43 protein-coding genes, 1 tRNA gene, 9 pseudogenes and 1 riboswitch (1 of these 54 running past the window's edge) are annotated in these 57,671 nt (G+C 74.6%); of the genes and pseudogenes, 32 read left to right on the top strand and 21 right to left on the bottom strand.

The features are described 5' to 3' along the window. From DRB89_RS41680 to DRB89_RS41670, 3 genes are all read right to left on the bottom strand, one after another. Window positions 1–1,797, bottom strand: the 5' portion of a protein-coding gene (locus tag DRB89_RS41680) for an FUSC family protein (RefSeq protein ID WP_162688959.1). It extends 288 nt beyond the left edge of the window; the window shows 1,797 of its 2,085 coding nt (coding positions 1–1,797); its start codon is at window positions 1,795–1,797; its stop codon lies off the left edge, out of view. 92 nt (window positions 1,798–1,889) lie between these two features. Beyond that, a complete protein-coding gene (locus DRB89_RS41675) occupies window positions 1,890–3,047 on the bottom strand; it encodes an iron ABC transporter permease (protein WP_239516946.1) in 1,158 nt (385 codons plus the stop codon). Between the two features lie 7 nt (window positions 3,048–3,054). Then, window positions 3,055–3,975: an ABC transporter substrate-binding protein gene (locus tag DRB89_RS41670; RefSeq protein ID WP_239516681.1), complete on the bottom strand. Its 921-nt coding sequence runs from the start codon at window positions 3,973–3,975 to the stop codon at window positions 3,055–3,057. Window positions 3,976–4,008: 33 nt separating this feature from the next. On the opposite strand from DRB89_RS41670, the gene DRB89_RS41665 reads away from it, so the two are divergent. The 3 genes from DRB89_RS41665 to DRB89_RS41655 all read left to right on the top strand — a co-directional run bounded on the left by DRB89_RS41665 (window position 4,009) and on the right by DRB89_RS41655 (window position 6,976). After that, entirely contained in the window at window positions 4,009–4,446 is a 438-nt protein-coding gene (locus DRB89_RS41665) for a hypothetical protein (protein WP_112463781.1), read from the top strand. Window positions 4,447–4,540: 94 nt separating this feature from the next. Continuing rightward, entirely contained in the window at window positions 4,541–6,103 is a 1,563-nt protein-coding gene (locus DRB89_RS45710; protein WP_239516680.1) for a diacylglycerol kinase family protein, read from the top strand. A gap of 90 nt (window positions 6,104–6,193) precedes the next feature. Next, complete coding sequence (locus tag DRB89_RS41655) at window positions 6,194–6,976, top strand: type II CAAX endopeptidase family protein (protein ID WP_112454455.1); 783 nt, start codon at window positions 6,194–6,196, stop codon at window positions 6,974–6,976. A 32-nt stretch (window positions 6,977–7,008) separates the two neighbouring features. Here DRB89_RS41655 and DRB89_RS41650 read toward each other — a convergent pair whose 3' ends face one another. Next, window positions 7,009–7,827 carry a PhzF family phenazine biosynthesis protein gene (locus DRB89_RS41650; RefSeq protein ID WP_112452999.1) on the bottom strand — a complete coding sequence of 273 codons (819 nt, stop codon included), beginning with the start codon at window positions 7,825–7,827 and terminating at the stop codon, window positions 7,009–7,011. A gap of 21 nt (window positions 7,828–7,848) precedes the next feature. Here DRB89_RS41650 and DRB89_RS41645 point away from each other — a divergent pair, with 21 nt between their 5' ends. The 5 genes and pseudogenes from DRB89_RS41645 to DRB89_RS45705 form a co-directional block, all read left to right on the top strand. Then, window positions 7,849–9,519 carry an MFS transporter gene (locus DRB89_RS41645; RefSeq protein ID WP_112463780.1) on the top strand — a complete coding sequence of 557 codons (1,671 nt, stop codon included), beginning with the start codon at window positions 7,849–7,851 and terminating at the stop codon, window positions 9,517–9,519. A gap of 73 nt (window positions 9,520–9,592) precedes the next feature. Next, window positions 9,593–10,288, top strand: coding sequence for an alpha/beta fold hydrolase (locus DRB89_RS41640; protein WP_112452996.1), 696 nt, complete (start codon window positions 9,593–9,595; stop codon window positions 10,286–10,288). A gap of 303 nt (window positions 10,289–10,591) precedes the next feature. Beyond that, window positions 10,592–11,941 carry an ABC transporter ATP-binding protein gene (locus DRB89_RS41635; RefSeq protein WP_112453023.1) on the top strand — a complete coding sequence of 450 codons (1,350 nt, stop codon included), beginning with the start codon at window positions 10,592–10,594 and terminating at the stop codon, window positions 11,939–11,941. A 437-nt stretch (window positions 11,942–12,378) separates the two neighbouring features. Continuing rightward, a complete protein-coding gene (locus DRB89_RS41630; protein ID WP_112463779.1) occupies window positions 12,379–14,265 on the top strand; it encodes an LpqB family beta-propeller domain-containing protein in 1,887 nt (628 codons plus the stop codon). Between the two features lie 175 nt (window positions 14,266–14,440). Beyond that, a pseudogene (locus tag DRB89_RS45705) lies at window positions 14,441–14,707 on the top strand (ComF family protein); the annotation flags it as partial. A gap of 44 nt (window positions 14,708–14,751) precedes the next feature. Here the strand turns inward: DRB89_RS45705 and DRB89_RS41620 are convergent. The 3 genes from DRB89_RS41620 to DRB89_RS46205 form a co-directional block, all read right to left on the bottom strand. Continuing rightward, complete coding sequence (locus DRB89_RS41620; RefSeq protein ID WP_112463778.1) at window positions 14,752–16,812, bottom strand: tetratricopeptide repeat protein; 2,061 nt, start codon at window positions 16,810–16,812, stop codon at window positions 14,752–14,754. A gap of 102 nt (window positions 16,813–16,914) precedes the next feature. Beyond that, window positions 16,915–17,826: an SDR family oxidoreductase gene (locus DRB89_RS41615; protein WP_112453048.1), complete on the bottom strand. Its 912-nt coding sequence runs from the start codon at window positions 17,824–17,826 to the stop codon at window positions 16,915–16,917. Then, window positions 17,823–18,464 carry a TetR/AcrR family transcriptional regulator gene (locus DRB89_RS46205; protein WP_112463777.1) on the bottom strand — a complete coding sequence of 214 codons (642 nt, stop codon included), beginning with the start codon at window positions 18,462–18,464 and terminating at the stop codon, window positions 17,823–17,825. Before DRB89_RS46205 ends, DRB89_RS41615 begins: the two co-directional genes overlap by 4 nt. A 125-nt stretch (window positions 18,465–18,589) precedes the next feature. Here DRB89_RS46205 and DRB89_RS45695 point away from each other — a divergent pair, with 125 nt between their 5' ends. Further along, complete coding sequence (locus DRB89_RS45695; protein WP_239516678.1) at window positions 18,590–19,120, top strand: hypothetical protein; 531 nt, start codon at window positions 18,590–18,592, stop codon at window positions 19,118–19,120. A gap of 513 nt (window positions 19,121–19,633) precedes the next feature. Next, window positions 19,634–21,169 carry a glutamate-cysteine ligase family protein gene (locus DRB89_RS41600; RefSeq protein ID WP_112451481.1) on the top strand — a complete coding sequence of 512 codons (1,536 nt, stop codon included), beginning with the start codon at window positions 19,634–19,636 and terminating at the stop codon, window positions 21,167–21,169. Between the two features lie 278 nt (window positions 21,170–21,447). On the opposite strand, the gene DRB89_RS43530 is transcribed toward DRB89_RS41600, so the two are convergent. Then, window positions 21,448–21,993, bottom strand: a complete 546-nt coding sequence (locus tag DRB89_RS43530) for a hypothetical protein (RefSeq protein WP_162688957.1) — start codon at window positions 21,991–21,993, stop codon at window positions 21,448–21,450. A 159-nt stretch (window positions 21,994–22,152) separates the two neighbouring features. Next, window positions 22,153–23,382 (bottom strand): nucleotide sugar dehydrogenase, encoded by a 1,230-nt coding sequence (locus DRB89_RS41585; protein WP_112447868.1) that lies wholly within the window; start codon window positions 23,380–23,382, stop codon window positions 22,153–22,155. A gap of 337 nt (window positions 23,383–23,719) precedes the next feature. Between DRB89_RS41585 and DRB89_RS43525 the strand changes: the two genes are divergently transcribed. From DRB89_RS43525 to DRB89_RS41575, 3 genes are all read left to right on the top strand, one after another. Then, window positions 23,720–23,893 (top strand): hypothetical protein, encoded by a 174-nt coding sequence (locus DRB89_RS43525; RefSeq protein ID WP_162688956.1) that lies wholly within the window; start codon window positions 23,720–23,722, stop codon window positions 23,891–23,893. Continuing rightward, window positions 23,890–24,972: a galactokinase gene (locus DRB89_RS41580; protein WP_239516676.1), complete on the top strand. Its 1,083-nt coding sequence runs from the start codon at window positions 23,890–23,892 to the stop codon at window positions 24,970–24,972. The genes DRB89_RS43525 and DRB89_RS41580 overlap by 4 nt, the downstream gene beginning before the upstream one ends. A gap of 98 nt (window positions 24,973–25,070) precedes the next feature. Beyond that, on the top strand, window positions 25,071–26,177 hold the full coding sequence (locus DRB89_RS41575; RefSeq protein ID WP_112463776.1) for an alkaline phosphatase family protein: 1,107 nt from the start codon (window positions 25,071–25,073) through the stop codon (window positions 26,175–26,177). Here the strand turns inward: DRB89_RS41575 and DRB89_RS45685 are convergent. The 3 genes and pseudogenes from DRB89_RS45685 to DRB89_RS41565 form a co-directional block, all read right to left on the bottom strand. Beyond that, window positions 26,152–28,308, bottom strand: a pseudogene (locus tag DRB89_RS45685) (ATP-binding protein); the annotation flags it as partial. The gene DRB89_RS41575 and the pseudogene DRB89_RS45685 overlap by 26 nt on opposite strands. A 417-nt stretch (window positions 28,309–28,725) precedes the next feature. Beyond that, window positions 28,726–29,223: pseudogene (locus DRB89_RS44015) on the bottom strand (TerD family protein); the annotation flags it as partial. A 128-nt stretch (window positions 29,224–29,351) separates the two neighbouring features. Beyond that, on the bottom strand, window positions 29,352–29,891 hold the full coding sequence (locus DRB89_RS41565) for a M48 family metallopeptidase (protein WP_112452990.1): 540 nt from the start codon (window positions 29,889–29,891) through the stop codon (window positions 29,352–29,354). 226 nt (window positions 29,892–30,117) lie between these two features. Between DRB89_RS41565 and DRB89_RS41560 the strand changes: the two are divergent. Next, window positions 30,118–30,720 (top strand): annotated as a pseudogene (locus DRB89_RS41560) (ThiF family adenylyltransferase); the annotation flags it as partial. A gap of 95 nt (window positions 30,721–30,815) precedes the next feature. Beyond that, window positions 30,816–31,472, top strand: coding sequence for an HAD family phosphatase (locus DRB89_RS41555; protein ID WP_112454030.1), 657 nt, complete (start codon window positions 30,816–30,818; stop codon window positions 31,470–31,472). Between the two features lie 44 nt (window positions 31,473–31,516). Here the strand turns inward: DRB89_RS41555 and DRB89_RS41550 are convergent, their stop codons facing one another. Then, window positions 31,517–31,957 (bottom strand): DUF4267 domain-containing protein, encoded by a 441-nt coding sequence (locus DRB89_RS41550; RefSeq protein ID WP_112451847.1) that lies wholly within the window; start codon window positions 31,955–31,957, stop codon window positions 31,517–31,519. 64 nt (window positions 31,958–32,021) lie between these two features. Then, window positions 32,022–32,732 (bottom strand): hemerythrin domain-containing protein, encoded by a 711-nt coding sequence (locus DRB89_RS41545; protein ID WP_112451846.1) that lies wholly within the window; start codon window positions 32,730–32,732, stop codon window positions 32,022–32,024. A 140-nt stretch (window positions 32,733–32,872) separates the two neighbouring features. Between DRB89_RS41545 and DRB89_RS41540 the strand changes: the two genes are divergently transcribed. The 3 genes and pseudogenes from DRB89_RS41540 to DRB89_RS41530 all read left to right on the top strand — a co-directional run. Beyond that, the gene (locus DRB89_RS41540; protein ID WP_112463774.1) at window positions 32,873–33,175 is read left to right on the top strand and encodes a winged helix-turn-helix domain-containing protein; all 303 of its coding nucleotides are present in this window, start codon (window positions 32,873–32,875) and stop codon (window positions 33,173–33,175) included. Window positions 33,176–33,286: 111 nt separating this feature from the next. Further along, window positions 33,287–34,672 (top strand): annotated as a pseudogene (locus DRB89_RS41535) (M1 family metallopeptidase); the annotation flags it as partial. Window positions 34,673–34,938: 266 nt separating this feature from the next. After that, a pseudogene (locus tag DRB89_RS41530) lies at window positions 34,939–35,517 on the top strand (aspartate aminotransferase family protein); the annotation flags it as partial. A 212-nt stretch (window positions 35,518–35,729) separates the two neighbouring features. On the opposite strand, the gene DRB89_RS41525 reads toward DRB89_RS41530, so the two are convergent. From DRB89_RS41525 to DRB89_RS43520, 4 genes are all read right to left on the bottom strand, one after another. Then, on the bottom strand, window positions 35,730–37,223 hold the full coding sequence (locus tag DRB89_RS41525; protein WP_112451432.1) for an oligopeptide:H+ symporter: 1,494 nt from the start codon (window positions 37,221–37,223) through the stop codon (window positions 35,730–35,732). Window positions 37,224–37,250: 27 nt separating this feature from the next. Next, window positions 37,251–37,871 (bottom strand): ATP-binding cassette domain-containing protein, encoded by a 621-nt coding sequence (locus tag DRB89_RS41520; RefSeq protein ID WP_239516945.1) that lies wholly within the window; start codon window positions 37,869–37,871, stop codon window positions 37,251–37,253. Between the two features lie 404 nt (window positions 37,872–38,275). Beyond that, a complete protein-coding gene (locus DRB89_RS41515) occupies window positions 38,276–39,658 on the bottom strand; it encodes a hypothetical protein (RefSeq protein WP_112463771.1) in 1,383 nt (460 codons plus the stop codon). Window positions 39,659–39,757: 99 nt separating this feature from the next. Beyond that, window positions 39,758–40,339 (bottom strand): hypothetical protein, encoded by a 582-nt coding sequence (locus DRB89_RS43520; protein WP_162688954.1) that lies wholly within the window; start codon window positions 40,337–40,339, stop codon window positions 39,758–39,760. Between the two features lie 100 nt (window positions 40,340–40,439). Between DRB89_RS43520 and DRB89_RS41510 the strand changes: the two genes are divergently transcribed. The 14 genes and pseudogenes from DRB89_RS41510 to cobT all read left to right on the top strand — a co-directional run bounded on the left by DRB89_RS41510 (window position 40,440) and on the right by cobT (window position 55,211). Then, entirely contained in the window at window positions 40,440–42,116 is a 1,677-nt protein-coding gene (locus DRB89_RS41510; RefSeq protein ID WP_239516675.1) for a multicopper oxidase family protein, read from the top strand. An 816-nt stretch (window positions 42,117–42,932) separates the two neighbouring features. Next, window positions 42,933–44,093, top strand: a complete 1,161-nt coding sequence (locus DRB89_RS41505) for an ADP-ribosylglycohydrolase family protein (RefSeq protein ID WP_112463770.1) — start codon at window positions 42,933–42,935, stop codon at window positions 44,091–44,093. After that, on the top strand, window positions 44,090–45,247 hold the full coding sequence (locus DRB89_RS41500) for an ADP-ribosylglycohydrolase family protein (RefSeq protein WP_112463769.1): 1,158 nt from the start codon (window positions 44,090–44,092) through the stop codon (window positions 45,245–45,247). Before DRB89_RS41505 ends, DRB89_RS41500 begins: the two co-directional genes overlap by 4 nt. A gap of 52 nt (window positions 45,248–45,299) precedes the next feature. Continuing rightward, window positions 45,300–45,776: a hypothetical protein gene (locus tag DRB89_RS41495; protein ID WP_112452981.1), complete on the top strand. Its 477-nt coding sequence runs from the start codon at window positions 45,300–45,302 to the stop codon at window positions 45,774–45,776. Between the two features lie 126 nt (window positions 45,777–45,902). Then, entirely contained in the window at window positions 45,903–46,499 is a 597-nt protein-coding gene (locus DRB89_RS43515; protein ID WP_162688953.1) for a hypothetical protein, read from the top strand. Window positions 46,500–46,661: 162 nt separating this feature from the next. Continuing rightward, a complete protein-coding gene (locus DRB89_RS41485; RefSeq protein WP_112452983.1) occupies window positions 46,662–47,708 on the top strand; it encodes a serine/threonine-protein kinase in 1,047 nt (348 codons plus the stop codon). A gap of 40 nt (window positions 47,709–47,748) precedes the next feature. After that, window positions 47,749–48,291, top strand: a pseudogene (locus tag DRB89_RS41480) (DUF3459 domain-containing protein); the annotation flags it as partial. Next, complete coding sequence (locus tag DRB89_RS41475; protein ID WP_239516673.1) at window positions 48,288–49,322, top strand: LacI family DNA-binding transcriptional regulator; 1,035 nt, start codon at window positions 48,288–48,290, stop codon at window positions 49,320–49,322. The pseudogene DRB89_RS41480 and the gene DRB89_RS41475, both read left to right, overlap by 4 nt. Before the next feature lie 100 nt (window positions 49,323–49,422). Then, window positions 49,423–49,683 (top strand): hypothetical protein, encoded by a 261-nt coding sequence (locus DRB89_RS41470; protein WP_112452546.1) that lies wholly within the window; start codon window positions 49,423–49,425, stop codon window positions 49,681–49,683. Window positions 49,684–50,331: 648 nt separating this feature from the next. Beyond that, on the top strand, window positions 50,332–51,078 hold the full coding sequence (locus DRB89_RS41465; protein WP_112452577.1) for an ankyrin repeat domain-containing protein: 747 nt from the start codon (window positions 50,332–50,334) through the stop codon (window positions 51,076–51,078). 42 nt (window positions 51,079–51,120) lie between these two features. Next, window positions 51,121–51,194: transfer RNA gene (locus DRB89_RS41460), tRNA-Trp, on the top strand. A 182-nt stretch (window positions 51,195–51,376) separates the two neighbouring features. Next, the gene (locus DRB89_RS41455; protein WP_239516672.1) at window positions 51,377–52,027 is read left to right on the top strand and encodes a DUF6313 family protein; all 651 of its coding nucleotides are present in this window, start codon (window positions 51,377–51,379) and stop codon (window positions 52,025–52,027) included. 3 nt (window positions 52,028–52,030) lie between these two features. After that, window positions 52,031–52,399, top strand: a complete 369-nt coding sequence (locus DRB89_RS41450) for a hypothetical protein (RefSeq protein WP_112452576.1) — start codon at window positions 52,031–52,033, stop codon at window positions 52,397–52,399. Window positions 52,400–52,436: 37 nt separating this feature from the next. After that, window positions 52,437–52,569: riboswitch (cobalamin riboswitch) on the top strand. Window positions 52,570–52,613: 44 nt separating this feature from the next. Beyond that, window positions 52,614–55,211: a nicotinate-nucleotide--dimethylbenzimidazole phosphoribosyltransferase gene (gene cobT, locus DRB89_RS41445; protein WP_239516670.1), complete on the top strand. Its 2,598-nt coding sequence runs from the start codon at window positions 52,614–52,616 to the stop codon at window positions 55,209–55,211. A gap of 8 nt (window positions 55,212–55,219) precedes the next feature. Here the strand turns inward: cobT and DRB89_RS41440 are convergent. The 3 genes and pseudogenes from DRB89_RS41440 to DRB89_RS43510 form a co-directional block, all read right to left on the bottom strand. After that, window positions 55,220–56,281: pseudogene (locus DRB89_RS41440) on the bottom strand (RNA ligase family protein); the annotation flags it as partial. A gap of 173 nt (window positions 56,282–56,454) precedes the next feature. After that, window positions 56,455–57,117 (bottom strand): NAD(P)H-binding protein, encoded by a 663-nt coding sequence (locus DRB89_RS41435; RefSeq protein WP_112452987.1) that lies wholly within the window; start codon window positions 57,115–57,117, stop codon window positions 56,455–56,457. A 111-nt stretch (window positions 57,118–57,228) separates the two neighbouring features. Further along, window positions 57,229–57,671: pseudogene (locus DRB89_RS43510) on the bottom strand (hypothetical protein); the annotation flags it as partial.

Genomic DNA, 57,671 nt, shown 5'->3' with positions numbered 1-57,671 from the left:
GGCCTGGTACTGGGCGTACGCGGTCTCCGTCATCACCAGCGAGTGCCGGACCCGCTGGTCCGCGCCCTCGGGGCCGGTCCGCCCGACGGCGGCCGTGACCCCCCGGACGTCGTCGGCGGCGGCACGCAGCAACTCGGCGACGGCGCGGCCCAGTTCGTCGTGGGCGCCGTGCGGCCACGCCAGTAGTCCGCACACGATTCCGATGGCGCTGCCGACCGTGACGTCCAGGAACCTGACTTCGGCCAACTGCCAGGTGACGGGCGCCAGCTGGGCGAAGGCCATGGCGATGACCAGGGTGAACATCGCCTGGGCCCAGCCCACTCCGCGCACCGGGCCGACGCAGAAGGCGACGAGCATCAGCGGCGGCAGCACGATCTCGTACAGGAGGCTCGCCTCTCCGGCCAGCACGAGGATCCCGCCCGCGGCGAGCGCGCCCAGGCACGTGCCGATCAGGGCCAGGCGGACGGTGGCCCGGGTCTGCACGGCGGTGGTGCGGGTCAGGCTGAGGACAGCGAGCATCGCCCAGAATCCGTGCGGCAGGGAGACGAGCCCGGCGACGGTGCGGGCGGCGGCGAGGGCGAGGCCCAGTCGGACGGCGTTCTGGAAGTGCACGGACCTGGGCCCGGTGTGCCCGGAGAGGCGGAACCACCAGAGCCGGAGCGTGCTCGGGCGCGCGTACCAGAACAGGTCGGGCGGTTCGGCCCCGGAGGCCGGTCCGGGTTCCGGTGCGCGCGCCGCCCCCGCCCCCGGTCCCGGTCCGGGCCACGGTTCCGGGGCCGCCGCGCGCCCCCGTACGGCGATCTCGGCCGCACCGCGCAGGACGAGCGCGGCGTCCGCCAGCTCCACCAGCGTGGCGCGCCGCAGCCCCGAGCCGGACTCGGGCGCCGGAGCCGCGACGAGGGAGCCCCGCAGGTCCCGCAGGGCGGCGGTGCCGGTGGCGGGCGCTCGCCCCTCCCGGAGCAGGGCGGCGGTCGCGGTCGCCGACTCCCGTACGGACCGTACGAGGTCCAGCCCGGCCGGATCCGCCCGCCGGCCGGGCGCCGGCGGGGGCAGGGCCCGCAGGCAGGACAGCAGGGTCCGGGCCGCCAGCCCGGTGTGGGCCAGCGCGCGCTCCCGCACGCCGGGCCCGGCGGGCCGCTCCGCCTCCGGGACCCGGGAGGGCCGCATGGCTTGGGCGGTCTCCGAGGCCCGGGCCCGTTCCGCGTCGGAGAGCGTGTGGGGCGGCTCCTCCAGGGCGGCGGCGCACCGCGCGGCCTCGTCAGCGGCCGAGGCGGCCCGGTCCCGGTAGCGGGCGACGGGCGGGTCGGGCAGCAGGTACCTCTCGGCGAGGACCAGGAGCAGGACCCCGATGACGGTGCCGGCCAGCCGGCGGCCGAGGCCGTCGGGGGCGTACGGCGGGAAGCTGGGCAGGATGTACAGGAGCTGGAGCCCGGGTCCGGCGCCCGCCTGGCGGGGTCCGGCGGCCGAGCCGAAGGCCAGGCAGAAGCCGATGACCAGCATGCCGGCCACCGCGGCCCACGTCCGTACGGCGAGCCAGGTCCCCACGGCCACGAGCGCGCAGGCGAAGGGGAGCAGACGGACCATGAGCGCGGCCCGCTGCCGGCCGCTGCCGGGCAGCTGGGACAGCGCGCCCAGCGAGACGGCGGTGAAGAGGGCGTAGGTGGCGCCGACGGGCTGGTCCAGGCCGTACAGGAACCCGTAGAAGCCGGCGCAGGCGGCGAGCGTGACCCGGACGGCCCGCCGCGCGGCCGCCGGCAGGGGGCCGGTGCCCATCCGCAGCTCCACGAGGGCACGCACCCCCACAGCGTCCCACGGACGGCCCCGGCGGACACGCGGAAGGGGGGCGGGGACGGTCCGCTTGTTCCTGCGGAATGCGGCGAACAGGACGCTCACGCCCAGCCTCCTTGCTTGCGGCGGGTGCGGCGCAGCAGCCAGAAGAAGAACGGGCTGCCGAGCAGGGCGGTCAGCACGCCGAGCGGCAGCTCGGCGGGCTGGGCGAGGGTCCGCGCGGCCAGGTCTGCGGCGACGAGCACCACGGCCCCGGCGAGCGCGCTGCCCGGGACCAGGAATCGGTGGCCGGGGCCGTTGGCCATGCGCAGCAGGTGCGGGACGAGGAGCCCGACGAAGGTGATGATGCCGGCCACGGCGACCGCGGCCGCCGTCAGCAGCGCGACGACCAGGATCAGCGCGAGCCGCAGCCGCTCCACGTCGACGCCGAGGTGGCGGGCCGGCCGCTCACCGAGCGAGAGCAGGTCCAGCTTGCCCGCGTAGAAGGGGGCGACCAGCAGGCCGGCGAGGGCGCAGGGCAGGACGGCGAGGACCTTGGGCCAGGTGGCCTGGGCGAGGGAGCCGAGCTGCCAGAAGGTGATCTGGTTGACCTGGCCGCTGTCCGCGAAAAAGATGAACAGGCCGATCAGGGCGCCCGCGAAGGCGTTGACGGCGATGCCGGTGAGGATGAGGGTGACGACCTCCGTCTTGCCGCCGTTGCGGGAGAGCAGGTAGACGGCGCCGACGGTGATGAGCCCTGCGACGAACGCGCAGGCGGTGACGGTCCAGTTGCCGAAGAAGCTCAGGCCCAGCCCGATCGCGGCGACCGCGCCGACGGCGGCGCCCGCCGAGATCCCGATGACCCCGGGCTCGGCGAGGGGGTTGCCGAACACCCCCTGCATCAGTGCTCCGGCGCAGCCCAGGCTGGCCCCGACGAGCAGGGCGAGCACCACGCGGGGCAGCCGTACGTTCCACAACACGCTCTCGCCGACCCGGTCGAGGGCGGCGCCCCCGAGCCCGAGGCGGTGCTGCACCGAGCCGAGCACGTCGCCGAGCGGGATCTCGTAGGCCCCGACCCCGGCGGAGACGAGCGCGAGCAACAGGAGGACGCCGGCGAGGGCGGCGCTGAGCAGCATCGAGCGGGCCGGGCGGAAGCCGGCGCGGCCGGCGGCCGCCGGGGTGCCCGCCGAGCTGCCCGCCGGGGTCCCGGCCGCCGCGTCGTCCTGCGTGCCGGGGGCCGCGCCGTGCGGCGCGGCCCCCGGCACCTTGTCGTGGGAAATCGTCACGTCATACCTTGCCGTAGAGCTGTGTGATCAGAGAGGTCAGGGCCTGGTCGGTGCGCGGACCGTAGTTCAGCAGCACCCCGTCGTCGACGGTGATCACCCGCCGGTCCATCCCGGCGGGGGTCTGCGCGATGCCCGGGATCTTCACCAGGCCGTCCATGCCGCCGACCGACTCCAGGCCCTTGGACATGACCAGGATCGCGTCGGGCGCGGCGGCCGCCAGGGCCTCGCTCGTGATCGGGGTGAAGTCCTTGCCGAGCCCGGACTCCGTGCCGGTGTCCACCGCGCCGGCCGCGTCCAGCAGGGAGCCGGCGCCGGAGTCGGAGCCGCCCATCAGGTACACGGAGGCGGTGCCGCGCAGGTAGAGGAAGGCCACGCGCGGCTTCTTCCCCGAGGCGGGCAGGCCCTTGCGGGCGGTGGCGATGCGCTCGGCGGTGCGCTGGTTCAGCTGCGTCCCGGCCTCCTTGACGCCGAGCGCGGCGGCGACCGCGTCGGTGCGCTTCGCCACGTCGTCCAGGGACTTGGCCGGGGCCACCACGAGCAGCGGGATGCCGGCGTCGCGGATCTGCTGGATCGCCTCGGCGGGGCCGGAGGTGGTCTCGGCCAGCACCAGCGTCGGGCGCAGCGACAGCACGCTCTCGGCGGAGACGTCGTGGCCCCGCGTCACCACGGGGAGGTCCGCCGCCTGTTCGAAGGTGGCGGTGATGTCCCGGGCGACGACCTTGGGGCCGAGCCCGAGGGTGTACACGATCTCGTTCAGGCTGCCGGTCAGCGGCACCACCCGGTCCGCCGAGGCGACGGTGACCCGGGCGCCGTCCGCGGAGGCCACGGTCGCGGGAAGCACCGGTACGGGCGCCTGGGCGAGCGGCTCCACCCGGTCCGGGACGGAGCCCGGGTCACCGTTCCCGGGACTCCGCTGCCCCACCCCGCTCCCGCCGGGCGTCGACGTCCGCACCTGGTGCTGGGCGCCGCCGTCCTCGCCGCGGCCGTCACCTTCGCGCTCACCACGCCCTGGGCCGGTACGTGGACCGGCGTCGGACCCGGCACCCCGGACGCGGACGGAGTCACCCGGGCGAGGACGGGCAGGTTCTCCGTCACGGTCGCGCTGAACCGAGGGGCCGTGGGCGACCTCGTGGGCCGGCAGGTCAGCGAGGTGACGGAGGTCGCCACCGGACGCAACCTGGGGTGGACGGAGGCCCTCGCACTACGGCAGGTGAGCGGGGACAGGGCGGTCTTCGCGGCGGCGACCAGCCATCCGACCGACCCCGCGGCCACCTTCGACTGCCCGAAGGGCAACCTCTACGTGCTGACCCTGGCGGCGCCCGGCCGGCCGGCGCTGGAGACGGAAGGAGCCCGGTCGGCGGGCGCCCCCGAGGCCCTGACCCGCAGCCGCTGAGCCGGGGCCCGGGTCGGGCCGGAGGTGACGTACCGGACCGGGCCCGCGCCGACGGCGGCGCATCATCCGGCCGTGACGGGCCAGAAGCGCCCTCATGAAGCGAAGTTGCGGTTCCTCCGTGCGCGACGCCTGGCCGCTCCTGCTCCTTCCCGTCCAGGCGGCCCTGATGGTCGGCCTGGGACGGCTGGTCACCGGGCCGGCCTCCCGGCACTGGCCGCTGTCGGCCGAGGGATCGTCCGGCCGCGCCCTGGAGGAGCGCCGCGCCGCGGCCGCCACCGGGGTCTCGGGGTGGATCTCCGCGCTCGCCGGTACGCAGGCCGTCGTCGGCCTGACCGCGCTGTGCGTCGTCGGCCTGCTCGTCCTGCCCCGCGTCCTGCCCCGCGTCCTGCCCCGCGTACCGCCCCGGGTCCCGCCCCGCGCTCTTCCCCGCGCCGCACTGCGGACCGAGGCGCTGTTCCTCGCCGTCGCGGTCGCCGCGCAGTCGGCCGTTTTCCTGGTGGTGACGGCCTTCGTGGACCGTCCGCGGCCCGCGGTCGGCCACTTGGACGCCGCTCCGCCGACATCGAGCTTCCCCTCCGGGCACGTCGGGGCCTCCCTCGCGCTCTACGGAGGCCTGGCCGTCATCGCCTGGCTGCGCATGCGCGGACCCTGGCGCCTCGCCGTGGCGGGTTGCCTGCTGCTGATCCCGCCGGCCGTCGGGCTGGCCCGGATGTACCGCGGCATGCACTACCCCAGTGACGTGGCCGGCGGCCTGCTCAACGGCGCGGCGACCCTGCTGATCACCGGGTGCGCGCTGCTGTACGGGCGGGGGTCCGGTCCGGAGCCCGACCGTGCGGCCCGGCCCGGCCCGGCGCCCGCCTCCCGCACCGGCGGCCCCGTCCTCGTGGTCCGGCACCCGCACGGCTGCCCGGACGAACTCGCCGACCGGCTGGCCGCCGTGCCCCGTGGCCACGGCCACCGGGACCCGCGGTGGATCCTGACCACCGCCGAACGGCCCTGCGGGGCCCTGGCCGAGGAGATCAGCACGGTCACCCCCGCCCTCGTGGTGGTCTGCGGAGGCGACGGCACCGTACGTGCCTGCGCCGACGTCCTGGCCGGCACCCGTATCCCGCTGGCCGTCGCACCCTGCGGCACCGGGAACCTCCTCGCCCGGAACCTGGGCCTGCCGATGGACCCGGCCGTCGCCCTCGAGGCGTCCCTGGCCGGCGACAGCTTCGGGATCGACGTCGGCCGGGTCCGGGGCGACGGCCTCCCGCCGACGCGGTTCACCGTCATGGCGGGCGCCGGGTTCGACGCCGCGATGGTCCGCGACGCCTCCCCGCGGCTCAAGTCGCGGATGGGGTGGGCCGCGTACGTCCTGTCGGCCCTGCGGCACCTGCGCGACCCCGGTGTGCGGCTCACGGTGCGGATCGACGGGGGCCGCCGGCAGCGGCGCCGGGCCCGCATGGTGGTCATCGGGAACGTCGGAACGCTCCAAGGGGGCCTGCCCCTCCTGCCGTCGGCGCGGCCGGACAGCGGACGACTGGAAGTGGTGCTGTTCGACCCGAGGGGCGCGCCCGGATGGCTCGCCGCCGCCGGATACCTGGCGGCCCGCCTGCTGCGCCACCGCACCCCGACAGCCCCCGGACCGGCGGGCCGACGAGGCAGTATGGGGTGATCGCAGAGGACTGCCCCGGTGACGCGTCGCGGTGACACGGCACGGTGGGCGGCGGGACGGGAGGCACGCGTGCGCACGGAGCCGGAAGCGGTGATCGGAGAGCTCGGCGGGGGCCGGGACGGGCGCGGGACCTTGCGCTCCGAGACGCTCCTCGTGCTCGCGCTGTCCCTGGGCGCGAGCGGAGTCTCGGCGCTGATCAGCTTCATCGGCTCGCTGACCAAGCCGGGCGGCCTCAAGGATCAGGCCGCCACGCTCAACGGCTCGTACGCGCCCGGCCGGCCGTGGCTGGACCTGGCCTGGCAGCTGTTCGGCATCGCGAGCGCGCTCGTCCCCGTACTGCTCGTCGCGCACCTGCTGACCCGCGAGGGCGCGCCGGGACTGCGGGTACTGGGCTTCGACCGCACCCGGCCCTGGTCGGACCTGGGCCGGGGCACGCTCGTCGCCGCCTGCATCGGCAGCGCCGGCCTGGCCTTCTACCTGGGGGCCCGGGCGACCGGCTTCAACCTCACGGTGGTGCCGGAGAACCTGCCCGACGTGTGGTGGAAGTTCCCCGTACTGATCCTCTCCGCGGTGCAGAACTCCGTGGTGGAGGAGGTCATCGTGCTGGCGTACCTGCTGCGCCGGCTCGACCAGCTGGGCTGGTCGCCGATGGCCGCGCTGCTGGTCAGCTCCGTGCTGCGCGGCTCTTACCACCTCTACCAGGGCATCGGCGGGTTCATCGGCAACGTGGTGATGGGCGTCGTCTTCGTCCTCGCCTACCGGCGCTGGGGCCGGGTCGGGCCGCTCGTCGTCGCGCACGCGCTGCTCGACATCGTGGCCTTCGGCGGGTACGCCCTGCTCGCGGGCAAGGTGGGCTGGCTGCCCACCCCGTAGGGGCGCGCCGGGGCACGCCCCGGCGCGGTCGCTCAGGGTGCGGTGAGCAGTTCGCCGTCGATGACGGTGACGGCTCGGCCCGTCAGCAGCGTACGGTCGCCCGCGAGCCGGACCGCGACCAGCCCGGTGCGGGCTCCGCCCTGGAGGCCGACGAGCTCGGTGCGGCCCAGGCGCGCGGCCCAGAAGGGGGCCAGCGCGGTGTGGGCGCTGCCCGTGACCGGGTCCTCGTCGATGCCGAGGGCCGGGAAGAAGCCGCGGGAGACGAAGTCGTAGCCGCGGGAGGGGTCCTCGGCGGGGGCGGTGACGATGATCCCCCGGCGGCCGTAGCCGCGCAGGGCGGCCAGGTCGGGCGCGAGCTCGCGTACGGTCCGCTCGTCCGCCAGCTCCACGACCAGGTCGCCGATGTGCGCGGAGGTGTCGTGGACGGACTTCATCCTGGCTCCCAGGGCCTGCCCGACCTCGGCGACGGGCTCGACCTCGGTGAGGGAGGACGTGGGGAAGTCCATGGTGATCGTCCCGTCCTGCGCGGCCTCGGCGGTGAGGACGCCGCACCGGGCGGTGAAGCGGATCAGCCCGCTCGCGAGGCCGCTGGTGGCGAGGACGTGCGCGGTGGCGAGGGTCGCGTGGCCGCACATGTCGACCTCGCCCGTCGGCGTGAACCAGCGCAGCGCCCAGTCCGCGTCGCCGCCCGGCGGCAGGGGGTGGGCGAAGGCGGTCTCGGAGAGGTTGACCTCGGCGGCGACCTGCTGGAGCCAGGCGTCCGGGGGGAAGCCGCCGTCGAGGAGCAGGACTCCGGCGGGGTTGCCGGCGAAGGGGCGGTCGGTGAAGGCGTCCACGATTCTGATGCGCATGCCGCCGACCGTAGGGACACGGTGGAAGCGGCCGCAAAGGCCAATCGGGGATGGCTGGCCTGGGCGGGCGGCTCCCGGGGGGACCCGCCGCCCAGGCCCCGGCCCCAACGCCACCGCCGTCCCCCCCGCCGGCGCCGCGCCCCGGCCTGCCGCCGGCTCGCCGGCAGCGCCATCTTCGAGGGCCCGACCAAGGGCTGCTGGGGTGCGAACGTTGCGCTGCGGGTCGGCGCCCGCCCGCGCACCAAGGGCAGGGAGCGGGGTGACCTGCTCTCCGCCAACGGCGGCATCTTCAAGCCGCAGGGCGCCGCGATCAACGCGAACGCCGCGGACGACATCAAGGTCCTGGTCGTGGGCAACCCGGCCAACACCAACGCGCTCATCGCGCCTCTCACCCCTCACCCTTCATCTCTCACCCTCGAAACTGCCCAGGAGGGCACCGTGGCCCTTTCCTCCCCCGGCACCGGCACCGCCGCCGCCACTTCCGATGCCACCACCGAGCCCGCGCCCGGACGCGGGCTGCTCCCCTTGCTCCTCGTCGGCAACAGCGCCATGTACGCCCTCTACATCGGCGTCGCCGGCGTACTGCTCGCGCTCCAGGTCGAACACATCGACCCGGCGAACAAGGTCGCCAACTTCGGCCTGATCGCGGGGGTCTCGGCGATCTTCGCGACGGTCTTCAACCCGGTCGCGGGCGCCCTGTCCGACCGCAGCGGACGGCGCAACCCCTGGATCCTGGGGGGCGGACTCGCCGCGATACCCGCGATGTTCCTGCTCGGCTTCGCGGACACGATCCTGCTCATCACCATCGCCTGGTGCCTCGGCCAGGCCGTGATGAACATCTACCAGGCGGCGATCACCTCCGTGGTCCCCGACCGGGTGCCCAAGAGCGCCCGCGGCAAGGCCTCCGCGGCCGTCGGCCTCGGCCTGCCGTTCGGCTCCACCATCGGCGCCCTCGTCGGCGCGGCCTTCTCCGACGACTACCGCACCGGCTACCTGGTCTTCGGCGCGCTCGTCGCCGGCGCCGCGGTCCTGTTCACCACCTGCACCAAGGAGAAGCGGCTGCCCGCGCGCGCCCAGTTGCCGGTCAGGCAGCAGCTCGCGGCCTTCGCCGGAGCGCTCAAGGACCACGACTTCCGCTGGGCGTTCATCGGACGGGCGCTGCTCGTCCTCGGGTACTTCGCGGTCAGCGGCTACCAGCTCTACATCCTCCAGGACCACACCGTGCTGCCCGACGGCATGAAGCCGGAGTCGGCCGTGGCCATCATGATGCCGCTGACCAGCGTGGCGATGGTCGTCTCCACCGTCCTCGGCGGCTGGCTCTCGGACAAGTACGACCGCCGCAAGCTCTTCGTCGGCGCCTCCGCCCTGCTCTCCGCCATCGCACTGGTGATCCCGGCCCTGTCGACGAGCTGGACGGCCATGCTGGCCTTCTCGGTCATCAACGGCCTCGCGTTCGGTTGCTACATGGCGGTTGACACCGCGCTCGTGACGATGGTCCTCCCGAAGGCCGAGGACGCGGCGCGCGACATGGGCGTGCTCAACATCGCCAACGCCGGCCCGCAGATCGTCGCGCCCTTCATCGCCTCGGTGATCGTGTCCCTCAGCGGCGGCTACACGGCCCTGTTCATCGTGGCCGCCGCCCTCGCGGTGGCGGGCGCCCTGGCCGTGAAGCCCATCCGCAGCGTCCGGTAGGGCGGGGGCCTTGCGGCCGGCGATCTCGCAGACAAGAACGACGACGACAGCGATGACAAGGAAAGGCACCACCGTGCAGCTCCACACCCACACTTGGGGAGAAGGCGACCGCGTCGCCCTCCTGATCCACGGGATCATGGCCGACCACCGGACCTGGCGCCGGGTCGGGCCCGCCCTCGCCGACCTCGGCTACCGCGTCATCGCCGTGGACCTGCGCGGCCACGGCGAGAGCGGCCGGGGCGAGTACGGCCCGGAGGCCTTCGCCGACGACGTGGTCGAGACGCTGCCGACCGGCGCGGAACTCGCCATCGGCCACTCCCTCGGCGGTCTGACCCTCTCGTACGCCGTCGAGCGCCTGCAGCCGCGCCGCGCCGTGTACTCCGACCCCGCATGGCACCTGGCGACCCCCGAGCCGGGCTTCGGCCCCGAGATGTTCGCCCAGTTCAAGGCCGCGCCCAAGGGGCAGATCCAGGCGATGAACCCGCGCTGGGAGGAGGCCGACGTCGACATCGAGCTGGAGACGCTGGCCGTCTGGGACGAGGCGACCGCGCTGAGCCTGGCTCCGCTGATGGGCGCGGACCTGCTGCCGGCCGCGCCGGTGGTCCCGTCGCTCGTGCAGCTGGCAGACCCGAGCTTCCTGATCTCACAGGAGCGCGCGGCGGTCCTCGAGGCGCGCGGCTTCGAGGTCCGCTCGGTGCCCGGCGCCGGCCACACCATCCACCGCGATGACTTCGACGGCTTCATGGCATCGCTCGAGGGCTGGATCTAACTCCAGCCCCCACCGCCCTGCGGGCTGGCCCGCAGGGCCTGCCGCTCCTACACTTCTCTCCCCCCCGACCCGCCCCTCCGTGGTGCTCGTTAGTGCCCTGCGTCGGGTGTGACTGCTAGACGGGAGCCGGGCTCGTTCTGCCCGTCTGCTCGCCTGCCAATGCCCAGCGTCCCCGCGTCCCCCCATCCCTGTGCCTTCATCTTCCGCCAAGTCGTTCCCCCCACGCGGTGACCTCGGCTAGCTTCTGACCTCGTCTCCCCCACGGCCCCCACCCCCACCATTCCCAGCTCCGGGCGGATCGTTATGAGTCGTTCCATCGCGTTGCGCGATGTCAGCAAGAGATACGGGCGGGACTCCCACGCCGTCGAACACTTCACCCTCACCGTCGAACCGGGTGAGTTCCTGGTCCTGTTGGGGCCCTCGGGCTGCGGCAAGTCGACCGTCCTGCGGATGATCGCGGGGCTGGAGGACATCACCGAGGGCGGGTTGTACCTGGACGGCGAGTACGCCAACCACATGCCGCCGAGCGAACGGGACATCGCCATGGTGTTCCAGAGCTTCGCGCTCTACCCGAACATGACGGGCCGGGCCAACATCGGCTTCCCGCTCAAGCTGCGCGACCCCCGCGGGGACCACGAGCCGCAGGTGGAGGCGACGGCCCGGATGCTCGGCATCCAGGACCTCCTCGATCGCTATCCGGGACAGCTCTCCGGCGGCGAGCGCCAGCGGGTGGCCATGGGCCGGGCGATCTCCCGCCGGCCCTCGGTGTTCCTGATGGACGAGCCGCTCTCCAGTCTGGACGCCAAGCTCCGCGGCCATCTGCGGGCCGAGATCTCCCGGCTGACGTCCGAACTGGGCGTCACCACCGTCTACGTGACGCACGATCAGTCCGAGGCCATGTCCCTCGGCCACCGGGTGGCGGTCATGCGCGGCGGCGTCCTCCAGCAGGTCAGCTCGCCGCGCGACACCTACTCCCTGCCGGCGAACGTGTTCGTGGCCGCGTTCATCGGCACGCCCCGGATCAGCCTGCTGCAGGCGGTGGTCCACGCGCCGTTGGGCGCGGGCATGTCGGTCGATCTCGGGCGCCACCGGCTCGCCCTGCCCGAACCCCTCAGCACCGACCACCAGTTGCTCCGGATCCAGCAGGGGCGTCCGATCATCGTCGGGCTGCGGTCGGAGGCGGTCAGGATCGCCCAGCCGAGCCAGGCGCGGCCCGGCGAGGCGGCGATGACGGGCGTCGTCGAGCACGTCGAGTACCAGGGGCACGAGGCACTGGTGCACGTGGACACGGGCTCGCGCCCGGCGGTGGTGACGGACCTGGAGGCACCCCGGCACCCGGCCGCTCCCGGGCGTCGACGCAGGCCGCAGCGGAGCGGCCTCAGCCGGCTCAGGGACCGGACGGTGGGACGGCTGTCCGGTTCCGTGGCCGTCCTGGACGCGCCGGAGCCGGAATCCGAGGGAGAAGGGGCCGTCGGTCCGGAGCAGCGGGTGGTGGTGCGCAGCGACCTCGTGGTGCGGACCGGGCCCCACACCCGGGTGCGGGTGGGGGCCCAGATTCCGCTGCTGGTGGATCTGGCGCAGCTGTACGTCTTCGACCACGTCGGGCAACGGATCTGCCCGGCACCGGAGGGGTTCACCGGCCTGGAGCACTGACTCCCGCTCCCCTCCCGGGCGGGCTGGCAGTCCCGGCGGGTTCCGCGTCTGGCGCTGTGGGGGAGGTCGCCCGGCCGCGGTATCCGGTGCGGCGCCCCTCCCCCAGCCGCCGCCGGGAGGGGGCCCCGGACGGAGGGCCACGGCGTACCCGGCCCAGGCGAAGGCGAGGCGGAGTCGGGCGAGGTCCGGACCGGCCTGGCAGCCGTACGCCAGGGCCACCCGGACGGAGGCCCGCGACCCGTACGCGACGTACCGGCGCGGTCCGACTACGCGAAGCGGCGCCGGGCCGGATGGGCTGGACCGGGCGGGGGGCCGCGCCGCGCTGAGCCGAGCCGAACAGCCGAGCGCAACGACCCGGTGAGCCCTTTCCCGCCGCAGCATCGGGCGCAGCGCCGTGCGCCGTGCCGCCGGAAGCGCCGGGCACCATACCGCGCGCCATGCCGGGCTCAGCACCGGGCCGGAGCCCGCCACACCGCGACGAGTCCGGGCAGCCCGGCGCGCGGCGGGCTGCACCTCGCGGGGCGCGGTCGGTCCGGGTACCGGCCCGGGCGCCCCACCTCGCCAGCCCCGCCTGCCAGGCGGAAGGCCCGGCACGCGGTGAGATCCGCCCCGTCGAGGCCTCGCAGGGCGTCGACTCGCAGGTCCGCGTGTTCGGCGTGCCGCCGGCCGACCGGGCCAGTCCGCAGGAGATCGTCGACGGCTTCCTCGAGGCCATGACCAGCGACGACCCGCAGCTGCAGACCGCCCGCAAGTACCTCACCGAGGACGCGGCGAAGAACTGGAAGCCCGGTTCGGCGGTCACGGTGCTCTCCGCGGGCCTGGACCGGGTCTCGGTGCAGGGCGAGAAGGATCCCGCCTCGCCGCGCTTCCGGGTCACCGGCCGGATGCTGGGCACCGTGGACGAGCTCAGCGCGTACCAGCCGGAGACCAGCGACCGGCGCTACGAGGAGTTCCTCCAGCTCACGCAGGAGGACAAGCAGTGGCGGATCGCCACCGCGCCCAGCAGCCTGGTCCTCAGCGAGTCCGACTTCCAGCGCATCTACATGCCGGTCAACAAGTACTACTTCGCGGGCTCGACGCTCGTCGCCGACCCCGTGTACGTGCGCCAGCGCACCGATCCCGACTCCCGGATGGACCCGACCACCCAGACCGTCAAATCGCTGCTGGCCGGACCCTCCAAGTGGCTCGGACCGGTCGTCACGTCCGGGTTCCCGACCGGCACCGAACTGCGCGAGGGCACCAAGTCCCTCTCGTACGACGGCCAGAACACGCTGCGCGTCCCGCTGAACGACAAGGCCGACAACGTCGCGGGGCCGCAGTGCCAGAAGATGGCCACCCAACTCCTCTACACGGTCAAGGACCTGACGGGCTCGCGGATCGACCGGGTCGACCTCGTGCGGGCCGACGGCAAGTCCCAGCTGTGCCAGATCACGGAGGCCACCGCGGCGGGGGTCGCCAACCGGCCGCAGTCGCCGGGCCACCAGTACTACGTGGACGGCGAGAACCGGCTCGTGCGGATGCGGCTGGACCCCAACCGGGAGGAGCAGCAGGACGCGGCGGTGCCGGTCCCCGGACCGCTGTCCGGGAACCCGGCCTTCAAGGTCGGCTCCGCGGCCGTCGCCTACGACGAGAAGCGCGCGGCGGTCGTCTCCGAGGACGGGCACGGGCTGTACGTCGTCAACCTGACCACCGCGGGGGCCATGCCGCCGCCGCTGCTGACCGCCAGGGGCATCAAGCCGGCCGGGCTCACCGCGCCGACCTGGGACGCGTCCGGCGACTTGTGGGTCGCCGACCAGGACCCGCAGAACCCGACGCTGTGGCGGCTGCCCGGCGGCACCGGGACCCCGGAGCGGGTGGAGGTGTCGGGGCTGGACGGAGCCCGGATCGCCGGGCTGAAGGTCTCGCCCGACGGGGTGCGGATCGCGCTGCTGCTCGTGGAGCGGGAGAGCCGCAAGAACCTGTACATCGGTCGGATCGAGCGGCCCGACGGCAAGGCAGACGCCTCGGCCGTCTCGGTGCGGGAGCTGCGCCCGGCGGCCCCGCAGCTGGCGGACGTGACGGCGATGAGCTGGGCGCCGCGCGGCCGGCTGCTGGTGGTGGGCCGCGAGAGCGGCGGGGTGGTGCAGGCGCGCTACATGCTGGCGGACGGCTCGATGGTGGGCGCCGGGCTGCCGGGTGCGACCGGGCTGGTCGCCGTCGCGGCGAGCGAGGACGAGAAGATGCCGGTGGTGGCGTACTCGGAGGACGGGATCGTGTGGCTGCCGCCGGGGGCGCAGTGGCGCACGGTGGCGGCGGGCGGCCGGTCCCCGGTCTACCCGGGCTGACGGCCCGCTTTTCCACCCGGGCCCGGTCCACACGGGCCCGGTTTTCCACAGGGGTGGCCCCGGTGTGCGCCCGCCCGGCAGGGTGGACGCCGTGCGGGAGTGGTGGTGGCGGGCGCTGAGCGGGGGCCCGGCCGGGGAAACGGCCGGGGCGCCGGCCTGTGGGCCGGCCGGTGGGTTGGCCGGTGAGCTGGCCGCTCTGGTGCTGCCGGTGGACTGCGCGGGCTGCGGGGCCGCGCGGACCGTGCTCTGCGGAGCCTGCCGGTCGGCGCTCAGCGGGGCCGCGGCGGGCCCCGTACGCCCTTCTCCGTGCCCCGCGGGGCTTCCCGCGGTGTATGCCGCCGCCGTGTACGAAGGGGCCGTACGGGACGTCCTGCTGGCCCACAAGGAGCGCGGCGGGCTCCCGCTGGCCGGAGCCCTCGGCGGGGCCCTGGCGGCGGCGGTCCTTCCCGCCCCCGCTTCCTGTCTGCCGCTTCCCGCCTGCCGCCGCTACACCGGCACCTCCGCCAGCGCCGACTCCAGCTGCGCCAGCAGCGGCCGGGCGTTCATCCTGCGGCAGCTCGACAGGGCCTCCTCCAGCACCGCCCGGGCGGCCGGCGTGTCCCCCGACGCCAGCAGCGCGCGGGCCGGCGCGGGCACGGCCAGCGCCCGCACCAGGCTCTGCCCCGACCGGCGGCCCAGCGCGTCGGCCGCCCGCAGATGACGCAGGGCGCCCGCAGTGTCCCCGCGGTCCTGGGCGATCTTGCCGAGCCCGATCCGGGCCGCGCTCTGCCCCGCCAGGTCGCCGGACCCGACGGTGAATGCGAGGACCTCCCCGAAGCCCGCCTCCGCCTCGTCCAGCCGGCCCAGCAGCCGATGGGCGTCGGCGACCCAGCGCAGCATGCACATCCGGGGCCAGGCCGCGCCGCCCGACACGGACACGGCCAGCGCCTCGCGCAGCACCTCCAGGGCGCGTCCGGTCTCGCCGCGCGCGAGCAGCACCTGCCCGATGCCGCGCAGCGCGTGGGCCTGGCCGTAGCGGTCCCCGGCCGCCTCGAAGACGGGCGCGATGCGGCGGCAGCGCCGGGCCGCCTCGTCGAGCCGGCCCTGGATCCGGTCGAGGTAGGAGAGCAGCCAGCCCGCGTACGCCGCCCCGTGCGCGTCCCCGAGCTCCTCGAACAGAGCCTCGCCCGCGCCGAGCATGGCCCGGGCCGGCCCCCGCTCCTCGCGGCAGGTCCGCAGCCGGCCGAGCCCGACCAGCAGCACCGCCTCGCCGGTGCGGTCGCCCACCCCGCGGGCCGCCGCGAGCCCGGCCTCTTGGACGGCCTGCCAGCCGGCCAGGTCGCTGCGGAGGTCGAAGAGGTACTCGGCGCCGGCCGCGAGCTCCCAGCAGGCGTACGGGTCCGCCCGCGCGGCCTGCCGGACGGTGGCCACCAGCGCGTCCCGCTCCGCGCCGAGCCAGGCCACCGGCTCGGCCCGCGGCCCGGCGAGCACCGCCGGATCGGGGACCCGGGCGGCCGTGCGGCCGCCGAGCCCGGGGTAGTCCAGGCCCTGGTGGGCGCGGCGCCCCTCCCGTACGAGCGCCACCCAGCAGGCGAGGACCCGGCGCACCACCGCCGCCGCGTCGGGCGGGGCGAGCTCGCGGCCGAAGGCGCGGACCAGGTCGTGCATGCGGTAGCGCGGCCGGCCGGTGGCGTCCGGGCCGCAGGCCTCCAGCAGGTGCGCCGCCGTCAGGGCGTCGAGCGCCTCCTCGGCGGCGCGCAGCGGCCGGTCCAGGGCGGCCGCCGCCGTCCAGGCCGCGCAGTCGGGGGCGTCGAGCAGCGCGAGCCCGCGCAGGAGGGCCCGCGCGTCGGCCGGGAGCGCGCGGTAGCTGAGCCGCAGCCCGGCCCGCACCCCGTCGAGCACGTCCAGCCGGGCCCGCTCGTCCTCCAGCCGCGCCACCAGGTGGGCCGGTCCCCGGTGGGGGAGCGCGGCCAGCTCGGCGCCGACGACGCGCAGCGCGAGCGGCAGCCGCCCGCACAGCCGGACCAGCTCCCGGGCCGCCTCCGGTGCGGCGGCGATCCGATCGGGGCCGGCGGCCAGGGCGAGCAGCGAGAGCGCGGCCGGCTCGTCGAGGAGCGGGAGTTCGAGGGCGACCCGCCGCTCCAGCCCGCCCAGCCGGTACCTGCTGGTGACCAGCACGCCGCCGCCCGCCCCCGGCAGCAGGGGCCGCACCTGCCCGGCTCCCGCCGCGTTGTCGAGCACCACCAGCAGCCGCCGGTCCGCCACCAGGCTCCGGTACAGGGCCGCGCGTTCGTCCGGATCGGCGGGGACCGCCGGGCCGTCGACGCCGAGGGCGCGCAGGAACCCGGCCAGGACCTCGGCCGGATCCGCCGCGGCGGCCGGATCGGCGCCGCGCAGGTCCACGTACAGCTGTCCGCCGGGGAACTCGCCGCGCAGTGCGTGCGCGACCCGCAGCGCGAGCGCGGTCTTCCCGATCCCGGGCGCCCCCGTGACGACGCAGACCGGTTCGGCGCCCTCGCGCAGCCCGCGCAGCAGTGCGTCCACCTCCCGGTCCCGGCCGGTGAACACACCTGGCCCGGCGGGCAGTTGCGCCGGCCGGGACCGGGAGGTGGACGCACTGCTGTGCGGGCTGCGCGGGGGCTGTCGCTTATACCCATCTGGGCGGGGGTGTCACAGCGGGTCCCCCAGCGGCCCGTACCGCTCTTCCAGGCTCTCGGCCCAGTGGGCGGCGAAGTCCGGCTGGGTGCCGTCCGCGTCGGTGAACCCGTACTCCCCGTACAGGCCCCAGGTGGCCAGCGCCCGGCCGGTCTTGGCCATGACGTGGGGGTCGGCCGCCAGCGCGGCGACCGCCCGCCCCAGGTAGGCGGGGGTTTCGGAGTGGGCGAAGTCCGGGTCCTGGGCCACGGCCTCGCGCCAGTTGGCCTCCGTGACTCCGAAGTGCTCCAACAGGGCCTCCGAACGCAGGAAACCGGGGGTGATCGCCACCGCCGCGACCCCGTGGGGCTTCAGCTCGGCCGCCTGGGCGACCGCGAGGCGGATCACCGCGGACTTGGCCAGGTCGTAGAAGAAGGAGCCGCGGTAGCGGGCGGTGTTGCCGTCGGTGACCTCCACGACCAGCCCGCCCCCGCGCGCGACCATCAGCGGCAGCGCGAACCGGCTGGTGATCACATGGGTCTCCACCGCCTGCCGCACCAGTCGGAGGCCGGTCTCCAGGTCCTGCTCCCACAGGGGGTGCTCCCAGTCGGTCAACGGGTCTCCGCCCCATACGGAGTTGACGAGGACGTCGAGCCGTCCGTCCTGCTCGGCGGCGATCCGTTCGACCAGGGCGCGGACCTCGTCGGGACGGCTGTGGTCGGTACGGGCGGGGATGCCGAGGCCGCCGGCCGCGGTGACCCTCCGGGCGGTCTCCTCGATGGTTTCCGGGCGGTCCAGGTCCGAGCGCCCGGCGGCGCTGCTGCGGCCGGTGACGTACACCGTCGCGCCGGCGGCGCCGAGCTCGACGGCGATGCCCCGCCCGCCGCCCCGGGTGCCGCCGGCGACGAGGGCCACCTTCCCCGCCAGGAGTCGCGTACCGGTCGTCATGACACCTCCAGATCGTGGCCGTGTCGATGCGGAAGGTGCGGAGGATGCGGAGGGTGCGGAAGGTGTGGGGACAGCGCGATGTCGAGTTCTTCCCGGAGCCGCTGCGCGAGGGTGCCGCGGCGTTCGAGCGCCCACGTCAGGCCGGCTCCGGCGATGACCGTCTGCACGGTGCGGGACAGTGCCGCCACATCGGTTCCGGCGCGGAGTTCGCCGGTACCGGCCGCCTCCGCCAGCAGCTCCCCGATGGCCGCACCCTGGGCGCGGTGGACGGCCAGGGCGTGCGCGTGGAGCTGTGGATCCGTGAGGTCCGTGCACAGGAAGGCCAGGTGGTTGGCGAAGGTCTCCGGGGTGGCCATCACGGCCGCCGATTCCACCGTCAGCGCGGCCAGGGCCCCGAGCGCCGATGCGTGGGCCCCGCGCACTCGGCCGGCCAGCTCGCCCGCCTCCTTCGCGGACCGCTCGGCGAGCGCCAGGAGCAGGCCCCGCTTGGACCCGAACCGCTGGACGAGCGTGGCGGGCACCAGCCCGACCTCGCTCGCGACAGCGGCCAGGGTCAGCCCCGTGGGCCCCACCCGCCCCATGACCCGGGCGGCTCCATCCAGGATCACCGCATCCTCGACCCCTCGGGGACGCCCCATGTCCGCGCCCTCCCTCCAGTTAATAAATGCTCGTTCATTTATTAAAACGCGGGATCCGCTTCGAGGCAACCGTCGCCCGGCTCCCCGGCACGATGGCCGCCGCGGGGTCTGGCATCGTTGCGGGCATGGATTCCGCACCGCACGGCGAGCCGTCCCGGCACCACGATCCGGGGATGTCCCTCGACCGCTTCACCGCGCGCGTGCTCGTGGTCTGCCCGCGGTGCGGCGGCCGCGCCCTGGTCGTGCCCCGGCCCGACCTCCCCCCGGTCGCCTACTACACCGACCTGTTGTTCCGGCCCCGCCGGATGACCTGCGCGCAGTGCGGTGCCCTCGCCGAGTGGGAGGCCGGGGTGGAGGGACGCGCACTGCGGGGCGTGACCCCCGGCGGCACCGAGGACCCGTTCTTCCGCCGGCCCCTGTGGCTCCAGACCCGCTGCGCGGGCCGCGTCCTGTGGGCCTACAACGAGGAGCACGTCGACGAGCTGGCCGCCTACGTCGGCGCCCGACTGCGCGAACGCGGCGCGTTGAGCCCGACGCGGGCGATGTTCCCCCGGCTGCCCGGCTGGATGAAGGCCTCCGCCCACCGCGCGGAGGTCCTGGCCGGCCTGGACACGCTGCGCGCACTGGCCCCGCACCTGTCCCTTACACACATCTGACGCTGCCGACGATCCACTCTCTTCAGATCCCGGTGGTCGCCCGTGCGGGTGCGGGACGGCGCTGTCGCATTCTGGGGCCAGAGGGGGGCTGAGGGGCAATGGCCGCGCGCCAACTCTCTGCCTCGTTTGCGGAGTTTATACGACATGTGTTCACGCAGTGTTTCGAGTAGCTGTCCCGCCTATTGCCGACAAGACGCTTACCGGTCCCTCTGACATGGCATTCATGCCCGGTGCGCGCAAAAATGCCGCGCTGACCTCGGAGGTTACCGGACGGGGGCTCGGCTGGAAAGCATCGGTTATCCGGAACCGGCAAAGTCGACGCGGTAATTGCGTACAGCCGCTTGCCAGGCGAATGTGCCAAAGCGCCTGTCGGCCAAACCGGCGCGCGCTCCTCGCCAGTCACGCCCCTCCCGCGTTATCGATCACTCCGCCGGGGCATCATCGACCGTAAACGCGCGCCTGGGTGACGGATCTTTCCACGCCGACCAGGCCCACTCGAGGAGGGAAGCTTCGATGGGGGAGAAGGTCGTGGCGGGCGGATTCGACCTGTCCGATCGGCAACGGTACCGGAGGAAGCTTCACGAGTGCCTGGAGGTACTGGAGCGGCTTCTGGCGGAGAAGAGGTTCGATCGGCCCAAGAACATGATGGGGCTGGAGATCGAGCTGAATCTCGCGGGTGCCGACGGGTTGCCGAGAATGGTGAATGCCCAGGTGCTCGAACGGATTGCCAGCCCTGATTTCCAAACGGAACTCGGAATGTTCAACCTGGAGGTGAACGTACTCCCGCACCGGCTCGGCGGCCGGGTATTCGACCAGCTCGCCGAGGAACTGAGCGCGGGTCTCGGCTATGCCCACCGGCAGGCCGTGGAGATCGACGCCGGCGTGGTGATGATCGGAATCCTGCCGACGATCTCCCGCGCGGACCTGGTCACCGCCAACCTCTCGGCGGTGGACCGCTACTCGCTGCTGAACGAGCAGATCCTGACGATGCGCGGCGAGGACTTCACGCTGGACATCGACGGTGTCGAGCGGCTGACCTGGACCTCCGGGTCGATCGTGCCGGAGGCCGCCTGCACCTCCGTACAACTGCACCTGCAGGTGACACCGGCCCGGTTCGCGGACGTGTGGAACGCGGCACAGGCGGTGGCCGCCGTACAGATAGCCGTCGGCGCCAACTCGCCGTTCCTGTTCGGCCGGGAGCTGTGGCGGGAGTCGCGGCCGCCGCTCTTCCAGCAGGCCACCGACACCCGGCCGCCCGAGCTCCAGGCGCAGGGGGTGCGGCCGCGCACCTGGTTCGGCGAGCGGTGGGTGGATTCGGCGTACGAGCTCTTCGCCGAGAACGTCCGCTACTTCCCGGCCCTGCTGCCGATCTGCGACGAGGAGGAGCCGCTGCGCGTGCTCGCCGAGGGCGGGGTGCCGAGCCTGCAGGAGCTGGTGCTGCACAACGGCACCGTCTACCGCTGGAACCGGCCCGTGTACGGGGTCGCCGACGGGGTGCCGCACCTGCGCGTGGAGAACCGGGTGCTGCCCGCCGGGCCGACGGTGGCCGACGTGGTCGCCAACGCGGCCTTCTACTACGGGCTGGTGCGGACCCTCGCGGACGAACCGCGCCCGGTGTGGAGCCGGCTGCCCTTCGCGGAGGCCGAGGCCAACTTCGACGCGGCCTGCCGCTACGGCATCGAGGCCCGGCTGCGCTGGCCGCGCCGGGGCCGGGGCGGGGGGCTGGCGAGCGTGCCGGCGGTACGGCTGGTGCTGGACGAGCTGCTGCCGATGGCCGCCGCGGGCCTGGACGCGTGGGGGATCGAGCCCGCCGACCGGGACCACTACCTCGGGATCATCGAGGAGCGATGTCGGCGCCGGGTGAACGGGGCGACCTGGCAGGTGGAGACCTACCACCGGGCGCGCGCCGCCGGGCTGGAGCGGGACGCGGCGCTGGCGGCGACCACGCGCCGCTACAGCGAACTGATGCACAAGGGCGAACCCGTGCACACCTGGCCGGTCGGCATCGCGGAGGCGGAGGTGGGCGCCGCGACGGCGGCGCAGGGCTGAGCGGGAGCGGGCCGCGCTGCGCCGTACGGCGCGACGGGGTGGAGGCGGGGCGGAGCGGGGCGGGCCGGGGCCCGCCCGGGGGGGGTGCGGCGCGCCCCCGCCCCCCGTGGTCCGGGCGGGGGGCGGGGGCCGCCCGGGGCCCTGCCGCCGGGTCCCCTCCCCCCCCGGCGGGGGGCTTTGGGGGGGGAGCCGGGGGCCGGCCCCGGGGCGGGCTTGGGGGGCACCGCTCGGCGGGGGGCGGGGCGGGGGGGCCGCGGCGGGGAGGGCGCGGGGCCGCCTCAGTCGCCGATCTTCTTGGCGGAGCCGAATCCGGTGAACGCGCCGAGGGCCAGGAAGAGGACGCTCATGACGTCCGCCTCTTCCTTCCAGATGTCGACCAGGCCGGACACGCCGACCGTGCTCAGCACGTCGCCCAGGCCGACGCCGGCGGCACCGGCCAGCGCGAGCGCGTAGAAGAACAGCTCGCCGAGGAAGACGGAGACGACGGCGAAGACCGCGCCGACGACCGGCAGGACCGGGTTGCGGCCGCCGAGCTTGCCCGCGGCGAAACCGACGAGGGCGCCGACGCCGACCGCCGCGTAGCCGATCTCGCGCTCGATGGCGTTCATGATGCCGCCGTACGCCGCGGCCGCGGCCAGGGCGGCGACGAGCGCGGCGACGATGCCGAGACCCACGTTGCCGGTGCGCACCGCGACCGGGGCCGGGCCCGGGACCAGGAAGTCGGCACCGGACGGGGCCGGGTGGCCGAGCGGGGCCGGGGCGGCCGCGGCGTCGGTCGAGGGCGTGGCGGACTCGGGCGCGGGCGGCTGGAACTGCTGGCTCATGGAGAAATCCCCCCCAGGGATTTTGGGGCGCACGGATGCCCGCATGTGTGTACGTGTGTACGCGGGACGTATGCGCGAGATAAGTCGCCGCAGGCTAGCACCAGCCCGTGACATCCGTGGAGGGGGTTTCGGCCGCCCGGACCGGCCCTGTGGATCGGGCTACAACCGGTGCGCGGTGCCCACCGGGCTGGCACCGCGGGTGTCCAGCAGCAACTGGGCTTTCACCGCCAGGCCTTGCAGGTCGTACGTGCGGTGGTGCTGGAGCAGGATCGTCAGGTCGGCGTTGGCCGCGGCCTCGTACAGGGATTCGGCGCGGGGGACCGGCTGGTCCCTGACGCGCCATCCGCCGATGTACGGGTCGTGGTAGCTGACCAGCGCCCCGAGGTCGAGGAGCCGGCTGGCGATCTCGCGTGCCGGTGAGCCCTCCTGGTCGGCGAGGTCCGGCTTGTAGGTGACGCCCAGGAGCAGTACGCGAGCCCCGCGGGCGGACTTGCCGTGCTCGTTGAGCAGGGTGGCGCTGCGCTGGATGACGTACTGGGGCATCCGGTTGTTGATCTCCTGCGCCAGGCCGATCATGCGCAGCGGGTGGCCCGGGGTGCGGGTGGTGTGGGGGAGGTAGTTGGGGTCGAGCGGGACGCCGTGCCCGCCGACTCCGGGGCCGGGCCGGAAGGCCTGGAACCCGTACGGCTTGGTCTCGGCGCACCGGATGACGTCCCACAGGTCCACGCCGAGGTCGTGGCACAGGACCGCCATCTCGTTCATGAGGGCGATGTTGACGTGCCGGTAGTTCGTTTCGAGGAGCTGGACCGTCTCGGCCTCACGCAGGCCGCGGGCGCGTACCACCTTCTCGGTGAGGCGGGCGTAGAAGGCGTGCGCGGACTCGGTGCAGGCGGGGGTGAGGCCGCCGATGACCTTGGGGGTGTTGGAGATGCCGTGCGTGCGGTTGCCGGGGTCGAGGCGGCTGGGGGAGTAGGCGAGGTGGAAGTCCCGCCCGGCGCGCAGCCCGGAGCCCGATTCGAGGATCGGGCGCAGGTAGTCCTCGGTGACGCCCGGGTGGGCGGCCGATTCGAGGATGACGGTGGTGTGCGGGCGCAGCCGGGCGGCGAGCGTGCGGCCCGCCTCGCCGACCGCGGACAGGTCGAGTGCGCGGTCCGCGCCGAGCTGGGTGGGGGCGCAGATGACGGCGGTGCGGACCCGGCCGAGTTCGGCGGGGTTGGTGGTGACCCGGAAGCCGGCCGCCGACATGCGGCGGATCTCGGCGGCGGTGAGGGTGGAGTCCGTCGCCGGACCGCTGTCGTAGCCGACCGTCTCGATCCCGGCGGCCACGGCTGCCTGGGCGAGCGGGAGGCCGAGATGGCCGAGTCCGATGACGGCGAGATCTGCGGGCATGGGGGTGCCGTCCCTTCCCTTCCCTGACATGCATGAGGGGGCGGAGCGCGCAAGTCCTGTGGAGGAGGAGAGCTGGCGCAATGTCAGACTAGGCGTATATATGACAGATATGTCGCATTCGGGGCTGATGGCCGTCGTCGTGTTATCCACAGGCGGTGGCTGATGCGCGTGCGGCCGGTCAGAATCATGAACGGGCGATGTGAGCGGGATCACCCACGACGGGTGGGATGACCGCATAGGGCGGACGCGGCGACCCGCGTCTACGGGAGGCAGGCAGCCGTGAGTACTGGGGCAGGGACAGGGGCAGGGACGGGCGCGGGTACGGGTACGGGTACGGGTGTGGGTATGGGTATGGGCCCCCGGCCGGCGCGCCCTCACCCACGCCGTACAGGTGGCCGCGCTGCCGCGCTTCGCCGCCGCGGCGGTGCTCGACGCACTGCGCCCGGCCGTGGCCCGGCGCACGGACGGCGGGAACGCCTACCGGATGCTGGCCCGGAAGGACGAGCGGTGACGGGCGCCGCGGCCCCCGCCGCGACGGGCGGGGCCACCAGCCCGGGAGTGGCCACCCGCCCGGGAGTGGCCACCCGCCCGGGAGTGGCCACCCGCCCGGGAGACGCCACCCGCCCGGGAGACGCCACCCGCCCGGGAGAGGCGCTCGCGGTCCTGCCCGCCGGCGGCGACCTCGCCCGCCGGGCCACCGCCGACCCGCTCTTCCGCCTCGTCGCCTATGCCCTGGAGTCCGCCCACGGCAGGCCCCCGGCTGTCGTCTGGAGTGCCCCGTACACCTTCCGCCTGGGCTCGCCCGACCTCGTCGCGGCGGCGTCCTGGCCGGTGGCGGCCGCCGCGGCGCCGCGCGACGACGGGCTCGTGCGGCTCAGCTCGCTCGGCCACCCGGCGGACAGCTGCGACCTGCCGCTCACCCTGTCCGGGCCGCCGCCCGCCACCCCGGCCTGGGCGGCCCGCCCGTACGCCGTGCTGCGCGCCCTGGCCCGGGCCGGATACGGCCGCGGCGGGACCGACCTGCACCTCCAGGGCTCCCTGACCCCGGCCGCCGGGCTGGCCACGGCGGAGGCCGCCGACTGCGCGATGGCCCTCGCGGTGGCCGACGTCCACACGCCGGCCGGCGAGGACCCGGACCGCGTGCTGCTGGCCCGGCTGCTGGCCGGGGCGCTGCCGGACGGCGACGACGCGCTGCGCCGGGCCGCGCTCTTCGCCCGGCCCGGCAGGGCACTCCTGGTGGGCCAGGGGTCGCGCCAACGCGAGCCCCGGCGGCAGCGGCAGCGGTACGTCCTCTTCGACCCGGCCGAATCGGGGGCGCGCCTGGTGCTGATGGCCGTACGCGGCGGCGCGGCGGGCGGCGCCGACCGGGCGGCGGACCTGGCACGGGCCGTGGGATGCGCCCGCCGGGCCGGATCCCTGAGCGCGTGGGCCCCGGGACGGCGGCCGGGGCGCAGCGTCCTCGTGCTCCTGCCCGAGGCGCGGCTGGCGGCCGTACGGGCGGCGGTCGCGGCGGACTTCCGCGACCGGGACCGGCCCGTACCCCGGTTCCTGAACATCGCCGTGTCCGGTCCGGCCCGGCGCGAGCACTGACACCACCCGCCGTCCGCCGCCCACGACGCACCACACGCCACTCACCAAGCTCCAGTGACCACCCACCACCCGCCACCCCTCACGAGGAGGAACCACCCATGCCCGTCCATCCCTCGACCACGCCGAGCGCGAGACACCGGGCCCGCCGGTCCGCGCTCGTCGCCGGACTCGGTGCGCTCGGCCTGCTGGGCGCCTTCACCATCGCCAACTCCCAAGCGGCGGAGGGCGGTGCGTCCGCCCTCGTGAGTGCCGCCGCACTGCCGACCTACGACCACGTGGTCGTCGTCGTGTACGAGAACAAGCAGTACGGCGAGGTCATCGGCAGCGCCAACGCCCCGTACATCAACCAACTGGCGGGCGGCGGCGCGAGCCTGACCGGCATGAAGGCGCTGACCCACCCCAGCCAGCCGAACTACTTCAACCTCTTCTCCGGCGCCACCCAGGGAATCACCGGCGACGGCTGCTACACCCCCCAGTCGATGACCGCGCCCAACCTCGGCCAAGAGCTGATCGCGGCCGGCAAGACCTTCGCGACGTACAACGAGGACCTGCCCGCCGAAGGGTCCACCGCCTGCACCAACGGCCAGTACGCGCAGAAGCACAACCCGTGGTTCGCCTTCAAGAACGTGCCGCTCAACACGGGCAAGACCTGGGCCCAGTTCCCGCAGGGCAACTTCGCGGCGCTGCCGAACCTGTCGTTCATCGTGCCCAACCAGTGCAACGACATGCACTCCTGCCCGGTCGCCACGGGCGACACCTGGACGAAGAACAACATCGACGCCTACGCGCAATGGGCCAAGGCCAACAACAGCCTGCTGGTGCTCACGTGGGACGAGGACAACTACCTCGGCTCCAACCAGATCGCCACCGTCTTCTACGGGGCGAACGTCAAGACGGGCAAGTACGCCACAGCCTTCAACCACCACCACCTGCTGCGCACCTTCGAGGACCTCTTCGGCACGGGGCACGCGGGGAACGCGGCCAACGTCCAGCCGATCAGCGAGGTGTTCGGCGGCTCCACGGACCCGACCCCGACCCCGACGCCCACTTCCACGGCTTCGCCCACTCCGACACCCACGCCCACGCCCGGGTCAGGGGGTGGGCCGGGGAGGGCGCCGTCGCCGGCCGCTGTTCCGGAGGCGGGTCGAGTGCGTGCTCCGCCTCCAGCGCCCGCTCCCGGGCGGACTGCGGGGCGCCGGCCGTGATGGCGCCCTGGATCAGGGAGTTCGGAAGCAGCACCACGGCGGTGGTCCCGCCGTACGGTGACATGCGCAGGTGCACCTTCACCCCGTGCCGGGCCGAGAGGCGGCTGACCACGAAGAGCCCGAGCCTGTCGCTGTCGAAGAGGTCGAGCGCCTCGGACTGCTCGATGCGCCGGTTGGCCTCGTTCAGGGACTCCCGCCCCATGCCCAGCCCGCGGTCCTCCACTTCCAGGACGTAGCCGGCGCCCACGGGTTCACCGCTGACCCGGACCTTGGTGTGGGGCGGCGAGAACTGGGTGGCGTTCTCGATCAGTTCGGCGAGCAGGTGGGTGAGGTCGGCGACGGCGCCGCCGATGACGGCGGCCTCGGCGAGCTGGCGGACCTCGACGCGCGGGTAGTCCTCGATCTCAGAGACGGCGGCCCGTACGACGTTCGTCAGCGGGATCGGCATCCGCCAGGCGCGGCCCGGGGCCGCGCCCGACAGGATGATCAGGCTCTCCGCGTGCCGCCGCATCCGGGTGGTGAGGTGGTCGAGGCGGAAGAGGTCGCCGAGCTCGTTCGGATCGTCGGCCCGCCGCTCCATCGAGTCGAGCAGGGTCAGCTGCTTGTGCACCAGGACCTGGCTGCGCCGGGCGAGGTTGACGAAGACGCCGCTCACTCCGCTGGCCAGCTCGGCGCGCTCCACGGCGGCGCTGAGTGCGGCCCGGTGGACGGTCGCGAGCGCCTCGCCGACCTGGGTGATCTCGTCCTCCGCGGCCGGGCCCTCGGGGGTCTCGGCGGATACGTCGATGTCCTGGCCGGCCCGCAACCGCTCCATGGCCCGCGGGAGTTTGCGGTGCGCGATCTCCAGCGCGGTGTTGCGCAGCGAGACCAGCTCGACGACCAGGGCCCGGCCGATGCGGACCGAGATGACGAGCGAGGCGGCCACCGCGGCCAGGCCCAGGACGACGGCGGCGCCGGCGGGGCTGAGCGCGCCCGTGCCGAACGGGTCGGCGCGGTCGGCGGCCTGGGTGTGGGCGGCGTTCTCGATGTCGCGCATCGAGGCGGCGACGGAGGTGTACGCCGCCTCCCAGCCGGCGGGCGGGCCGGCCGCGCGGGTGTCCTTGGCCGCTGCGGCCTCGCCGGCGCCGGCGCCGGCGGACAGCGCCCGGTCCTCGGCCCCGATCAGCTCGGCGTAGACGGCGCTCTTGGCCACCGCCTGCCAGGCGCCCTGCTGCGCGGCGGGCAGGTCCCGGGCGGCGGAGTCGGTCAGGATCCGGCGGGTCTCGACCGCACCCGCCAGGCGGCGAAGCGATTCTCCACCGCGCGGCCCCGGCACCGTCAGCAGCGCGTCCTCCCGTGAGAGCTGTTCGCCGGCCCGCGCGAACTCCAGCAGGACCCGGGCGTCGGGGCCGAGTTCGGCGTCCTCGCCGCCGCCGGAGAGGGCGCCGCCGAACTCCAGCGCGGAATCGATCACCCGGGTGTACGTCTCGTAGGCGGCTTCGGGGGTCGCGCGGCGGCGGGTGACGTCCTCGCGCACCGGGCCGAGCCCCTCGGCGGCGGCGACGAAGGCGCGCAGCCGGATCACGATGTCGGTGCGGTAGTCACCCGAGTCGGCGACGGTGTTGCGGTCGCCGAGCCGCAGCGCCCGTACGGCGGTGTCGGTGCGGCGCGCCTGCTGGTCCAGGGCCTCGGCCTGGCCGGGTGCCTGGGCGGCCGCGGCCTGGCCGGCGGTGGGATCGGCCAGCAGGCGCACGGCCGTGCGCCGTTCGGCCTGGAGCTGGGTGAGGGCGGCGGCGACCGGGACCCGCAGTTCCCGGTCGACCCGCTGGACACGGCCCAGGCGGGCGACGTCCTGGGCCGCGTCGACCGTGGCGAACGCCCAGAGGGCGAGCAGGGAGACCACCGGCACCATCAGCAGCGAGACGATCTTCGCGCGGACGGTGGCGGGGCGCAGCCTCAGCCGCGGCCTCGGCCCGCCACCGGGGCCGGCGGCGGCCGGTATCCCGGGCGGGGCGCCGTGGCTCTCGTGGTGGGCCGGCTCCTCGGCGGGCGGTCCGGCGTGTGCCCGGCGGCCCGCCCCCCTGGCGCCGCCGCCCGCAGGCGCGGGCGGCCGCGCCGCCGCTGCTTCCGGTGACTTGCGGGGTCTGCGCATGGGCTCCTCGTTCCGGGCGGTGGCGGTGCGTACGTGCGGTGCGTGACGGTGGCGGCGTAGGCGGACAGGGGGACGGCACTCCTCCTCGCCCTGCCTGCGCAGCCGCTCCCGCTCCACCGCGCGGGCCTTCTCCTCGGCCTCCAGCCGCAGCCGCCCGGCCTCGGCCCGCCCCCGGGCCTCCTCCTCGGCGCGCAGCCGCTCCTCGCGCTCCTTGCGGGCGGCCGCGGGCACTCCCAGCCGCCGGCCCGCCTCCCCCCCCGTGGCCCCGGCCGGCGGCTGGGCCTGTGCGGGAGCGCCGAAGGCGGGCGCGGGCGCGGCTCCCTGCGGCGGCGGGGCGAAGCCGGGGGCGCCGGCCGGGGCCTGCGCCTGCGGTGCGAGCTGCTCCTCCTCGGCGACCTCGCCGCCGAAGTTCTGGAGCAGCGCGGCGAGACCGCCGTCGAAGCCCTGGCCGACGGCGGCGAAGCGCCACACGTCCTTGAGGTAGAAGTCGCCGATCATCAGCGCGCGCTCGGTGCTGAACTCCGAGCCCGTGAAGGTGTACCGGACGACTTCCTCGCCGCCCGCCACGATCCGGATGTAGCCCGGGCCGATCTGCGACATCTGGCCGGCGCCGTCGATCGAGGCGGCGAAGGACAGCTTGTGGATGTTGGCCGGAATGCGGTCCAGGGTGACCCGGAAGGACTCCGCGTCACCGGACTGCGCGCCGAGCTGCTGGATGGACTCCTCGGGCGACTTCGGCTGGTTGAAGAAGACGAAGTAGCGGTCGTCCGAGAGCTGCTCGTTCGCGTCGAGGCCGAAGCAGCTGATGTCGATGGCGAGTCCGGGCCCGGCGATCTGGACACCCACGTAGAGGTCCGTGCCCGCCGTCAGATCACTGATCTTGGCCTTGTGACCGCGTTGGAATTCCCTGGCCATACGTAAGACCGTCCCCCATCCCGACTGTGAATACGTGCCGCTCAGGCTAACGGCAACCTCGGACATCCGGCCAAGTCGGTACCGACCCGGTACATATCACGGGCTGTGACATCACCGGCAATTGCGGATCATTCATCCCTCGCGGCCGGGACTTTCGGAAGACGCTCGGCGGCCACGACTCCTTCGAGGTAGCCGCGGGCCCGCTCGGTGCGCGGGTAGGCCTCGAGCAGTTCCCAGAAGCCGGGGCCGTGACCGGGCACGAGGAGGTGTGCCAGCTCGTGCAGCAGCACGTAGTCGACGACGTACTCCGGCATGCCCTGGAGGCGGTGCGAGAGCCGGATGCTGCCCTCGGCCGGGGTGCAGGAGCCCCAGCGGGTGTTCTGGTTGGTGACCCAGCGGACCGAGCGGGGGCGCGCGCGGCCGGCGAAGTACTGCTCGGACAAACGCCCGGCCCGCTCGGTGAGTTCCGCGTCCCCCAGGGTGCGCTTGCTCTCCTGGGCCGCGAGCTTGTCGAGCATGACGCCCACCCAGCGCTGCTCCTCCGCCTCGGACATCCGGGCAGGGATGAGGACGACCGTACGATCACCCTCGCGGTAGGCGGATACGGTCCTGCGGCGGCGTGCGCTCCGGCGGACTTCGACGGCGCGCTGCGGTGGATCGGCGGACACGCCACGACGGTACCCGCTCGCCGCGGCGGAAGTCCCGCCCCTCCGGGGTTCGAGCGCGATCCGTTCTCGGACACCCCGGGAGAACCACAAAGAACCCTCGGCTATCCATCTCATATGCCTGATACCCCTCGCCTGTGGACAAACTCTCACGCGCCTTTCCGCGGCCGGGCAATCTTGCGGAAGAGCGGCGCGAGGCGATGCGGCGCGTGGATCGGGGGAGGCTGAGATGTATCCGAAGGTGAAGCCCGCACTGGCACGGGCCTGGCGGGATCTGCAGACCGTGCAGTTCGGGGTGACGCCCGCCCACGCGGTCGTCCTCGGTCCGGTGGACACGGCCACCGGCCTGCTCCTCGACCTGATCGACGGGACCCGGGGCATGGAGCTGCTGCGCGCGCAGGGCAAGGGGATGGGGCTCGCGGACGGGCGGGTCGACGAGGTGGTGCGGCGGCTGGCGGCGGCCGGCCTGCTCGATGACGCCACCGCCGGCGGCCCCCGGGCCCAAGCCGTGCGGGCCCGGCCCGAGGCCCTGGCCCGGCTGGGACCGGACCTGGGCTCGCTGTCCCTGGTGCACCCCAGGCCGGGCGGGGACTTACGGGGTGTGGCCGCCCGCCGGGGGATACGGGTCCAAGTGCGCGGGAGCGGCCGGGTGGGCGCGGTGATCGCCTCGGTGCTGGCGGGAGCCGGCGTCGGCCGGGTCGAGGTGCTGGACGGAGGGCGCGCCGAGCCCGCGGACGTGGCGCCGGGCGGGCTGGGCCCCGGCAGCGTGGGCCGGCTGCGCGCCGAGGCGGCGCGGACGGCGGTGCGGGAGGCGGCCCCCGGCCGTGGGCGCCGGGCCGGGGTGGCGCTGCCTCTTATACACACGGCCGGCCCTGCGAGCTCACCCGCGCCGCCTCCGACCGGGCGCTGCGCGCCGTGCTCTTCGACATGGACGGCACTCTGGTGGACACCGAGCCGCTGTGGTGGGAGACGACCGAGGCCGTCGCCCGCTCCCTGGAACACACCCTGACCGAGGCCGACGTACCGGCCGTCGTCGGGCGCTCGGTCGCCGACACCGCCGAGCACCTGCACCGGGTCGCCGGCGGCCGCGAGCGGGCGCCGGCGATCGGGCGGCGCCTGCTCGACGGCTTCCACGAGCGGGTCGCCCTCGGGCCCCGCGTCATGCCGGGAGCGCTGGAACTCCTCGACGCGCTGGCCGCCGCGGGCATCCCGCTCGGCCTCGTCTCCGCATCGCCCCGGTCGGTCGTCGACCTGGTCCTCGCGGGACTCGGACCCCACCGTTTCGCCGTCACCGTCGCGGACGGCGAGACCCCGAGGACCAAACCGCACCCCGACCCGTATCTCGCCGCCGCGAAGGCCCTGGGCGTGGAACCGCACTCCTGTGTCGCCGTGGAGGACAGCCCCGCCGGCCTGGCGTCCGCCGAGGCGGCGGGCTGCCGCGTGCTGGCCGTCCCGTCCACGGTGCCGATCGACGCGGTGGACGGCCGCACGGTCGTGGCCCGGCTGACGGAGGTGGATCCCGCTCTGCTGCACGCCGTCCTAGCCCGTCGCGCGGTGGGAGGCCGCGTCGTCCGAGAACCCTGAGAACCGCGGTTGCGGGAGCCCGGATCCCCGGTGTCCCGGCTCCCTCAGGCCGCGGGGAGGGTGGAGGCGAGCGGGGTGGCCGGAGCGGGGGCGATCGCCGGGGCCGGGCGTTCGCGCAGCAGCAGGCCGGCGGTGACGGCTACGGCCAGGGCCGTGAACCCGTGGACCCCGTACGCCGTGCCCGCGGGTCCGCCGCTGGTCAGGACGATCACCATGTCGCCGGCGGGAACGAAGGCGAGCGCCGCCATCGCCCAGCCGAGTGCCCGCCGGTGTCCGGTGAGCAGCAGTGCCAGGACGACCAGGCCGGTCGCGATGTCCCGTACGCCCTTGACCGCCAGGAAGGCGGCGCCGTCGTGCCGCGGCCAGGTCGGAATGCCGAAGCCGGAGGCGGTGGCCTGCGGCGCGAGCAGGTAGCTGAGGCCGACGTAGAGGATGAGCGCGGCTCCGAGGGCAGCCAGGACGGTGGTGAAGTGCTTGAGGGACATGGGAAAGCTCCTGGGGTGAGAGGTGGAGGGCGAGGGCGTGCGGGGGGCGTGCAGGAGGTGCGGGTCAGCGCGGGGTGTCGCGGCGGATGGCCCGCACCCTGCGGGCGTAGGACGGGCGGCCGACGGCGTACCAGAGCAGGCGTGCCGCGAGCGGCAGTTTGGCGAGCATCGACGCGCGTTCGGACCGGTCGGCGTCCTCGAGGGCCATGCCGAGGAAGAACAACAGCTTGGGCTTGGGCGTGCTCGCCCTGAAGTGCTCGCCCATCGCGCCCCACTCGTGTGCGGACAGGTGCCGCGCGGCGAGCGGCAGGAGCGAGCCCTCTTCGTCGTCCAGGTGCTCGACCAGGACCGCCCGGTGTTCGGCGAGTACCGCCACGAACGCGTCGCGCCCGGTCTCGCGGGCCCCGTTCTCCCAGGCCGACAGGGCGTCAACGGCCGCCGAGAGGGTCGCGGCCACCCGCTCGTGCTGGGCCTCCATGCGCAGCACCACGTCGGCTTCGAGATCGACGCGGGCCAGCAGCGGCGGCCACAGGTGCTCGTCCTCCCCCTGGTGGTGATGGTGGAGCCCGAGCCGGTAGTCGCGGAAGTGGTCCGCCAGGACCCGGGCGCGGGCGGTGTCGCCGGGCGCCACGGCGGCGACCAGTTCCACCAGCAACCGCGCCTCGCGGCGCAGGCCGCGGTGGATCACCACCATCTCGTGGGTGTCGGGCCGCGCCCGGAGCGTGTGTCCCCGGGGCGTGTGTCCCCGGGGCGTGTGTTCCCGCGTCTTCTTCATGGGAAGAGACTCGCCGTCGGCTCATGGAAGGGTCTTGGAAGGCGTTTGGAGGGGCGCGGGACCGGACTTGGAAACTTCCCCGCCCACATGTGCCGTTATCGAGACGGAAGTTGACTGGTTCGGCTTAGGTTGAGCACGTCATGGTGTACATACGCGTACTCGGGTCCTGTACGGCCGAACGGAACGGCGAGGCGGTTCCGTTGGGCGGCCACCGCCAGCGCTCCGTCCTGGCGCTGCTGGTGTCGGAGCGTGGCCGGGTCGTATCGGTCGACCGGATGATCGAGGAACTCTGGCAGGGTGCGGCGCCCGCCCGCGCCGTCGCCTCGCTCCAGGCGTACGTCTCCAACCTGCGCCGGCTCCTCGAACCCGGCCGCGCCCCCCGCACCCCCCAATCGCCTTCCAACCCGCGCTACTCTCCGGCTGCGTCCGGCATGCATACGTGATGGGCGTTCCCAAGGACTTTGAATTCCAGCGATCATGTCTTGACCTCCATCAAGAGCCATCGACACCGATGCCTAGCTACATGCCTCGACCAGCAACCAAGGCTCCTCCCCGACACCGCCTCCGCCCTCCTCAACTTCGACGGCATCTCCTACGCCAAGGGCGCCTCCGCCCTGCGCCAACTCGTCGCCTGGCTCGGCGAGAAGGACTTCCTGGCCGGCATCAACACCCACTTCGCCCGCCACAAGTTCGCCAACGCCTCCCTCGCCGACTTCGTCGACTCCCTCGCCGCGAACACCGACCGCGACGTCCACGCCTGGGCCGAGATCTGGCTGCGCACCACCGGCGTCGACACCCTCACCCCGCGCATCGAGGAAAGCCCCGGAGGCTGGACCCTCACCGTCGACCGCACCGGAAGCCGCCCCCACCACATCGCCGCGGGCCTCTACGACCGCGCCCCCGACGCCGCCCTCGAACTCCGCGAGATCCTCGCCCTCGACGTCCCCTCCGACGAGATCCTCTCGGCCGACGGCGCGCGCCCCGCCCTCCTCGTCCTCAACGACGGCGACCTCACCTACACCAAGGTCCGCCTCGACGAGACCTCCCTGGAAACCGCCCTGCGCGGCATCTCCCGCATCCCCGACCCCCTCACCCGCGCCGTCGTGTGGAACTCCCTGCGCGACATGGTCCGCGACGGCGAACTGGACGCCGCCGACTACCTGGCCACCGCCGAAGCCCACCTGCCGGACGAGACCGACCTGGACATCGTCCAGAACGTCATCGACTTCGCCCGCGGCCAGATCGCCGTCCGCTACCTCGCCCCCGAACACCGCACCAGGGCCCTCGCCACCCTCACCTCGATCGCCCGCGACCTGCTGCGGCGCACCGAAGACGGCTCCGACCCCGGCCTGCGACTGGTCGCCGTCCGCACCCTCATCAGCAGCGCGACCCAGCCCGACACCGTGGCCGCCTGGCTCGCCGAAGGCACCGTCCCCGGCGGCCCCGAACTCGACCCCGCACTGCGCTGGCGCATCCTGGCCCGCCTGTCGGTACTCGGCGCGGTCGTGGAATCCGACATCGACGAAGCCCTCACCGCCGACCCCAGCGCCGCCGGCCGCGAAGGCGCCGCCCGCTGCCGCGCCGCCCTCCCCACCGCCGAGTCCAAGGCCGCCGCCTGGGACCGCCTCTTCCACGACGACACCCTGTCCAACTACCTCTTCACCGCCACCGCCCAGGGCTTCTGGCAGCCCGAACAGGCCGACCTCGTACGGGAGTACGTGCCCCGCTACTACCCCGAGGCCGTCACCCTCGCGGCCCGCCGCGGCCCCGCCATCGCCGACGCCGCGGGCCGCTGGTGCTTCCCCGGCCACGAGATCACCGAAGCCAACCTCCAGGCCGGCCACGCCTGCCTGGCCGACCCGGACATCACCCCGCTCCTGCGCCGCAAGCTCGTGGACCAGCTCGACGACCTCTCCCGCGCGCTGCGCACCCGCCGCTGACCGCCCCGCCCCCGCCCCGCCCTCGCCCCGCCCTCGCCCCGCCCTGCCGGGGCGGGGGCGGCACCCCCCGTCGCCCCAACTCCACCCAGCGCCGCACCACGCACACCGGCGCCAGACAACTCCAGGCCACCGCGGACGGCTTGAAATCAACCATTCACAAACCCGGGCGGTTACCCCATTCGGGTCTGATCGTTGTACCGCGCGGGTGCCCCGCCCCCACACCGCGGCAACGCCCGCCGCAGATCCGCTCCCGTGAGGACAACCGCATGACAGCGTCCCCCGGCACAGGCAGCGCAGCAGCCCCGCTCGCCGGCGGAATCCACGGCCCCGACGCCCTGCGGCCCCTCCTCGACACCGTCCTCGACGCCCTCGCCACCGGAGCCCGCGCCCGCGGCGGACCCCTCCCCGCCGGCGGACCCGACGCCGTCACCGCCCGCGTCGAAGCCGCACTGGGCGACATGCTGCCCGAACACGGGCACGGAGACCACGAAGCGCTCCGCACCCTCGTCCACACCCTCGCCGCCGGCGCCGCCGACCCCGCCGACCCGCTGTGCGCGGCCCACCTGCACTGCCCGCCCCTCGCCGTGGCCGTCGCCGCCGACCTCGCCGCCGGAGCCCTCAACCCCTCCCTCGACTCCTGGGACCAGGCCCCCGCCGCCTCCACCATCGAAGCGCTCCTCACCCGCACCCTGGCCGCCGAGTTCCACGACACCCCCCACCCCGACGCCGTCCTCACCACCGGCGCCACCGAAGCCAACCAACTCGCCCTCCTCCTCGCCCGCGAACGCCACGGCCCCCGCCTCACCGTCCTGCACGGAGCCAACGCCCACCACTCCATCCCCCGAGGGGTAGTTCGTCGGCAGCATCAGATGGGAATAAGGGACAGGCAGTGGAGTCCGGGGCTGGGCCTGTTCGGGCTGATCGGGTACCACCTGCTGGTGCTGTCCGCCGCGCTCGTGCTCAGGACCGTCTACGTGCTGACCAGGCCGCTTTCCTGATCCCCGGCCCGGGGATCCGGGCAGGGACCCGGGTCCGGGATCCGGGCCCGGGGACCGGGTCAGACGCCCAGACGGCGGGTCAGCGGGCGGCGTCCGAGGACGAGCCCGACGCCCACCGCGAGGGCGGCGAGGCCCAGCACGAGGAAGTAGCCGGATCCGGGCACCCGATCGCCCGAGACCTTCAGCGCGTTGCCGCCGATACCGCCGCCGAGCGCGCCGGACAGCCAGAACAGGGAGACCATCTGGCTGGTGAAGGTGGCCGGGGCGACGGCCGTGGTCGCGCTCATCCCGACGGGTGCGAAGGCCACTTCGCCGGCGGCGAGCAGCAGGAAGGACAGGATGAGCCAGAGCGGCGAGACGAGTTTCCCGCCGCCTGCCCCGAGCGCGGCGAGCGCCATGACGAGGTAGGCGGCGCCGGTGAGGCTCATGCCGATGGCGTACTTCACCGCGGTCGGGATGCGGTCCCCGGCGCGGGTCCAGAGCCAGGCGAACAGCGGCGCGGTGACCAGCACGAACATCGGGATCGCCGCGTGGAACCAGCTGGCGGGCACGGTGGTGCCGAACATCTCCCGGTCGGTGGACTCCTTGGCGAAGAGCGTGAAGACGGACCCGCCCTGGAGGAACAGCGCCCAGAACACGGCGGAGGCCAGGAACAGCCAGATGTACGTCTTCACCCTGACCCGCTCCCCCGCGGTCAGCAGCGGGTTGCGGATCAGCCGCCAGAAGCAGATCACGGGCGCGGTCATGCACAGCAGCCCGATCAGCGCCATGACGTGGCCGATCTCGAAGGTGCCGAGGGCGGCGTCCGCTCCGTAGACGGCGAGCACGAGGGCGGTGGCGGCCAGGGAGACGCGCAGTACCCGGGTGCGCTGGGACGGGCTCGCGGCACGCTCGGGGGCGCCGCCCACGCCCTGGAAGTCGCGGGCGCCCCTGACGTACTGGATCAGGCCCACGGCCATGCCGAGGGCGGCGAGGCCGAAGCCGAGGTGCCAGTTCACTCCCTCGCCGACCGCACCCACGACGATGGGCGCGATCAGGGCGCTGACCTGCACGCTCATGTAGAAGATGGCGAAGCCGGCATCGCGGCCCGCGCGGTCGTCGCGGTCGTAGAAGGAGCTGAGGAGGCCCGCCATGTTCGGCTTGAGCATGCCGGTGCCGAGCGCGATGAGCAGCAGGCCGGGGTAGAAGAAGCCGGTGACCGGGACCGCCATGCAGAGGTGGCCGAGCCCGATCAGGATCCCGCCGTAGAGCACCGCGCGGTAGGTGCCGAGGACGCGGTCACCGATCCAGCCGCCGGGGACGGAGGCGATGAACACCGAGGCCATGTAGAGGCCGTAGAGCAGCGCCGCGTCCTCGTTGGACATGCCGAGGCCGCCGTTGGCGGTGGACTCCGTCGAGTACAGGACGAGGATCGCCGTCATCCCGTAGAAGCTGAACCGCTCCCACATGTCCGTGCCCCACAGGGTGACGAACCAGCGGGGGCGGCCCAGGAGTACGGCGCTGGGCCGGTGGGACGCGGGCGGGTCGATACGGGGTTGGGTCGGGGCGGCCATCGGTCTTCGGCTCCTCCGTGCGTACGGTCATACAGGCACGGTGAGAGATTCGCCCGAGCCCTTCGGGGACGGCTCGAGGACGGCTCGGGGGGTGCCGCGCCGGATGATCCGGCCGTCGGCCATCACCAGCACCTCGTCCATGGCCTCCAGGCCCTGGAGGCGGTGGGTGACGAGGATCAGCGACCGGCCGCGGGTGCTGTCGAGCACGTCGGCGAGGACGGCGTCGGCGGCTGCCCCGTCGAGGCCCTCCGTCGGCTCGTCGAGGAGCAGGACGGGCGGGGCGGCGAGGAGCGCGCGGGCCAGCAGGAGCCGTCGGCGCTGGCCGCCGGAGAGCCGGCCGCCGTCGGAGCCCACGAAGGTGTCCAGGCCTTCGGGCAGGCCGAGGACCCAGTCGAGCAGGCCGGCGTGGCGCAGCGCCTCGCGGATCTCGGCGTCGGTGGCGTCGGGGCGGGCGGGCCGCAGGTTGTTGCGGACGGAGGTGTGGAAGACGTGCGCGTCCTGGAGGGAGCTGCTGACGGTGCGGCGCAGGGTGGACTCCGGTACGCGGGCGAGGACTTCGCCGTCGAGGGTGATGCCGCCCCCGGCGGGGACGACCAGTCGGGCGATCGCCGCGAGCAGCGTCGACTTTCCGGAGCCGCTGGCGCCGATGACGGCGATCCGGCGGCCGGGGGGCAGTTCGAGGCTGACGCCGCGCAGGGCGGGCGGGGCATTCGGGGGCGTCGGAGGTGAATAAGAGACTGCCCCTCCGCCGGGTCCGCCCGCCCCGGTCCGCCCGCCCCGACCGGCCCGGAGGGCGGGTCGAGCCGCCGGCCCGGCGGTCTAGTGCTGTGGCCGGGAAGGTTTGCCGTGCCGGGCGCCGCGACCCGGTGGACCTTCCCGGTCACAGCACTAGGCCGGCTCTTTCGGATCTTGCCGGGCCCGCGACGCCTGGCACCGCGCCTGGCCGCGTTGTCGGGACGCCCGAGCACGTCCAGGACACGCATCGCCCCTCCGCCTTGCCAGGCACGGCACCAGACGCCGCGGGCTCGGCCGACAAGATCCGAAAGAGACGCCTAGGGGCAGTCGCCCGGGCGGGCGAAGAGGGCCACGCGGGCGCCGCGCAGGGCCGTCACCGAGCACAGGTCGAAGGAGGAGACCAGCGTCTGCCGCTTGACCGCCTCCGCCGGGTACCCGTCGAGCGGCTGGTCCGCGGGGTCCATCAGCGCCACCACCCGGTCGACGCGCGGGTCCAGCAGGGCCTTGCGGATCTCCTCCGGCGTCCGCTCCGCGCCCTGGAGGCTCCGCGAGGCCTCCGGGGCGCGGGACAGCGCGATGTCGCGCAGGGACGCGTAGAGCTCCGGCGAGGACAGGAGCCATTCGCGCCGCCGCGAGGGGAGGAACACCACCGCGTCGCCCGGGCGCGCGCGCTCGCGCACGGCCGCGGCCACGGCGAGGACGTCGTCCTTGCGGCTCTCCGGCGTGCGCAGCCACGCGGACCAGAGCCCGGCGGGGACGAGGAGGGCCACGACCAGCAGCCACGGCCACCGCCCGCGCGCGCCCGCGAGCCGCACCCCCGCGAGGAGGGCGAGGCCGGCGAGCGCGTAGAGGACGTACCGGTCGACGTACCAGGGGTGCACCAGCGAGACCGCCAGCAGCAGCCCGGGCGGCAGCAGGGCCAGCGGCAGCGCGACCCGCACGGGTTCCCGGGCGGCCCCCCGGGCGAGGAGCAGCGCGGCGGCCGCGAGCACCCCGTACGCCGCCCAGTCCTGCCAGGACGGCCGCCCGAGCCAGCCCAGCTGCTGCTGCGCCTGGCGCGCGCTGACCAGGGCGAGCGGCAGCAGCCCGGCCGCCACGGCCCCGGCGGCGAACCGCCAGCCGCGCGAGCGCCAGGCGGTGCACGCGTGCGCGGGCAGGGCCAGTACGGCGAACTCGTGCAGCCAGCAGCCCAGCAGGAGCACGACGGCGTAGGCGGCCCACCGCTCGCGCAGCATCAGGTACGTCGCCCAGACGACGGCCGCGGCGACCAGTGCGTACGAGCGCCCCTCCTGGGCGTACATCTGTACGGGCGGCAGCACGGCGTACACCGTCCCGGCGAACAGCGCGGCCCGCCCGGCCCGCCCGGACCCCGCGGCCCGGGCGGCGCCGTCGGCCCGGGCACCGGCACCGGCACCGGCACCGGCACCGGCAGCGGCAGCGGCAGCGGCAGCGCCGTCCCCGCCCGCCAGCCGGTGGGCGATCGCGGACACGCCCGCGGCCGCCAGGGCGGTGGCGGCGACGGACGGCAGGCGCAGGGCCCAGAGGCCGGTGCCGTCGGCTCCGGTGCCCGACAGGGCGAAGACCGCGTGCATGAGCAGGTAGTAGAGGCCGTGCACGGCGTCGACCTGGCCGAGCAGTTCCCACAGCCCGCCGAGCGGCCGGTGCGCGACCTGCCAGGTGACGGACTCGTCGCGCCACATGGATCCGCCGCGCGAGAGGCCCCAGAGGCCGAGGACGACGGCGGTCAGCGGCGGCAGCCAGCGCCAAGGGGCGAAGCGGCTGATGTCGGCCTCCGGGTGCTATCCGTGCGGGTGGTGCTGACTCCATACTCGGGGTTCGAGCCGGAATACCTGCGGGGGTGGGTCATGCGAGCGCGTGGATGGCGAGTGGGTTTGGCTGCGGTGACCGCGGCGGCAGCCGTGGCGGCGGGCCTGAGCGGGTGCTCGTCCGACGGCGGGGGCGGTTCGCGGAGCGGGGCCTCCACCACCCCCGGCGCTAGCAGTTCCCCTTCGACGGCGCCGGCCACGGCCGCGCCGGACCCCGGTCAGAGCCCGCCCCAGACCCCGGCCCAGCCCCCGGGCGGACCCGGAGGCGGGGCGGGGGGTGGCGGCGAAGTGGGGGCCCGCGTCGGCGGGGTTGTGCGGCGGGAACTCCGGGTCCCGGCCGAGGTTCTCGGGGTTCTTCGCGGTGCTCTCGGCGAAGCGGGAGTTGCCGTGCTTGTACGACGCGGTCAGCAGCTTCGCCACGAGGCGCGGGGTCAGCCGCAGGGGGCCGAGCCGGGTGCCGTTGCGCGCCCTGACCTCCTCCGGGGCCTGGAATCCGGCCTGGCTCTCGATGAAGAAGCCGAGGGTGATGCCGGAGAGGGCGACGGGCGCGTACACGGGCTTGCGGGCGGCGTCCGGATCTTGCCTCGGCCGAGCGACCGCTTTCTGCGCGGGTCCGGCGCGGCCGTCCTGCCCCCTGTGCAGGTCCGGCCCCCACTTGGGGCCACGGTCGCCGGAGCCCGGGGGGCGGGGCGGGGGCCCCCCGGGTCCGGACCTCGGCGCGGGCGCCGCCCTCGCCGGCTCCGGGCTGCTCGCCGCCTGCGGGGGCTCCGGCACGGCCGGCATGGACCACGGCTCCGGCGCCACGGCCGGCGGCTCCTCCGGCGCCGCGGTTCCCGGCGGCTACGTCGACCCGGCCGGCCCCGAGGTGCGGGCCGCCGAGGCCGCCCGCACGGCCGCCGGCCCGCTCACCGAGGTCCGGCTGACGGCCACCGCCACCCCGCTCGACCTCGGCGGCGGCCGCACCGTCCGCTCATGGGCGTACGGGGACCGACTGCCCGGCGGGGAGGTACGGGTCACCGCCGGCGGCACCCTGGCCCTGACCCTCGCCAACAACCTGCCCGCCGCCACCTCCCTGCACTGGCACGGGCTGGCGCTGCGCAACGACATGGACGGGGTGCCGGGGCTGACCCAGCGGGACATCGCCCCGGGCGGCTCGTTCACGTACCGGTTCGCCGTCACGCACCCGGGGACGTACTGGTTCCACCCGCACTCCGGGGTCCAGCAGGACCGCGGCCTGTACGCGCCGCTGATCGTCGAGGACCCCAAGGAGCCGCTCTCCTACGACAAGGAGTGGGTGGTCGTCCTGGACGACTGGCTCGACGGCGTGGACGGCTCCACGCCGGACGCCGTGCTCGCCGAACTCCGCAAGGGCATGGGCGCGAGCCCGGGCGGCGGCCACGCGGGCCACGGCTCCTCCGGCTCCTCCTCCGCAGGCTCCGACTCCGACTCCGACTCCAGCTCCGGCTCGCCCGCGCCGACCGCCACCGGCGGCCCGTCGCGCGTCCTGATGGGCGGCGACAGCGAGGTGCTCGGCAAGGACGCGGGAGACGTCGCGTACCCGTACTACCTGGTCAACGGCCGCATCCCGGACGACCCGTCGGTCTTCGCCGCCCGCCCCGGCGACCGGATCCGGCTCCGCATCGTCAACGCGGGCGGGGACACCGCCTTCCGGGTCGCCCTCGGCGGCCACGAACTCACCGTCACCCACGCCGACGGCTTCCCCGTCGAGCACACCGCGGCGCGCTCGCTGCTGCTCGGCATGGGCGAGCGGTACGACGTCCTGGTGACGGCGGGCGACGGGGTGTTCCCGCTGACCGCGCTGGCCGAGGGCAAGGGGCGGTCGGCGTCGGCGCTCGCCCTGCTGCGCACCGCTCCGGGTACGGCGCCGACCGCGGAAACCCGGCCCGCCGAGCTGTCCGGGCGGCCGCTGACGGCGGACTCGCTGAAGGCGGCGGAGCCGGTGGCGCTGGCCGCGCGGGAGCCGGACCGCACGGTGAAGCTCAAACTGACGGGCTCGATGGCCGCGTACGACTGGGCCTTCGACGGCAAGCCGTACGCGCCGGACCGGCTGCACGAGATGAAGGCGGGCGAACGGGTCCGGCTGGAGTTCAACAACTCCACAACGATGTGGCACCCGCTGCACCTGCACGGGCACACCTTCGCCGTCGGCGGCCGCCCGGGCGGGGTCCGCAAGGACACGGCCGTGATCTTGCCGGGCGGGAAGCTGACGGCGGACTTCGACGCGGACAACCCCGGCCTGTGGATGGTGCATTGCCACAACGTCTACCACGCGGAGGCCGGAATGATGACCGCCCTCGGCTACCGCCGCTAGTACTGCCGCCCGCTGGCGGGCCCGGCGCCGCGCGGCCGTTCGCGCGGCCCCGGGCCCGCACCGGGCCGGGGATGTCCGGGGCCGTGCCGCCCGGGCCCGAAATGCCCGGCGCGCAGGGCGCGGTCCATGAAAGGCTGGTGATCGTCACGCGCCGATTGCGACCTGAAGGATTCCCCGCCGGTATGAGCACCCCGCCGAACCCGCCCAGCACTCCGTCCGGCCCGCCGACGGAGCCCGCGGGCACCCCCATACCCGAAGCGGCCTCCATACCGGCGCCTTCGCAGCCCCTGTCGCTCGAGAAGCCCCCGGCCGACGCGGCCCCGGCACAGACCCCGGCACAGGCCGAGGCGGAGCCCGCCGCGGAGATCCCGGCACAGGTCGCGGCAGAGCCCGCGGCGGACGCCCCGGCGCAGGTCCCGGCGGAGCCCGCGGCACAGGCCCCCGCGCAGGTCCCGGCACAGGTCGCGGCAGAGCCCGCGGCGGACGCCCCGGCGCAGGTCCCGGCGGAGCCCGCGGCACAGGCCCCCGCGCAGGTCCCGGCACAGGTCGCGGCGGAGCCCGCGGCGCAGGCCCCCGCGCAGGTCCCGGCGCAGGTCCCGGCGGAGCCCGCGGCGCAGGTCCCGGCGCAGTCCTCGGCCGCTCCCGCTCCCCCGGTCCCCGGCTCCTTCGCCCCGGTCAGCCCCACCGCAGCTCCGTACCGCCGGCCCGGCGGCCGACGCCTCCGGGCCCGCGACCGGACCCGGCCTCGGTCCCGCGAGCGCCGTCGGGCCCGGCCCCGGACCGCAGCCCGGCCGGCCCCCCGCAGGGCTCCGCCGGATCGAGGGGCTGCTCCTCGGCCTCGCCGCGGGCGACGCCGCCGGCTGGCCCGCCGCCCGGCACCGCGCCAGCCGGATGCCCGAGTGGACCCGCCGGCTCACCCGCGAGCTCGACACCTTCGCCGAGCAGAACGCCACCACCACCCTCCCCGTCCCCATCGCCCTCAACCAGCCCCCGGAGCCGCTGCGCCTCGGCCCCTCCGACGACGCCGAATGGGCCGCGTTCGCCGCCGAGTCCGTCCTCAGCGCCGCCGGGGTCCTGCTCAGCGACCTCTCCCGGTCCCGCAGGATGCGCGCCGCCATCGACCTGGCCTGGAACGCCCTGGCCAGCGAAGTGGCCAGGGCGGCCGAACGCGCGCCCGAGGTCGAGTCCGCCGTCCTCCCCCTGCGCGCCCGGATCTCCGTCCGGGCCGGCCTCGGCAACCTCGCCGCCGGCCTGCGCCCGCCCGCCACCGGCCACGACAACCCGCACTACTTCGACGACGCCGCCTGCATCCGCGCCTGCGTGCTCGCCGTCGTCCACCCCGGGGACCCCCTCGCCGCGGCCGACCTCGCCGAGTTCGACGCCCGCTACACCCAGGACGGCGACGGGGTCCACGGCGCCCGCGCCATGGCCGCCGCCATCGCCACCGCACTCGCCGGCGCGGGTACGGACGCCGCCGTCGACGCCGCCCTCGAACAGCTCCCGGAGGCCACCGAGATCGGGCGCAACGCCCGGCACGCCGTCCAGCTCGCCCGCGCGGAGCCGAACGGCGGCGCCTTCGCCATCGTCCCGCTCCTGGAGCACCAGATCGTCGACCACGTCTACAGCTACGGGATCGCCGCCGCGGAGACCGTCCCCGTGGCCCTCGCCCTCGCCACCGCCGCCCGCGGACGGGTCGGCGAGGCGGTCCCGGCCGCCGCCTGCCTCTCGCGCGTCGCGGACTCCGCCCCCGCCCTCGCCGGCGCCCTCACCGGGGCGCTCGGCGGCGGCGACTCGCTGCCCGCCGCCTGGCGCGAGGCCTGCCGCACCCTCTCCGGCTGCGCCCTCCCCCGCCTGGCGGGCACCGACCTCGTCGAACTGGCCGCCCTGCTCGACCGTACGGAACTCACCTCACCGAAGCCCCAGCCCCAGCCCCAGTCCCAGCCACGGCCGCACCCCCAAGGAATGACCCGCACATGACGATCGACCCCACTCTCACCCTGGACGACAGGATCACCGGCGCCCTCGTCGGAGCCGCGGTCGGCGACGCGCTGGGCGGCCCGGTGGAGGGCTGGACCCCGCAGCAGATCGTGGAACGGCACGGCGGCCGCGTGCGCGGCATCGTCGGCCCGTGGCACGAGAACTGGCGCACGGCCCGGCCGATCGCCCCGTACCACAAGGGTGACGGCCACGTCACCGACGACACCCTCATGACGCACGCGCTGGTACGGGTCTACGCGGCCGTACGGGACCATCTGGACGCCTACGCGGTCGCCGAGCACCTGGTCCCCGATCTGATGGCGACCCCCCGCTGGATCCCCGAGCTCGAAGCCGAGGCCCTCCCCCTCCAGCGGATCTTCCTCGCCGAGAAGTGGATCGTGGCCCGGCTGCACTACGGCCACGTGGACCCGCGCGAGGCGGGCAGCGGCAACATCGTCAACTGCGGCGCGGCGATGTACATGGCCCCGGTCGGCCTGGTCAACGCGGGCCATCCGGAAGGGGCGTACGCGGAGGCGCTGGACGTCACCGGTGCCCACCAGTCCTCGTACGGCCGGGAGGCGGCCGGCGTCTTCGCGGCGGCGGTGGCGGCGGCCTGCGTGCCGGGCGCCACGGCCGCGTCGGTCGTCGACAGCGCCCTGTCCCTGGCCAAGGACGGCACGCACGCGGCGATCTCCGCGGTCGTCGAAGAGGCCGCCCGGCACCGGGACTTCGAATCGGCCCTGGCGCCGCTGCGGGCGGCGATCGCCCCGTTCGACTCGGTCGGCCCGGACTACCGCAAGCCGTCGCTGGGCGCGCGCCGGCCCTCGCGCCTGCACGCGATCGAGGAGCTCCCGATCGCGCTGGGCATGCTCCTCATCGCCGACGGGGCGTACGAGGGCTCCGTGCTCGGCGCCGTCAACTACGGCCGGGACTGCGACTCCATCGCCACCATGGCGGGGGCGATCGCGGGCGCGCTGTCCGGCGGGGCGGCGGTACCGGCCGCCTGGTCCAAGCAGGTCGCCGAGGCCAGCCGCCTCGACCTGCACGCCCCGGCGGCGGTGCTGGCCGCGGTGGCCCGCGAGGTCTTCGCCCGGGACCGCTCGCGCCGCCGGGCCCACGAGTCGGCCTTCGCCGCCCTGACGGCCCCGCGATGACGGCCGCTCCCCCGGCCCCGGGCCTTTTGATCTCGGCAACGGAGAAAATCCAATGTTCACGACCACCTGGCAGCGTCCGCTCATCCTGGCGGCGGTCTCCCTGGCCTTCTTCACCGGTACGGCGTGTGCCGCGCAGGCGTCGGAGCACCCCACCTCGGCCGGCACCAGCTCCTCGGTCGTCGCTGACCACCCGGAACCCTGCTTCAGGATCGGCAAGGGCGGCGAGGGCGGCAAGGGCGGAGAAGGTGGCAAGGGCGGCAAGCCCGGCGAGCCCGGTGAGCCCGGCAAGTCCGGCCGCTCCGGATGCCTCCGCTTCAGCGACCTGCCCGACAAGGACAAGTCCGACCTCTCGGTGGTCGACAAGGTACAGATCGTGATGATCCTGCTGGCCGACGACTCGGACGAGATGAAGGAGAAGATCGCCGACAAGTACAAGATCTCGGAGAGCCAGCTCGACACCTGGAAGCAGCAGTACGAAGACGGTGACTGGTTCGCCCTGATGGGAGGCGACTCCCCCTTCTCCCAGTGAGGAACCAAGGACGGTAAAGCTGGGGGGGAAGGGCTCCCCGGCCCGAATGGGCCGGGGAGCCCGCGTCTTTTCGGAACCGGAATCACCGGTGGAATCGGAATCAGTTTCTCGGCTAGGGAGAATCTCATGCGACTGCAGTCTTGGAAGTTTCGTATCGGTCTCGCCGTCTCGACCACCCTGATCGGCGCCGGCGCCATGGCGCCCGCCGCCATGGCGGCCCCGGCCACCACGGCGACCCAGGTCGTCGCGAGCCAGCAGCACGGCCTCGCCTACGGCGCCGGTGACGGCGGCCAGGGAGGGAACCGGCTCGGTACCGGAAAGGTGATCGGCAAGCTCAAAGCCGGCGCCGGCAGCGTCAACGTCGGCAACGGAAGCGTCCGCGTCGGCGACCGGGTCTGCGCCGGCCAGTGCGACGGATCGGTCAACGGCACCAACGGCGGCAAGGGCGGCGTCTGCGTCGGCCAGTGCAACGGAAGCGCCAACGGCGGCAACGGCACGACCGGCCCCGTGGGCGGCAACGGCACGGCCGGCGGTCGCGGCGGGGTCTGTGCCGGAGTGTGCGGCGGCAGCGTCAACGGCGGCAACGGTGGCAACGGCGGGGCCGCACGGCCCGGCGGCGACGGCGGCGAGGGCGGCACGGGCGGCGACGGCGGCATCTGCATCGGCATCGGCTGCCAGACCAGCGGCCAGGGCGGCCGGGGAGGCAACGGAGGTGAGGACTGACCCCCGCCGGCACGTTTTCCAAGGGCCCCGCGCACCGTGCGCGGGGCCCTTGCCGGGCACGCGGATGGATCACTCGATAGACTTTCGGGTACCGGAGAGCGGCCGGTTCGATCGACCGCACGCAGCGCTCGCCCGGTCGGCCGGGGTGCGGGGAGGCGCCTGATGGGCACGCCAGCGAACCGAGGCCTTCACACGGGCCGGGCCTCCGGCCTGATCGGCCAGGAGATCGCGGGCTACCGGATCGAGCGCCTGATCGGCCGCGGTGGCATGGCCGTCGTCTACTGCGCCAAGGACCTGCGCCTGGACCGTACGGTCGCGCTCAAGCTGATCGCCCCGGAGCGGGCCCGCGACGACGTGTTCCGCCGCCGCTTCACCCACGAGTCCCGCGTGGCCGCGAGGATCGACCACCCGCACATCGTGCCGATCTTCGAAGCCGGTGAGACCGAGGGCCTCCTGTACATCGCCATGCGCTACGTCGACGGCCCGGACCTCAGGGCCCTCCTGGACGGGGACGGGCTGCTCCCCGTGGCGACCGCCGTGCGCATCGCGGCCCAGGTGGCGTCCGCGCTCGACGCGGCCCACGAGCACGATCTCGTGCACCGGGACGTCAAGCCCGGCAACATCCTGGTCGCCGCCGGCACCGACAGCGACCACCCCGAGCACGCGTACCTCACGGACTTCGGGCTGACGAAGAGGGCTCTGTCGCTCACCGGGTTCACCACCGCGGGCGAGTTCGTGGGCACGCTCGACTACATGGCGCCGGAACAGATCGCCGGCAGGCCGGTGGACGGCAGGTGCGACGTCTACAGCCTCGGGTGCGTCGTCTACGAGTCACTCGCCGGCGGGCCGCCCTTCGAGCGCGACGACGTTCCGGCGCTGCTGTGGGCGCACCAGTACGACCGGCCGGCTCCCCTGGCCGAGAGGCGGCCGGGGATCGCGCGGGCGGCCGACGAGGTCGTGGCGAAGGCGATGGCCAAGGTCCCGGAGGACCGCTACGAATCCTGCCGGGAGTTCATCGCGGCCCTGCGCGCCGCCACGGCCACCGAAACAGCCGCCGCCGGGGCCGGGAACGGCGCCGACGAGCAGCGGGCCGGTCCGGCCGTGCGGGTGGATCGCAGGCCGCCCGGGATCTCGGGGAGGCGCGTACCGCCCCCGGAACCCCCGGACTGGGCCCGGCCGGTCTTCATGACTCCGCCCGGCGGGCCGTAGGCCACGCCGGGCGGTACTCGGTACAAGGGGCAGGGGGGCCCGGGCGCGGGCGGCCGCGCTGCTGATGCTGGCGCTGCCCGGGTCGGCGTACGTGTACCAGGGCGAGGAGCTGGGTCTGCCCGAGGTGGTGGACCTCCCGGACTCCGTGCGCCAGGACCCGGCGTTCGCCAGGGGCGAGGGACAGGACGGGCTGCGCGACGGCTGCCGCGTACCGATCCCCTGGTCGGGTACGCGGGCCCCGTACGGGTTCGGTGACGGCGGAAGCTGGCTGCCGCAGCCCGCAGACTGGGCCGGGCTCAGCGTGGCCGCGCAGACCGGCGACCCGCACTCGACGCTGGAGCTGTACCGCGCCGCGCTGCGGATCCGCCGCTCGCACCCCGCGCTGGGCGCCGGCGACGCCGTGGAGTGGCTGGAGGCCCCGGAGGGCGTTCTCGCCTTCCGCCGCGGCGACTTCACGTGCACGGTGAACACGACGGACGAGCCGGTACGGATACCCGCGCCGGGCACGGCCCTGCTGTCGAGCGGGGACCTCGCCGACCCGGACGTACTGGCACCCGACACGGCGGTGTGGTGGCGCGGGTGACCGCACCGCTCCGGCTGACGGACATCGCCGCGCAGGCCGAGGTCAGCGAGGCGACCGTCAGCCGTGTCCTCAACGGCAAGTCGGGCGTGGCGTCCGGCACCCGTCACAAGGTGCTGGCCGCCATGGACCTGCTGGGCTACGAGCGGCCGGTACGGCTGCGCCGGCGCAGCAACGGCCTGGTCGGCCTGCTGATCCCGGAGCTCACCAACCCCATCTTCCCGGCGTTCGCCCAGGTCATCGAGCAGGCGCTGGCGGGGCACGGCTACACGCCGGTCCTGTGCACGCAGACGCCGGGCGGGGCGACCGAGGACGAGCTGGTGGAGCAGTTGGAGGAGCGCGGGGTCACGGGCATCGTGTTCCTGTCGGGCCTGCACGCCGACTCCTCCGCCGACCCGTCCCGCTACCAGCGGCTCGCGGCCCGGGGCGTCCCGTTCGTCATGATCAACGGCTTCAACGAGCAGGTCCAGGCGCCGTTCATCTCCCCGGACGACCGCGCGGCGGCGGACATGGCGGTACGCCACCTGGAGGACCTCGGGCACCGGCGGATCGGCCTGGCCATCGGGCCGACGCGCTACGTCCCGTCGGCCCGCAAGGAGGCGGGCTTCACTGCCGCGCTCCCCTCGGCGGCGGCCGAGGGGCTGATCCAGCGCACCCTGTTCACGGTGGAGGGCGGCCACGCGGCGGGCGGAGCCCTGCTGGACCGCGGCTGCACGGGCATCGTGTGCGGCAGCGACCCCATGGCGCTGGGTGTGATCCGCGCGGCGCGCGAGCGGGGGCTGCGCGTGCCGGAGGACGTCTCGGTGGTCGGCTTCGACGACTCCCCGCTGATCGCCTTCACGGACCCGCCGCTGACGACGATCCGCCAGCCGGTGCGCGCCATGGCCACGGCCGCGGTCGGCGCCCTCCTCGAGGCCGTCGCCGGCACCCCGGTGCAGCGCACGGAGTACGTCTTCCAGCCGGAGCTGGTGGTACGGGGGTCGACGGGCCAGGGGCCGGGGGACTCGCCGCCCAGACGTGATCTCGATACCTGAGAGCAACGCGCAAACCCCACTCCACAGCGGGACGCGGTGTGGCGGCTCCCCGCAGGAACATGAGCCTGTAACCGAGGCCCACCCAGCGGGGAGCATCAAGATGTCCACCCAGAAGACCACCACGACCGTCACCCTGGCCACCCTCGGCACCGCCGTTCCCGCCTTACGGGCGTGGGGCGCCCGGGCCGCGCGCCCGGCGCTCGCCCTGCCGGTGGGCCTCGCCGCCCTCGCCCTCACCGTGGTCGGCCGCCGCCGGGCCGACTCCCTCCAGGCGTGGTCCAGCGGCGCCAGGATCCTGAGGGCAATGGCCCGCGGCCAGCGGGCAATAACCGGCCGAGTCGCCGGACGTCAGACGACCTGAGCAGGCGGAACCCTTCGATCGTCTGGATCTTGATTCCGAACGTCAAATGTTCTAACGTCGCGGGACTTCCCACCTTCCACCCGAAGAAGTGCCCATGCCTCGCCGATCGCCGGGCGAGATCAGGCTCCGGCTTTCACGCCGGGCCGACCAGGCTCCGCACCGACGGACAGCCGTGATCCGAGGGATCTCTGCGTCGACGAACGGGCAGCTTGCACACTTCGAGCGCAGTCGAGGTCTCCCGGTCGGCGAGGTCGCGCACGCGTTCCACCGATGGAGTTCCCTTGCCCGTAGGCCGAGGCGGGATCTCGCCCCGTTCTACGGATACGACCAGGGAAACCTCGAGTGCGGCTACTACAACGTCCGCACGCTGCTGGAGATAGTGCTCCACGCCCTCCCCAAAAGAGCGCGACGCGAACTGCACGCGCTCCTCGCTCCCGTGGACGCCCAGATCCTCCGACGCACGGCCCACAACCCCTTCGCTCCCCCCGACCTCCCCTGGTGGAAACGCCGAATCGAACTGTGACGCGGGGCCGTTGGGTTGGGGGCCGCCCGGGCCTGCCCGGTACTGCCTGCTCGTCGCACGGCCCAGCCCCTCGTCCCTCGCCCCTCGTCCCCCGCCCGCCGCTCGTCGCCTCGTAGGCTGGCCGCATGCTCTCCCTCCCGGCACAGGACCCGCTCGCCGTCGCCGTCACGTCGGCGATCCGGGCCGGCGACCTCGACGGACTCGGGCGGCTGCTGGCCGCGCACCCCGGGCTCGCCGGGGCCCGGATCGTGCGGCACGGCGAGGCGGCGGGCGAGCGCAGCCTGCTGCACATCGCCGTGGACTGGCCCGGGCACCGCCCCCGGACCGCGGAGGTGATCCGTACCCTCGTCGCGGCCGGCGCCGACCCGGGGGCCCGGTTCGGCGGCTCGCACGAGGAGACCCCGCTGCACTGGGCCGCGAGCAACGACGACGTCCCCGCGCTCGACGCCCTCGTCGAGGCGGGCGCCGACATCGAAGCCCCGGGCGCGGTGCTCGGCGGCGGCACTCCGCTGGCCGACGCGACCGGCTTCGGCCAGTGGCGCGCGGCGCGCCGCCTCCTGGACCTTGGGGCCCGCCCCACCCTGTGGGACGCGGCCGCCCTCGGACTGCTCGGCCCTGTAAGGGAGTTCGTCGCCGCGGGGGCGGATCCCGAGGAGGTCACCGAAGCCCTCTGGGGCGCGTGCCACGGGGGCCGACTGTCCACGGCCCGATACCTGCTGTCTCGAGGAGCGGACATCAACTGGATCGGCCACGGCTCCCTTACCCCCCTCGACGCTGCCCTGACCGGCGAGGACATCGCGCTCATCGACTGGCTCCGCTCCTGCGGCGCCCGATCCCGCGACGAAATTCTCGGCCGTCGACCACCGAATTGATTGGATCTCAGGCGGACGCCATGGCATGGTTGGACCCACCGAAGGGGTGTAGCTCAGCTGGTCAGAGCGCTGGTCTCCAAAACCAGATGTCGCAGGTTCGACTCCTGCCACCCCTGCAACGCGAGAAGTCCTGTGGCCCGGGCTCGACGACCAAGTCGTCGAGCCCGGGCCACAGGCGTTTCCGGGGCTCGGTGTGCGGTCTTGTACGCGGCGGGGATTCCCGGTATATGACGGGAGTTGATCGCGCTCAGGCGTGACGGAGATCCGGGGGGAACAGTTGCTCGGCGGACCCATCCCTGTGCCAGGCCATCTCGATCTGCCGCCCGATCGCCGGCGCCTCCTGCGGCGCTGGCTGCGCCTGTGGCGCTCGCGGAAGGCCCTGAAGGGGGTCACCCAGTGGATAGTGGACTGGGGACTGCCCATGGCCGTGTGCCTGGTGCTCCTGTACGTCTTCGCGGCGCGGGCGGGCAGCCCCAGCAGCGTGTACCGGGTGTTCACCCTGATCGACGCCCCGAAGCACGTGCTCCTGTGGCTGGCCTCGCTGGTCGGCTGGCTCCTGGTCCCGGCCATCATCGGTGGGTTCGCCGGCCATGTCATCGCCGAACGCATAAGCCGCGTGAAGTCGATCTCCACCAACACCCTCTTCCAGCGGCGAACGCTGCGTCAGCGGGTCCGCCTCCCCGGCCTCATAGACGATCTGGGGCCGTACTTCCACGGAACCCACGCACGGCAGGACTTCGTCGACACCTGGGTCCGGGTGGCGCACCGCAACGACTGGGTGAAGGCCCAGGACCACTGGGAGGTCTTCGTCAGGGACACGATGTCGACCCAGCAGTACGCTCATCTCGACCGGCACGAGTGCCTGCGGCAGGCGCAGAACACGGGCAAACTGGCCCTGGGCTTCACCGCTCGCGCGGGCCTCTGCATCGTGTGCGAAAGGAGGCGGTGATCCGTGCGCTCCGAGGACGCGGTCGAGATCGTGCGGGCCTCGCTCGCGCTGGCCCTTCCCACGGCCACGGCGGAGGGCGTCGCCCGGGCCGCGGAGACCATCATCCGGTGGGGGGCCGAGGGCGTCGCCGAGCAGCTCAACGCCCCGCTGACGGCCCGGATGCTGCTGGACATCCTGGAGGTGGCCGGAGTGGTCCACCAGGACTTCGACCCCGCCGAACCGGAGCGGTTCGTTCACGGAGTCGAGACCGCGGCGGAGTACCGGACCTGGTCCCGCACGGAGGGCATGGGCGCCCTCGCCTTCCTGCCCAGGCCCCCGGACGATCCGACGACACCGCACAACCCCGACGGCTCGCGACGGCCCGCGCCGTAGGGCCGATTCGGGTGCGGGCGTCGGCCGGGGTCACCCGTCTGGCAGAATCGTCCGAGTTATCCAGGCGGTGCAGGACAGGAAACCGGTGCGAATCCGGTGCGGTCCCGCCACTGTGACCGGAGCCCCGCGGGCGCCGGGAGTCAGACACTGACGCACCGCCTCTTCGATTCGACCGTTCGACCAGGGGACGCGGATCCCCCGGAGAGGCCTCGCCGTGCCGTCGTACCCCCGCGCCCTGCTGCGCGCACTCGTACCCGTCCCGCTCCTGATCACCCTCGCCGCGTGCGGGGACGTCGCCGGTACGCCGGACGCCGGCAGCCGGGCGATTTCCCCCGTCGCGCCCGCCGTGCCCGCCGTGGAGCCGCTCGTCTCCCTGCTGAGCACCCCCGTGACGCCCGGCCCGGTGCTCCAGGCCGGTCCGCCGACCGCGGGACCCGAGTACCTGGACCTGCCGCAGGCCGAGATCCCGGTGCAGACCGGGGCCCCGTGGACGGTGGAGCAGGCTCCGCAGGCCGCGGCGGCCCCCGAGCCGGCGCCCGTGCCTGAGCCCGTGGCGGCCGTCGTCGCCGCGGAGGCCCAGCCCGAGCCGCAGCCCGAGTCCCCGTCCGAGCCCCAGCCCGTCGTGGTCTTCGCGGCCCCCGAGCCCGTGGCCGAGCCCGCGCCCGAGCCGGCCCCCGCCGCCGTCGCCTTCACGGGCTCCGGGCCGGTCGAAGCCGAAGCCGAGGCCGCCGCGGAGCCCGAGGCCGAGGCCGAGCCCGTCGCCGCGGTCCCCGAGGCCGTCGTCGTACCGGCCCCCGAGCCCGCTCCGGAGCCCGAGCCGGTCGTGGAGCAGGCCGCGGAGCCCGAGCCGCAGCCCGCAGAAACGGTGGTTCAGGCCGCCGAGCCGACGCCGGAGCCCGAGGCCGTCGCGGCCGCGCCGGCCGAGGTACCGCTGGAGCCCGAGACCGCCTTCGAGCCCGCTGCCGAGCCCGCTGCCGAGCCCACCGCCGAGGCGGAAGCCGGCACCGGCCCCGCATCCGAGCCCGAAGGCGAACCGGCGCCGGAGCCGGAGCCGGAGACCGCCCCGGAGGCCGGGGCCACCGAGCCCGCGCCCGCGTACGCCGACGCCGAACGCGAGGCCGTGCTGCGCGTCATGCGCGAACGCCGTGACATCCGCAAGGGCTTCCGCAGCGACCCGATCCCGCACGAGGTGCTGCTCCGCGTGCTGGAGGCGGCCCACACCGCGCCCAGCGTCGGCCACTCCCAGCCGTGGGACTTCGTCGTCATCAAGTCGGCCGAGACCCGCCGCACGATGCACGAGCTCGCCGAGCTCCAGCGCGAGGCCTACGCGAAGTCGCTGCCCAAGGGCCGGGCCAAGCAGTTCAAGGAACTCAAGATCGAGGCCATCCTCGACACCCCGGTGAACATCGTCGTCACCGCCGACCCCACCCGGGGCGGCCGCCACACCCTCGGCCGCCACACCCAGCCGCAGATGGCCCCGTACTCCTCGGCCCTCGCCGTCGAGAACCTTTGGCTCGCCGCGCGCGCCGAGGGCCTGGGCGTCGGCTGGGTCAGCTTCTTCGACGAGCGCGAGATGGTCCGCGCGCTCGGCCTGCCGGAGCACCTGGAGGTCGTGGCGTACCTGTGCGTCGGGTACGTGGACGAGTTCCCCGACGAGCCCGAGCTCGCCCAGGCCGGCTGGTCCCAGCGCCGCCCCCTGTCCTGGGTCGTGCACGAGGAGACGTACGGGCGCCGCGCGCTGCCCGGCGAGGAGCCGCACGACCTGCTCTCGGAGACCGTCGCCGGCATCCGCCCGCTCGACGCGAAGGCCCTCGGCGAGGCCTGGGAGCGGCAGAAGCGCATGACGAAGCCGGCGGGCGCGCTCGGCATGCTCGAGATCATCTCGGCGCAGCTGGCCGGCCTGTCCCGGGTCTGCCCGCCGCCGATCCCGGAGCCGGCCGCCGTCGCGATCTTCGCGGGCGACCACGGCGTGCACGCCCAGGGCGTCACCCCGTGGCCCCAGGAGGTCACCATGCAGATGGTCGCCAACTTCCTCGGCGGCGGCGCGGTCTGCAACGCGTTCGCCAACCAGGTGGGCGCCGAGGTCTGCGTGATCGACGTCGGCGTCGCCGGGGACCTCCCGGCCACGCCGGGGCTGCTCCCGCGCAAGGTCCGCCCGGGCACGGCCGACCTCTCCGTCGGCCCGGCGATGACCCGCGAGGAAGCGGTCGCCGCCATCGAGGTCGGCATCGAGACGGCCCGCGACCTCGTCGCCGCGGGCAACAAGGCGCTGCTGACGGGCGAGATGGGCATCGCGAACACCACGGTGTCCGCGGCCCTGATCTCGGTCTTCACCGGTGTGGACCCGGCGGAGGTGACCGGCCGCGGCACCGGCATCAACGACGAGACGCACGCCCGCAAGGTCGAGGTGGTCCGCCGCGCCCTCGAGCTCCACCAGCCGGACCCGGCGGACCCGATCGGCGTGCTGGCGGCCATCGGCGGCCTGGAGCACGCGGCGATCGTCGGCCTCCTGCTCGGCGGCGCCTCCCTGCGCACGCCGGTCATCCTGGACGGCGTGAGCGCCGGCGCGGCCGCCCTGGTGGCCCGCGCCATCGCCCCGGAGTCCCTCTCCGCCTGCATCGCGGGCCACCGCAGCGCCGAGCCGGGCCACGTCGCGGCCCTGAACAAGCTCGGCCTGCGCCCCCTGGTCGACCTGGACCTCCGCCTCGGCGAGGGCACGGGCGGCCTGCTGGCCCTCCCGCTGGTCCAGAGCGCGGCCCGCGCGATGCACGAGGTGGCGACCTTCGACTCGGCAGGCGTGACCGAGAAGTAACCGGGCCCGACCGCGTGCAGCACCCCCAGATCGGCCGCCTGCGCCATCCTGGCCAGTCCGGCCCGCCGTTCCGCGTCCGGGTGGGGGAAGGGCCTGCGCAGGGCCGGATACAGCCCGACCAGGTCCGCGACCCGCCGCGCCGTCGCCATCCCGAGCGGTCCCTCCGCGAGCCGCGCGCCGAGCCGGGCCCGAGGTACGCCGTGCAGTGCGCCCGCGAGCACCCCCGCCAGCCGCGCCTCCCCGGACCTGCGCTCCGCCAACCCGTCGATCCGGTCGGCGACTTCGGCGACGATGCCCCCGACCGCATCCGCATCCGCATCCGCATCCGCATCCGCATCCGGAGCGGGCGCGAGCGCGAGCGCGGGCGCGTGCGCGGCCGCGTCGAAGCCCAGGGCGCCGAGCAGCCCCGCACCGTCGGGCTCCGCGCCCGACCGGACGTCCCACAGCGCGGCCTGCGGACCGAGTCCGTTCGGCACCACCGCCGCGTACATCCAGTGCGTGTCCGTGGCCACGTGACCACCCCGCACCCACTTGGCCACGCAGCGCCCGAAGTCGGAGCGGTCGAAGCCCGCCGCGGTGCGCACGACGTAGCCCTCCTGGCGTGCCGTGTCGATCCGCAGTCTGCGCAGCGCGCGCTCGTCGAAGACGCCCCGCCAGAGCACGCGGGGCCCCGGCACGCCGAGTTCGCGCAGGAAGCCCGCCGTCCGGTCCCAGTCCAGGCAGTGGTCGCCGTCCCACACGGAGAACCCGTAGAACCACGAGTCGAGTTGCTCGTACGCGAGCGAATGGCGGGCGTACACGTTCTCCCCGCAGACCCGCCGGCCGGCCGGTATCCGCGCCCCGATCCGGCTCTGCAGGCCCTTCACCCAGGCTCGCGAGGGATGGTGGCCCGAGTCGAGCGAGCGCGCGTGCAGGCCGTTGGAGTACAGGGTGGTGTTCTCCCCGTCGAGCTTCTCCGTGACCACGACCTCCCGGCCGGCCAGGGAGTCGAGCCGGGTGGTCCGCACGTCGTCGGAGCTCGCGCCCGGGGACCACGGCAGATGCGGGGTCCGGGGGTAGTGCGTGCGCATGGTCCGCTCCTGCTCGACGACGGTGGGTTCCGTCACTGTACGGAGGCCGAAAGCGGCCGGACCAGCGAATATCGGGAGCCCCCCCCGCCCGTCCGGCACCTCTCTTCCGTACCCGGCGGCAGTGTGCCGACGCACCCGCGCGCCGGCGCACTGCGCGTCGGCGCGGGCCCGGCTCAGTAGCCGATCGTGAACCGCTTGCCCGGGTGCGCGTCGCGCTCGATCTCGTCGACGAGGGCGACGGCGTAGTCCTCCGTGGAGATCAGGCTGTGGCCGTCGTCGTCCACGACGAGGTCGTCGCTCCCCAGCCGGTACGTTCCCGTCCGCTCGCCCGGCTCGATCCGGGCGGCCGGGCTCAGGCAGGTCCAGCGCACCTCGTCCGCCGGCACGGTCAGCAGGAAGTCGAGGGCGTCCCCGTGGGCGTGCATCACGGCGAGGACCGGCTCCGGGATCCCGGCCTGGTCCCAGACCAGCGGTCCGCCGGGGGTGCGCAGGGAGCCCGCGCCGCCGACGGTGACGACGCGCGGCCCGGGCCCGTCCGCGCCGAGCGCCTGGACGCCGCCGACCAGCGACTTGGCGGCGCTCACGAGCGTGCCGGGATCCCCGGGGCCGGGCCCGTAGGCGCTCACCACCACGTCCTGCCCGGCCGCCGCCCGGCTCACGGACGCGGGGTCGAGGACGTTGCCTTGGACGACCGCGGTCGCGGCGCCCGCGTCGGCCTCCGAGAGGCGTGCGGGATCACGGACGACGGCGGTGACCTGGTGCCCGCGCCCGGCTGCTTCGCGCAGCACGCGGGATCCGATGGTGCCGGTCGCGCCGAAGAGGGCGATCTTCGCCATGGCGACTCCTGGGGGTGGAGGCTGTGGGGACCCCGGCCGGGGCCCGCCGGGCCCATCCAAGCGAATCCCGCCTCCCGCGCCCCGCAGCGCCACGCGGTCAGCGCAACGCGGTCAGCGGCACAGCGCCACGATGGCCGGGTCCACCGTCCCCCGCGCCGCCGCGCACAGCGGTGCCATGTCGTACGTACGGTTCGGCGCCGGCCGGGACCCGCGGGCCTTCGCGGCGGGGGCGGGTGCCGGGGCCGGCGCGGGCCGCCCCGTCCTGGCCCGCCGGGGCCGCTCCGGCCGGAGCCCGGGCGAGACCGGCTTCGCCCTGCTCCGCTCGCGGGCGGCCGGCGCGGGCCGCGGGTCGGCCGCCGGAGCGACGGCGCCGGCAGCGGTGTCGGCAGCGGTGTCGGCACCGGCTCCGGCATCGGGCGAGGGGGCCGACGCGGGGAACCCCGGGAGCGGGCCCAACGGCCGGGCCTCGTGGTCCGGGGCCGGGTCCCGGCCCCCCCGCACGCCCGCCGGGACCCGGCCCCGGACCACGAGGCTGTCCCCTATACACATCTCCT

Origin of the sequence: Streptomyces sp. ICC4 (assembly GCF_003287915.1) — a bacterium.
In the GTDB taxonomy this organism is placed as follows: domain Bacteria; phylum Actinomycetota; class Actinomycetes; order Streptomycetales; family Streptomycetaceae; genus Streptomyces; species Streptomyces tritrimontium.
This window is presented reverse-complemented; position numbering and strand designations above follow the sequence as displayed.

Coding starts and splice junctions, on each gene's coding strand:
- DRB89_RS41485 (WP_112452983.1), top strand. CDS start 46,662: ATGGGCACGCCAGCGAACCGAGGCCTTCACACGGGCCGGGCCTCCGGC.
- DRB89_RS41550 (WP_112451847.1), bottom strand. CDS start 31,957: ATGTCCCTCAAGCACTTCACCACCGTCCTGGCTGCCCTCGGAGCCGCG.
- DRB89_RS41525 (WP_112451432.1), bottom strand. CDS start 37,223: ATGGCCGCCCCGACCCAACCCCGTATCGACCCGCCCGCGTCCCACCGG.
- DRB89_RS41635 (WP_112453023.1), top strand. CDS start 10,592: ATGAGTCGTTCCATCGCGTTGCGCGATGTCAGCAAGAGATACGGGCGG.
- DRB89_RS41515 (WP_112463771.1), bottom strand. CDS start 39,658: ATGTGGCGCGACGAGTCCGTCACCTGGCAGGTCGCGCACCGGCCGCTC.
- DRB89_RS41585 (WP_112447868.1), bottom strand. CDS start 23,382: ATGCCCGCAGATCTCGCCGTCATCGGACTCGGCCATCTCGGCCTCCCG.
- DRB89_RS43530 (WP_162688957.1), bottom strand. CDS start 21,993: ATGAGCCAGCAGTTCCAGCCGCCCGCGCCCGAGTCCGCCACGCCCTCG.
- DRB89_RS41575 (WP_112463776.1), top strand. CDS start 25,071: ATGCCCGTCCATCCCTCGACCACGCCGAGCGCGAGACACCGGGCCCGC.
- DRB89_RS41545 (WP_112451846.1), bottom strand. CDS start 32,732: ATGAAGAAGACGCGGGAACACACGCCCCGGGGACACACGCCCCGGGGA.
- DRB89_RS41465 (WP_112452577.1), top strand. CDS start 50,332: ATGCTCTCCCTCCCGGCACAGGACCCGCTCGCCGTCGCCGTCACGTCG.
- DRB89_RS46205 (WP_112463777.1), bottom strand. CDS start 18,464: ATGGGGCGTCCCCGAGGGGTCGAGGATGCGGTGATCCTGGATGGAGCC.
- DRB89_RS41435 (WP_112452987.1), bottom strand. CDS start 57,117: ATGGCGAAGATCGCCCTCTTCGGCGCGACCGGCACCATCGGATCCCGC.
- DRB89_RS41470 (WP_112452546.1), top strand. CDS start 49,423: ATGTCCACCCAGAAGACCACCACGACCGTCACCCTGGCCACCCTCGGC.
- DRB89_RS41600 (WP_112451481.1), top strand. CDS start 19,634: ATGGGGGAGAAGGTCGTGGCGGGCGGATTCGACCTGTCCGATCGGCAA.
- DRB89_RS41630 (WP_112463779.1), top strand. CDS start 12,379: ATGCCGGGCTCAGCACCGGGCCGGAGCCCGCCACACCGCGACGAGTCC.
- DRB89_RS41495 (WP_112452981.1), top strand. CDS start 45,300: ATGTTCACGACCACCTGGCAGCGTCCGCTCATCCTGGCGGCGGTCTCC.
- DRB89_RS41540 (WP_112463774.1), top strand. CDS start 32,873: ATGGTGTACATACGCGTACTCGGGTCCTGTACGGCCGAACGGAACGGC.
- DRB89_RS45695 (WP_239516678.1), top strand. CDS start 18,590: ATGGATTCCGCACCGCACGGCGAGCCGTCCCGGCACCACGATCCGGGG.
- DRB89_RS41650 (WP_112452999.1), bottom strand. CDS start 7,827: ATGCGCATCAGAATCGTGGACGCCTTCACCGACCGCCCCTTCGCCGGC.
- DRB89_RS45710 (WP_239516680.1), top strand. CDS start 4,541: ATGAAGCGAAGTTGCGGTTCCTCCGTGCGCGACGCCTGGCCGCTCCTG.
- DRB89_RS41500 (WP_112463769.1), top strand. CDS start 44,090: ATGACGATCGACCCCACTCTCACCCTGGACGACAGGATCACCGGCGCC.
- DRB89_RS41555 (WP_112454030.1), top strand. CDS start 30,816: ATGGACGGCACTCTGGTGGACACCGAGCCGCTGTGGTGGGAGACGACC.
- DRB89_RS41615 (WP_112453048.1), bottom strand. CDS start 17,826: ATGACGACCGGTACGCGACTCCTGGCGGGGAAGGTGGCCCTCGTCGCC.
- DRB89_RS43515 (WP_162688953.1), top strand. CDS start 45,903: ATGCGACTGCAGTCTTGGAAGTTTCGTATCGGTCTCGCCGTCTCGACC.